54 protein-coding genes, 1 tRNA gene, 1 pseudogene and 1 riboswitch (2 of these 57 only partly in view) are annotated in these 56,182 nt (G+C 62.8%); of the genes and pseudogenes, 29 read left to right on the top strand and 27 right to left on the bottom strand.

The annotated features are described in order from the left end of the window. The 3 genes and pseudogenes from FJ970_RS30960 to FJ970_RS30950 all read left to right on the top strand — a co-directional run. Positions 1–159: the end of an acetyl-CoA C-acetyltransferase gene (locus FJ970_RS30960; protein ID WP_127870767.1), read on the top strand. The gene continues 1,050 nt to the left of window position 1, outside the view; 159 of the gene's 1,209 nt are visible here — the last part of the coding sequence; its start codon lies beyond the left edge, outside the window; the stop codon is at positions 157–159. A 13-nt stretch (positions 160–172) separates the two neighbouring features. Next, positions 173–2,392 carry a 3-hydroxyacyl-CoA dehydrogenase NAD-binding domain-containing protein gene (locus FJ970_RS30955; protein WP_140757835.1) on the top strand — a complete coding sequence of 740 codons (2,220 nt, stop codon included), beginning with the start codon at positions 173–175 and terminating at the stop codon, positions 2,390–2,392. A 9-nt stretch (positions 2,393–2,401) separates the two neighbouring features. Further along, positions 2,402–2,944, top strand: a pseudogene (locus tag FJ970_RS30950) (thioesterase family protein). Positions 2,945–2,968: 24 nt separating this feature from the next. On the opposite strand, the gene FJ970_RS30945 reads toward FJ970_RS30950, so the two are convergent. Next, positions 2,969–4,615, bottom strand: a complete 1,647-nt coding sequence (locus tag FJ970_RS30945) for an ankyrin repeat domain-containing protein (protein ID WP_140757834.1) — start codon at positions 4,613–4,615, stop codon at positions 2,969–2,971. Positions 4,616–4,895: 280 nt separating this feature from the next. Between FJ970_RS30945 and FJ970_RS30940 the strand changes: the two genes are divergently transcribed. Next, positions 4,896–5,531, top strand: a complete 636-nt coding sequence (locus FJ970_RS30940; RefSeq protein WP_023772997.1) for a helix-turn-helix transcriptional regulator — start codon at positions 4,896–4,898, stop codon at positions 5,529–5,531. Between the two features lie 9 nt (positions 5,532–5,540). Next, on the top strand, positions 5,541–6,392 hold the full coding sequence (locus tag FJ970_RS30935; protein ID WP_415752022.1) for a thermonuclease family protein: 852 nt from the start codon (positions 5,541–5,543) through the stop codon (positions 6,390–6,392). Here the strand turns inward: FJ970_RS30935 and FJ970_RS30930 are convergent. After that, positions 6,358–8,004, bottom strand: coding sequence for a lysine--tRNA ligase (locus tag FJ970_RS30930; protein WP_140757833.1), 1,647 nt, complete (start codon positions 8,002–8,004; stop codon positions 6,358–6,360). The genes FJ970_RS30935 and FJ970_RS30930 overlap by 35 nt on opposite strands. Before the next feature lie 157 nt (positions 8,005–8,161). Here FJ970_RS30930 and FJ970_RS30925 point away from each other — a divergent pair, with 157 nt between their 5' ends. After that, positions 8,162–8,575 carry a tellurite resistance TerB family protein gene (locus tag FJ970_RS30925; protein WP_140757832.1) on the top strand — a complete coding sequence of 138 codons (414 nt, stop codon included), beginning with the start codon at positions 8,162–8,164 and terminating at the stop codon, positions 8,573–8,575. Between the two features lie 43 nt (positions 8,576–8,618). Here the strand turns inward: FJ970_RS30925 and FJ970_RS30920 are convergent, their stop codons facing one another. Next, on the bottom strand, positions 8,619–9,470 hold the full coding sequence (locus FJ970_RS30920; RefSeq protein ID WP_140757831.1) for a transporter substrate-binding domain-containing protein: 852 nt from the start codon (positions 9,468–9,470) through the stop codon (positions 8,619–8,621). A gap of 259 nt (positions 9,471–9,729) precedes the next feature. On the opposite strand from FJ970_RS30920, the gene FJ970_RS30915 reads away from it, so the two are divergent. The 3 genes from FJ970_RS30915 to FJ970_RS30905 all read left to right on the top strand — a co-directional run bounded on the left by FJ970_RS30915 (position 9,730) and on the right by FJ970_RS30905 (position 11,944). Next, positions 9,730–10,461, top strand: a complete 732-nt coding sequence (locus tag FJ970_RS30915; protein ID WP_140757830.1) for a helix-turn-helix transcriptional regulator — start codon at positions 9,730–9,732, stop codon at positions 10,459–10,461. 98 nt (positions 10,462–10,559) lie between these two features. Next, on the top strand, positions 10,560–11,198 hold the full coding sequence (locus tag FJ970_RS30910) for an acyl-homoserine-lactone synthase (RefSeq protein WP_140757829.1): 639 nt from the start codon (positions 10,560–10,562) through the stop codon (positions 11,196–11,198). Beyond that, positions 11,195–11,944, top strand: coding sequence for an enoyl-CoA hydratase-related protein (locus FJ970_RS30905; protein WP_140757828.1), 750 nt, complete (start codon positions 11,195–11,197; stop codon positions 11,942–11,944). The genes FJ970_RS30910 and FJ970_RS30905 overlap by 4 nt, the downstream gene beginning before the upstream one ends. A 98-nt stretch (positions 11,945–12,042) precedes the next feature. Here the strand turns inward: FJ970_RS30905 and ppk2 are convergent, their stop codons facing one another. Continuing rightward, entirely contained in the window at positions 12,043–12,948 is a 906-nt protein-coding gene (gene ppk2 / locus FJ970_RS30900) for a polyphosphate kinase 2 (RefSeq protein WP_140757827.1), read from the bottom strand. A 156-nt stretch (positions 12,949–13,104) separates the two neighbouring features. Between ppk2 and FJ970_RS30895 the strand changes: the two genes are divergently transcribed. From FJ970_RS30895 to FJ970_RS30885, 3 genes are all read left to right on the top strand, one after another. Further along, a complete protein-coding gene (locus FJ970_RS30895) occupies positions 13,105–14,370 on the top strand; it encodes an ATP-binding protein (protein WP_140757826.1) in 1,266 nt (421 codons plus the stop codon). Between the two features lie 116 nt (positions 14,371–14,486). Further along, a complete protein-coding gene (gene phoU, locus FJ970_RS30890; protein ID WP_140757825.1) occupies positions 14,487–15,212 on the top strand; it encodes a phosphate signaling complex protein PhoU in 726 nt (241 codons plus the stop codon). Between the two features lie 97 nt (positions 15,213–15,309). Further along, positions 15,310–16,317 (top strand): magnesium and cobalt transport protein CorA, encoded by a 1,008-nt coding sequence (locus tag FJ970_RS30885; RefSeq protein ID WP_140757824.1) that lies wholly within the window; start codon positions 15,310–15,312, stop codon positions 16,315–16,317. A 92-nt stretch (positions 16,318–16,409) separates the two neighbouring features. On the opposite strand, the gene FJ970_RS30880 is transcribed toward FJ970_RS30885, so the two are convergent. Then, entirely contained in the window at positions 16,410–16,928 is a 519-nt protein-coding gene (locus tag FJ970_RS30880) for a GcrA family cell cycle regulator (protein WP_140614743.1), read from the bottom strand. 356 nt (positions 16,929–17,284) lie between these two features. Here FJ970_RS30880 and FJ970_RS30875 point away from each other — a divergent pair, with 356 nt between their 5' ends. The 3 genes from FJ970_RS30875 to FJ970_RS30865 all read left to right on the top strand — a co-directional run bounded on the left by FJ970_RS30875 (position 17,285) and on the right by FJ970_RS30865 (position 20,573). Continuing rightward, on the top strand, positions 17,285–18,484 hold the full coding sequence (locus FJ970_RS30875) for an aspartate aminotransferase family protein (protein WP_140757823.1): 1,200 nt from the start codon (positions 17,285–17,287) through the stop codon (positions 18,482–18,484). Between the two features lie 16 nt (positions 18,485–18,500). After that, on the top strand, positions 18,501–19,412 hold the full coding sequence (argF, locus tag FJ970_RS30870; protein WP_140757822.1) for an ornithine carbamoyltransferase: 912 nt from the start codon (positions 18,501–18,503) through the stop codon (positions 19,410–19,412). 129 nt (positions 19,413–19,541) lie between these two features. Further along, a complete protein-coding gene (locus tag FJ970_RS30865) occupies positions 19,542–20,573 on the top strand; it encodes an Hsp33 family molecular chaperone (RefSeq protein ID WP_140757821.1) in 1,032 nt (343 codons plus the stop codon). A gap of 75 nt (positions 20,574–20,648) precedes the next feature. Here FJ970_RS30865 and apaG read toward each other — a convergent pair whose 3' ends face one another. Then, positions 20,649–21,041, bottom strand: coding sequence for a Co2+/Mg2+ efflux protein ApaG (gene apaG / locus FJ970_RS30860; RefSeq protein ID WP_027146773.1), 393 nt, complete (start codon positions 21,039–21,041; stop codon positions 20,649–20,651). Continuing rightward, on the bottom strand, positions 21,026–21,400 hold the full coding sequence (locus FJ970_RS30855; protein WP_227792225.1) for a hypothetical protein: 375 nt from the start codon (positions 21,398–21,400) through the stop codon (positions 21,026–21,028). The genes apaG and FJ970_RS30855 overlap by 16 nt, the downstream gene beginning before the upstream one ends. Here FJ970_RS30855 and FJ970_RS30850 point away from each other — a divergent pair. Continuing rightward, the gene (locus FJ970_RS30850) at positions 21,390–22,409 is read left to right on the top strand and encodes a ceramide glucosyltransferase (protein ID WP_415752021.1); all 1,020 of its coding nucleotides are present in this window, start codon (positions 21,390–21,392) and stop codon (positions 22,407–22,409) included. The genes FJ970_RS30855 and FJ970_RS30850 overlap by 11 nt on opposite strands. Positions 22,410–22,427: 18 nt before the next feature. Here FJ970_RS30850 and FJ970_RS30845 read toward each other — a convergent pair whose 3' ends face one another. Next, complete coding sequence (locus tag FJ970_RS30845; RefSeq protein WP_140757819.1) at positions 22,428–23,618, bottom strand: O-succinylhomoserine sulfhydrylase; 1,191 nt, start codon at positions 23,616–23,618, stop codon at positions 22,428–22,430. Positions 23,619–23,675: 57 nt separating this feature from the next. Beyond that, positions 23,676–23,753: riboswitch (SAM riboswitch) on the bottom strand. Between the two features lie 78 nt (positions 23,754–23,831). Here FJ970_RS30845 and FJ970_RS30840 point away from each other — a divergent pair. Next, a complete protein-coding gene (locus tag FJ970_RS30840; protein WP_140757818.1) occupies positions 23,832–24,926 on the top strand; it encodes a 2'-deoxycytidine 5'-triphosphate deaminase in 1,095 nt (364 codons plus the stop codon). Positions 24,927–25,098: 172 nt separating this feature from the next. Beyond that, positions 25,099–26,042 (top strand): IS630 family transposase gene (locus FJ970_RS30835; RefSeq protein ID WP_227791897.1). Its coding sequence is split into 2 segments (ribosomal slippage): positions 25,099–25,435 and positions 25,435–26,042, totalling 945 coding nucleotides; the frame shifts between segments, so codons are not numbered across the junction. Between the two features lie 12 nt (positions 26,043–26,054). Here FJ970_RS30835 and FJ970_RS30830 read toward each other — a convergent pair. From FJ970_RS30830 to chvE, 5 genes are all read right to left on the bottom strand, one after another. After that, positions 26,055–26,378, bottom strand: a complete 324-nt coding sequence (locus tag FJ970_RS30830; protein WP_140765075.1) for a hypothetical protein — start codon at positions 26,376–26,378, stop codon at positions 26,055–26,057. A gap of 179 nt (positions 26,379–26,557) precedes the next feature. Then, positions 26,558–27,550: an AraD1 family protein gene (gene araD1, locus FJ970_RS30825; RefSeq protein ID WP_140765077.1), complete on the bottom strand. Its 993-nt coding sequence runs from the start codon at positions 27,548–27,550 to the stop codon at positions 26,558–26,560. A gap of 202 nt (positions 27,551–27,752) precedes the next feature. Continuing rightward, positions 27,753–29,045 carry a multiple monosaccharide ABC transporter permease gene (gene mmsB, locus FJ970_RS30820; RefSeq protein WP_140765079.1) on the bottom strand — a complete coding sequence of 431 codons (1,293 nt, stop codon included), beginning with the start codon at positions 29,043–29,045 and terminating at the stop codon, positions 27,753–27,755. Then, the gene (gene mmsA, locus FJ970_RS30815; protein WP_140765081.1) at positions 29,042–30,574 is read right to left on the bottom strand and encodes a multiple monosaccharide ABC transporter ATP-binding protein; all 1,533 of its coding nucleotides are present in this window, start codon (positions 30,572–30,574) and stop codon (positions 29,042–29,044) included. Before mmsA ends, mmsB begins: the two co-directional genes overlap by 4 nt. A 165-nt stretch (positions 30,575–30,739) precedes the next feature. Next, positions 30,740–31,810 carry a multiple monosaccharide ABC transporter substrate-binding protein gene (gene chvE, locus FJ970_RS30810; RefSeq protein ID WP_140765083.1) on the bottom strand — a complete coding sequence of 357 codons (1,071 nt, stop codon included), beginning with the start codon at positions 31,808–31,810 and terminating at the stop codon, positions 30,740–30,742. Positions 31,811–32,101: 291 nt separating this feature from the next. Here chvE and FJ970_RS30805 point away from each other — a divergent pair, with 291 nt between their 5' ends. The 3 genes from FJ970_RS30805 to FJ970_RS30795 all read left to right on the top strand — a co-directional run bounded on the left by FJ970_RS30805 (position 32,102) and on the right by FJ970_RS30795 (position 34,527). Beyond that, positions 32,102–33,091, top strand: coding sequence for a LysR family transcriptional regulator (locus tag FJ970_RS30805; protein WP_140765085.1), 990 nt, complete (start codon positions 32,102–32,104; stop codon positions 33,089–33,091). Positions 33,092–33,198: 107 nt separating this feature from the next. Continuing rightward, positions 33,199–33,549, top strand: coding sequence for a protamine-2 (modular protein) (locus FJ970_RS30800; RefSeq protein ID WP_140765087.1), 351 nt, complete (start codon positions 33,199–33,201; stop codon positions 33,547–33,549). 225 nt (positions 33,550–33,774) lie between these two features. Continuing rightward, complete coding sequence (locus FJ970_RS30795; protein ID WP_227792216.1) at positions 33,775–34,527, top strand: Stf0 family sulfotransferase; 753 nt, start codon at positions 33,775–33,777, stop codon at positions 34,525–34,527. Positions 34,528–34,758: 231 nt separating this feature from the next. Here FJ970_RS30795 and FJ970_RS30790 read toward each other — a convergent pair whose 3' ends face one another. After that, complete coding sequence (locus FJ970_RS30790) at positions 34,759–35,592, bottom strand: FkbM family methyltransferase (RefSeq protein WP_181178816.1); 834 nt, start codon at positions 35,590–35,592, stop codon at positions 34,759–34,761. A 75-nt stretch (positions 35,593–35,667) separates the two neighbouring features. On the opposite strand from FJ970_RS30790, the gene FJ970_RS30785 reads away from it, so the two are divergent. Further along, positions 35,668–35,976 (top strand): hypothetical protein, encoded by a 309-nt coding sequence (locus FJ970_RS30785; protein WP_140765093.1) that lies wholly within the window; start codon positions 35,668–35,670, stop codon positions 35,974–35,976. Between the two features lie 243 nt (positions 35,977–36,219). Here FJ970_RS30785 and FJ970_RS30780 read toward each other — a convergent pair. The 9 genes from FJ970_RS30780 to FJ970_RS30740 all read right to left on the bottom strand — a co-directional run bounded on the left by FJ970_RS30780 (position 36,220) and on the right by FJ970_RS30740 (position 44,459). Next, positions 36,220–36,293: transfer RNA gene (locus FJ970_RS30780), tRNA-Gly, on the bottom strand. A gap of 52 nt (positions 36,294–36,345) precedes the next feature. After that, the gene (locus FJ970_RS30775; RefSeq protein ID WP_227791989.1) at positions 36,346–37,470 is read right to left on the bottom strand and encodes an acyltransferase family protein; all 1,125 of its coding nucleotides are present in this window, start codon (positions 37,468–37,470) and stop codon (positions 36,346–36,348) included. Between the two features lie 83 nt (positions 37,471–37,553). After that, complete coding sequence (locus tag FJ970_RS30770) at positions 37,554–39,044, bottom strand: hypothetical protein (protein WP_140765095.1); 1,491 nt, start codon at positions 39,042–39,044, stop codon at positions 37,554–37,556. Positions 39,045–39,274: 230 nt separating this feature from the next. Beyond that, positions 39,275–39,976 carry a class I SAM-dependent methyltransferase gene (locus FJ970_RS30765; protein WP_140765097.1) on the bottom strand — a complete coding sequence of 234 codons (702 nt, stop codon included), beginning with the start codon at positions 39,974–39,976 and terminating at the stop codon, positions 39,275–39,277. After that, positions 39,969–40,994 carry a glycosyltransferase family 2 protein gene (locus tag FJ970_RS30760; RefSeq protein WP_210243080.1) on the bottom strand — a complete coding sequence of 342 codons (1,026 nt, stop codon included), beginning with the start codon at positions 40,992–40,994 and terminating at the stop codon, positions 39,969–39,971. The genes FJ970_RS30765 and FJ970_RS30760 overlap by 8 nt, the downstream gene beginning before the upstream one ends. A 124-nt stretch (positions 40,995–41,118) precedes the next feature. Next, the gene (locus FJ970_RS30755) at positions 41,119–42,549 is read right to left on the bottom strand and encodes a sensor histidine kinase (protein ID WP_140765099.1); all 1,431 of its coding nucleotides are present in this window, start codon (positions 42,547–42,549) and stop codon (positions 41,119–41,121) included. Beyond that, complete coding sequence (locus tag FJ970_RS30750) at positions 42,546–43,220, bottom strand: response regulator transcription factor (RefSeq protein WP_140765101.1); 675 nt, start codon at positions 43,218–43,220, stop codon at positions 42,546–42,548. The genes FJ970_RS30755 and FJ970_RS30750 overlap by 4 nt, the downstream gene beginning before the upstream one ends. A 46-nt stretch (positions 43,221–43,266) precedes the next feature. Further along, complete coding sequence (locus FJ970_RS30745) at positions 43,267–43,662, bottom strand: hypothetical protein (RefSeq protein ID WP_140765103.1); 396 nt, start codon at positions 43,660–43,662, stop codon at positions 43,267–43,269. Between the two features lie 179 nt (positions 43,663–43,841). Further along, a complete protein-coding gene (locus FJ970_RS30740) occupies positions 43,842–44,459 on the bottom strand; it encodes an outer membrane protein (protein ID WP_140765105.1) in 618 nt (205 codons plus the stop codon). A 475-nt stretch (positions 44,460–44,934) separates the two neighbouring features. Here FJ970_RS30740 and FJ970_RS30735 point away from each other — a divergent pair, with 475 nt between their 5' ends. Continuing rightward, the gene (locus tag FJ970_RS30735; RefSeq protein WP_140765107.1) at positions 44,935–45,198 is read left to right on the top strand and encodes a DUF6460 domain-containing protein; all 264 of its coding nucleotides are present in this window, start codon (positions 44,935–44,937) and stop codon (positions 45,196–45,198) included. Between the two features lie 3 nt (positions 45,199–45,201). Here the strand turns inward: FJ970_RS30735 and FJ970_RS30730 are convergent, their stop codons facing one another. Beyond that, positions 45,202–46,104 (bottom strand): histone deacetylase, encoded by a 903-nt coding sequence (locus tag FJ970_RS30730; protein WP_140765109.1) that lies wholly within the window; start codon positions 46,102–46,104, stop codon positions 45,202–45,204. A 130-nt stretch (positions 46,105–46,234) separates the two neighbouring features. Between FJ970_RS30730 and FJ970_RS30725 the strand changes: the two genes are divergently transcribed. Then, positions 46,235–47,572 (top strand): MATE family efflux transporter, encoded by a 1,338-nt coding sequence (locus FJ970_RS30725; RefSeq protein WP_140765111.1) that lies wholly within the window; start codon positions 46,235–46,237, stop codon positions 47,570–47,572. Positions 47,573–47,658: 86 nt separating this feature from the next. Further along, positions 47,659–48,477 carry an isocitrate lyase/PEP mutase family protein gene (locus FJ970_RS30720; RefSeq protein ID WP_181178817.1) on the top strand — a complete coding sequence of 273 codons (819 nt, stop codon included), beginning with the start codon at positions 47,659–47,661 and terminating at the stop codon, positions 48,475–48,477. Between the two features lie 29 nt (positions 48,478–48,506). Here the strand turns inward: FJ970_RS30720 and FJ970_RS30715 are convergent, their stop codons facing one another. Continuing rightward, positions 48,507–49,583: a quinone-dependent dihydroorotate dehydrogenase gene (locus FJ970_RS30715; protein ID WP_140765115.1), complete on the bottom strand. Its 1,077-nt coding sequence runs from the start codon at positions 49,581–49,583 to the stop codon at positions 48,507–48,509. After that, positions 49,580–49,930, bottom strand: a complete 351-nt coding sequence (locus FJ970_RS30710; protein ID WP_140765117.1) for a DUF952 domain-containing protein — start codon at positions 49,928–49,930, stop codon at positions 49,580–49,582. The genes FJ970_RS30715 and FJ970_RS30710 overlap by 4 nt, the downstream gene beginning before the upstream one ends. Positions 49,931–50,037: 107 nt before the next feature. Here FJ970_RS30710 and FJ970_RS30705 point away from each other — a divergent pair, with 107 nt between their 5' ends. Both FJ970_RS30705 and FJ970_RS30700 read left to right on the top strand, forming a co-directional pair. Next, positions 50,038–50,469 carry a hypothetical protein gene (locus FJ970_RS30705; protein WP_140765119.1) on the top strand — a complete coding sequence of 144 codons (432 nt, stop codon included), beginning with the start codon at positions 50,038–50,040 and terminating at the stop codon, positions 50,467–50,469. Positions 50,470–50,694: 225 nt separating this feature from the next. After that, entirely contained in the window at positions 50,695–51,354 is a 660-nt protein-coding gene (locus FJ970_RS30700) for a response regulator transcription factor (protein ID WP_140765121.1), read from the top strand. Between the two features lie 66 nt (positions 51,355–51,420). On the opposite strand, the gene FJ970_RS30695 is transcribed toward FJ970_RS30700, so the two are convergent. Beyond that, positions 51,421–54,930, bottom strand: a complete 3,510-nt coding sequence (locus FJ970_RS30695; protein WP_140765123.1) for a PAS domain-containing hybrid sensor histidine kinase/response regulator — start codon at positions 54,928–54,930, stop codon at positions 51,421–51,423. Positions 54,931–55,176: 246 nt separating this feature from the next. Here FJ970_RS30695 and mscL point away from each other — a divergent pair, with 246 nt between their 5' ends. Next, on the top strand, positions 55,177–55,596 hold the full coding sequence (gene mscL, locus FJ970_RS30690) for a large conductance mechanosensitive channel protein MscL (protein ID WP_140765131.1): 420 nt from the start codon (positions 55,177–55,179) through the stop codon (positions 55,594–55,596). 108 nt (positions 55,597–55,704) lie between these two features. Continuing rightward, a protein-coding gene (locus tag FJ970_RS30685) for a pyridoxal phosphate-dependent aminotransferase (protein ID WP_140765125.1) crosses the window boundary here: on the top strand, positions 55,705–56,182 show its start. Its footprint extends 689 nt past the window's final position; the window shows 478 of its 1,167 coding nt (coding positions 1–478); the start codon lies at positions 55,705–55,707; the stop codon falls past the right edge of the window.

The following is a 56,182-nucleotide window of genomic DNA, read 5'->3' as shown; positions in this document are numbered from 1 at the left end:
GGCGGCGCCATCGCCATGGGCCATCCGCTCGGGGCCACCGGCGCGATGATCTTCGGCACGGTGCTGGACGAACTCGAGCGCCGCGACTTGAACACCGCGCTGGTGACACTGTGCATCGGCGCCGGCATGGGTACCGCAACCATCATCGAACGCGTCTAACGGGGAGAGAACGATGAGCTACGCCAATTTCACCCTCGACATCGACGCCGACGGCATCGCGCTGGTCACCTGGAACAGCCCGGACCGCTCGATGAACGTCTTCACCGAAGAGGTGATGCGCGAGTTGAACGCCATCGTGGACCAGGTGGCCGGCGATGCCGCCATCAAGGGCGCGGTGATCACCTCCGGCAAGGACACCTTCTCCGGTGGCGCCGACATCACCTTGCTGCAGAAGATGCTGACCACCTTCGCCACTGACAAGGTCAAGGATGTCGAAAAGGCGACCAAGGCGCTGTTCGACAATGCCGGCATCATGAACGGCCTGTTCCGCAAGCTGGAAACCTGCGGCAAACCATGGGTCTCGGCGATCAACGGCACCTGCATGGGCGGCGCCTTCGAAATGTCGCTCGCCTGCCATGGCCGCGTCGCGGCCGACTCCGACAAGGTCAGGATGGCGCTCCCCGAGGTCAAGATCGGCATCTTCCCCGGTGCCGGCGGCACCCAGCGCGTGCCGCGGCTGACCGACCAGCAACAGGCGTTGCAGATGCTGACCTCCGGCCAGACCCTGTCGCCGCAGAAGGCGAAGGCGATGGGCCTGATCCACGAGATCGCCGAACCGGCGAAGCTGGTTGAGACTGCGAAGGCGATGATCAGGAACGGCCTCAAGCCGGTGGCGCCTTGGGACGAGAAGGGTTTCAAGCTGCCCGGCGGGCCGATCTATTCGGCGGCAGGTGCCAATTTGTGGCCGCCGGCCATCGCCATTCTGCGCCGCGAGACCTACGGCAATTACCCGGCCGCCGTCGCGATCCTGAAATGCGTCTATGAGGGGCTGCTGGTGCCCTTCGACACCGCGCTCAGGATCGAGCAGCGCTATTTCACCGAGATCATGCGGAGCAAGGAAGCGGCGGCTATGATCCGCTCGCTATTCGTGTCGCTGCAGGAGCTGAACAAGGGCGCGCGCCGCCCGGCCGGCGTGCCGGACACCAAGTTCAAGAAGATCGGCATCCTCGGCGCCGGCTTCATGGGCGCCGGCATCGCCTATGTCACCGCCAAGGCCGGCATTCCGGTGGTGCTGCTCGACCGGGATATGGAGGCGGCCGCAAAGGGCAAGGCGCACTCCGACAGCCTGGTCTCGGATCAGGTCAAGAAGGGCCGCGCCAAGCCCGAGGAGAAGGACAAGCTCCTCTCGCTGATCACGCCGACGGCAGACTATGCCGACCTCGCCGGCTGCGATCTCGTCGTCGAAGCGGTGTTCGAGGATTCCGCCGTCAAGAAGAACGCCACCGAACAGGCGGAAGCCGTGCTGAAGTCGTCGGCGATCTTCGCCTCGAACACCTCGACCATCCCGATCACCGGTCTGGCCAAGAATTCGGCGCGGCCGAAGAATTTCATCGGCATCCACTTCTTCTCGCCGGTCGACAAGATGATGCTGGTCGAGATCATCTTGGGCAAGAAGACCGGCGACAAGGCGCTGGCCACCGCGATCGACTTCGTGCGCGCCATCAAGAAGACGCCGATCGTCGTCAACGACACGCGCGGCTTCTACGTCAACCGCTGCGTGCTGCGTTACATGTCGGAAGCCTACAAGATGCTGATCGAAGGTGTGCCCGCTCCAATGATCGAGAATGCGGCGAAGGCCGCCGGCATGCCGGTCGGTCCCTTGGCTCTGACCGACGAGACGGCCATCGACCTTGCCCAGAAGATCATGAAGCAGACCATCAAGGATCTTGGTCACAAGGCCGTCGACCCCAGACAGATGGCGCTGATCAACATCATGGTCGACGACCACGGCCGCTTCGGCCGCAAGAATGGCAAGGGTTTTTACGACTATCCGGCCAAGCCCGCGAAGAAGAAGCTGTGGCCGGGGTTGAAGGACCTCTATCCGCAGCTCGCGGCCGAGAAGGTCGACTATGAGGAGTTGCAGCAGCGCCTGCTGGTCACCATCGCGCTCGAAGCAGCACGCGTGATGGAAGAGGGTATCGTCACCGATCCACGCGAGGCCGATGTCGGCTCGATCCTGGCCTTCGGCTTCGCGCCCTACACCGGTGGCGCGCTGTCCTACATCGACGGGATCGGCGCCAAGCAATTCGTCAAGATCGCCAAGGGCCTGCAGAAGAAGTATGGCGCCGAGTTCAAGGCGCCCAAGCTGCTTATCGACATGGCCGAGAAAGGTGAGACCTTCTACGAACGCTTCGACCCCTATGCCAAGGGCGACGTGAAGCAGGCAGCCTGACATAGCGTCATGTATGTCTGGGCGCGCATGGCGCGCATGCTGGCCACGGCGCGCAGCCGTGGTCCCTATATGATGGGCGGCGAAGGCCGGCTGGCCTTTCGCTGCCTGCCGACCGATATCGATTTCAACGTCCATCTCAACAATGCGCGCTACATGATGCTGGCCGACCTTGGCCGCATCGACCTGTTTGTCCGCGCTGGTCTCATCACGCTGGCTAAGAAGAATGGCTGGGCGCCGATGATGGGCGGGCTGCAGGCCGTCTACGCCCGTGAGATCCGGCTGTGGCGGCGCTTCGAAGTGGTGTCCTCGATCGAGACCTAGGAAGGCACTCAGGTCATCGGCAAACACCGTTTCGTCCTCGACAATGGCGAGACGGCCGCCGTGATCATGACGACGGCCGGTGTCTACGACCGCAAGGCGCGCCGCTTCCTCGACATTGACGAGGTAGTCGCCGCGCTTGGCCGCGCGGTGAACCCAGGGCCACCGACCGAGGCGGAACGCATTTTCATGACCTCGCATCGGGGTTTGCGCGCCTTGGCCAAACGGACCTGATCGCGCTCCGAAGCCCGGTATTCGTCACGCCGCCGCACCGAGCAGGAAATCTGTCACCTCGTCCGAAAAGACCATCGTACGATCCTCGAAGATGACATTCCGCGAGCCATTCGGGTCCGACCGTCCGCTCGGCATCCCATGCGCAACGAGCGCCTCGGCGCAACCAAGCCAGTCGCCGTTCGCCTCCGGTTCATTGACCGAACCCCATCCGAGCGTTCCGCGCACGTCGCCGCCGAAACCATGCTGTTCTTTCCAGTTGGCGCCGTGTTCGAGCAGGAAGCGGGTGAGATCGGCGTGACCGCGAAACACCGCGTGGTTCAGCGCGGAGGCATCCCAATCGCCGCCGCGCACGGCGATCGGCCAACCCAGATCGATCATGGCTCTCACCGCCTCGGTGCAGCCTTGCGCGGCAAGCTCCGGCAGAAGGCGCAACTGCGTGTCCGACAGCGAGTGGGGCAAGTCCGGGTGCCGGGCCTTTATCCGCCGAGCCGTCGCCTCGTCGCCCGCGGCACACGCGGCGATGAACTGCTCGTCATCGGGAAGCGGTCCATTGTCTGCCCATCGCCGCAGCAGCGCGGCGACATCGGTCAGCCCAAAGCGCAGGGCGACCAGATGGGCACTCGCCCCGTCGGGCGTGCGAACCGAGGCATCGGCTCCGGCGGCAAGCAGCGCTTCGATATGGGCGGCGGAGCGCCGCCGCCGGATCGCCCACAAAAGCGGCCTGCCCCAATCGGAAGTCGGCTGGCTTGTGGCGCCTTCGTTCGGATTGGCATCGGCTGCCGCGAGCAGGAGGCGCAGCGCCTCGATGCTGTCGAGGTCAAGAACGCGATAGAGCGCATTGGAGCCGGTGACTCGCGCGCCCGCGGCAAGCAGCAGCCGGGTGCAGTCCGGATTTTCGAGCGAGTGATAAAGCGACTCGCCGTCGTTCGGATTGGCACCGGCGTCGAGCAGCAGCTTTGTCAGCACGGGATCGTGGTTCTGACCGGCAGCGCCGTAGAGCGCGGACAGCGGGAACTGTTCCGAGGGCTTTTCCACGGACGCCGGCGGCCAACGGCTGCCGACGGCTTGGTCTGGGTCGGCACCTGCTTCGAGCAACAGTTCGGCACAGGTATGAAGCGGTTCGCGAAAGCGTGGCAGCCGGAGAAGACTGGAATGCGCCACCGCCACCAGCGGCGGCAGGTTGAGCGGACCGCCCGGGCGATTGATCCATCCTGGGTCCCGCTCCGTCAAACCGTGCAGGATGGCTTCATCGCCAACAGCGCAGGCGAGATAAGGATCCTCTGCAACGAGATCCGGATGCTCCTCGACCATCCGCGCGGCGGCGGCCGGGCTTGCCCGGTTCGTACCGCCGCTGATGTCGCCGGCATAGACGAGGCCCGCCCAATTGCGGATCGAGTCGGCGCGGTCGGTTCGGTAAACGCGCTGCGCCGCGACGAAGCTGCTCATGTCCGACCAGGACGGGAACCCATAGTCCCGCGCAAGACAGGACTGGGCATCATGAAGACGCAAGGCGAGGCTCTTGATCGCCTGGTCGGACTTGCCCATGGCTGCCGGCAGGGCATTTCGAAGGCGCTCGAGCGCATCCGGATCGCCGCGTTTGTAGTCCGCGAGCAATTCCTTTGCTTGCTTCTTCAACAGATCGAGATTGGGCAGGTTGGGGAGCTGTTTCATAAAAACCTCCGTGCGTGAAGTGCCGAAGGTCCGCAAATCGGCAGCACAAAGGTTTGGCTACAAGCTCATCAAGGCAAGTGGGTTCAACCCTTCCCGCGGACCCGGATGCGGCTTGCACCGCAGGCTGAACATAGGGCCATCCTCCCGCGGCGGTCAATAAGGATACGGCCTTTGTCGCGAGCGGCCGCTGCCGGCGATCCGTCATCGAAACGGTGGACAACCAACTGGTCGCGGGTTAGACAGGCAAGGCATTTTTTCCTGTCCCGAAGGAGCGCGCAAAATGCTCTCGCACGACCGCGTGTGGGCCGCCATAGACGCTCTGGCCGAGCGCTATTCGCTTTCGGCCTCGGGTCTGGCGAGGCGCGCGGGTCTCGATTCGACCGCCTTCAACAAATCGAAACGCCTCTCGTCCGACGGCCGGCCGCGCTGGCCGTCGACCGAATCGCTGGCCAAGATCATCGAGGCCACCGGCGCTTCGCTGGACGAATTCACGGGACTGATCGAAGGCCGGGGCGCATCGCCCGCCAGCCGGCGCGCCGTGCCGTTGCTCGGCTTTGCCCAGGCGGGCGCCGGCGGCTTCTTCGACGATGCCGGTTTTCCGGCGGGGCAGGGCTGGGATCTCGTCGAATTGCCGGCGCAGTCGACCGAAAGTTCCTATGCACTGCAGGTGCAGGGCGATTCCATGCTGCCGCTCTACCGCAACGGCGATGTGCTCATCGTCGAGCCGGGCGCCGCCACCCGCAAAGGTGATCGCGTCGTCGTCAAGACCACATCAGGCGAGGTGATGGCCAAGGTGCTCGAGCGCCAGACCGTCAAGTCGATCGCGCTGGTCTCGCTCAATCCGGAGCATCCGGACCGCGACATCCCCATGCGCGAGGTCGAATGGGTGGCGCGGATCGTCTGGGCAAGCCAATAGGTGCAACGGGTGCGACTTCCTCATCTGGTCCTGGCGGTTCTGATGGTTCCGGTGATGGCGGCGCTGGTCGTTGCCGGAGGACGCACGCTGAAAGGCAGCGCAAGCACTGTGGCGGTGGATCAGATCGATCCCGGCGCCGATACGATCCCGCAGGCTGACACCGGGACGGTGCCCGAAGAACCTGCAACCTCCGCCATACCTGCTCCCCAGCCGCCAAAGCCTGCGGCGCATTCGAGGGCGATCGATCCGCAGGTCGTCGCGCCGCCGAAACTGCCCGCCGGAGAGCTCGAGAGGGTCGAGCCCCGCGAGCCGTTGAGCAAGCTGGCGCTGGCCGTGCCGCCCAAGCCGAAGATGCCCGACGACTGGAACGGCACGAAGCTGTTCCAGCCGGTCGCGCCGGCTGCCGGCCTGATCGAGGCGAAAGGCTATTCGGTCGCCGTTTCCGGCATCGATGTCGTCGGGCAGGACGAGACCTGCACCACCGACGGCAAATCCTGGCCGTGCGGCATCCGTGCTCGCACGGCTTTCCGCGCCTTCCTGCGCGGCCGCGCCGTGGCCTGCACGGTGCCGCCGGAAGCTGGTCGCGACCGGATCGCGGCGGAGTGCCGGATCGGCAAGCTGGATGTCGGTCAATGGCTGGTCGAAAACGGCTGGGCGCGCGCCGCCAAGGGCGGGCCCTATGTCGAGGCCGGCAACAAGGCGCAGAGCGCGAAGAAAGGCATTTTCGGACCGGCGCCGAACCTTGCCGGTATCTCGGCGGTGCCGGCCGCGCCCGCCCCGGCGCCTCAGGCGCCGGGTTCGATCCTGGAAGAGGACGGCGGCGTCCTCAAGCCAGCTGACCAGCCAACGCCTTCTGAATGAGCGAGCGGGTTTCGGCGACGCCGTAGAGGGCGGCGAAGGATCCGAAGCGTGGGCCGCGTTCCTGACCGATCAGCACTTGATAGATCATCTGGAAGAAGGCGCCTGAAACGCCGGGGCCACCTTCCGGACTCTGCTTGGAATGATCCTGATAGCGTTCGATCTTGCGCGCCACGTTGAGCGAAGCGCTTTGGATCGCCTCGCCGCTGGCGCCCGCTGGCAAGTCGCCAAGTGCCTTGTCGAGAGCCACCAGTGCTTCGCGCTCGACCTCGTCGGCCGGTCGAAAGGTCTTCGTCGGCTTCACGAAATCGTCGAAATAGCGGATCGCATAGGCCGTCAGCCGGTCGAGCTCGGGATGGGTGGCCGGCGTCACGCCCTGCACATGGCGCGAGATGAAGCCCCACAGCACGTCCTTGTTTTGCGCATTGGAGGCACTGACCAGGTTGAGCAGCAGCGAGAACGGCACCGGCATGTCGATGGCGGGCGGATTGCCGTCATGCATATGCCAGACCGGGTTGCCCAGCCGCTCCTTCCAGTCCTGACGGGGATAGGCGGCGAGGAAGGTGTAATATTCGTCCACCGCCCGCGGTATGACGTCGAAATACAGTTTCTTGGCCTGCCGCGGCCGCTGGTACATGTAGAGCCCTAGGCTCTCGGTCGGTGCATAGGCCAGCCATTCGTCGATGGTCAGGCCATTGCCCTTCGACTTGGAAATCTTCTGGCCGTTCTCGTCGAGGAACAGCTCGTAGACGAAATGGTCCGGCGCCCGCCCGCCCAGGATGTTGCAGATGCGGTCATAGACCACCGCATTGGTCTGGTGGTCCTTGCCGAACATCTCGAAGTCGACGCCGAGCGCCGCCCAGCGCATGCCGAAATCCGGCTTCCACTGCAGCTTCACCCGGCCACCGGTGACCGGCAGCGTGGTTTCGGTGCCTTCATCGTCGAAGGTGATGGTGCCGGCCTTGGCGTCCACATTTTTCATGGGAACGTAAAGCACGCGCCCGCTCTTCGGCGAGATAGGCAGGAAGGGGCTGTAGGTCGCCTGCCGCTCAGGTCCGAGCGTCGGCAGCATGACCGCCATGATCTGGTCGTAGCGTTCGGCGGTGCGCAACAGCATCGCATCGAAGCGGCCGGCCTTGTAGTACTGCGTCGCGCTGGCGAACTCGTAGTCGAAGCCGAACGTGTCGAGGAAGCGGCAGAGCATCGCATTGTTGTGGTCGGCGAAGCTCGCATAGTCGCCGCCGAAGGGGTTGGGCACCGACGACAGCGGCTTGTGCAGATACGGCTCGAGCGCTGCGCGATCCGGCACGCTGTCGGGTATCTTGCGCATGCCGTCCATGTCGTCGGAAAAGCACAGCAGCTTGGTCGCGACCTTGTCCCGCGTCAGCACGCGGAACGCATGGCGCACCATCGAGGTGCGCGCCACTTCGCCGAACGTGCCGATATGCGGCAGGCCCGACGGTCCATAGCCGGTTTCGAACAGGATCGTTTTGGGAAAGTCGGCGCCCTTGTAGCGCTCGATGATCTTTTTGGCTTCCTCGAACGGCCATGCCTTGCTCTCGGCCGCAGCCGTCAGCAGTTCGGGATTGAGATCGATGATGTTTGATCCCGCCATGGTCCTGTTTTCCAAAATTATTCGCCGTTCTGGCTGCAAGTGTCGATTTTCAACCGGTCTCTAGGCGCGCATGGCCGGAGCGTCAACGCGTGGGGCGCTTTTTCCTTGCGGCCTCGGGCTCCCCTTCCTACCTTCGGCGCCCGTCAAGGAGTAAAGAATGCCGTCGCCGACCCCACATGAAGCCCTGATCTATCTGATGGTCATCACATCGGCCTCAGACCGGGACATGACCGACATCGAACTGGCCAGGATCGGCGAGGTCGTCCGCTCGTGGCCGGTGTTCGAGGATTTCAGGCAGGACCGGCTGGTTTCCGTGGCCCAGGCCTGCCAAAAGATGCTGCAGGAAGAGGGTGGGCTGGAGGGGGTCCTGACCCAGGTTGCGGAGGGGCTGCCGGAGCGGCTGCACGACACCGCCTACGCCGCCGCCTTCGAGGTCGCCGCCGTCGATCTGGAGATGCGGATGGAAGAGGTGCGCGTGCTGCAACTGATCCGCCGTCAGCTCGATCTCGACACGTTGACCGTGGCGGCCATCGGCCGTGCGGCCAAGGCAAGGCTTCGCACGCTCACCTGAAGAGAGCGTTACGCCGACTCAGAAAAAACTGACCGGGACCGGATCAGAAAAAACTGACCGGGAAATAGCGCAGGTAGAATTCGGCGAAAGTGCCTTTCATCGAAATCTCCTGCAATGCGTAGTCGAGTGCTGCGGCCAGCGCCGGATTGTCGGCGCGCGTGGCGATTGCCATGCCGGTGCCCAGATATTCGGGCGCCAGGTAGGGGCCGCCGGCAAAGCGGCAGCAGCCGGCCGCATCGGAGCCGCCGAGCCAGAAGGCGAAGCGCATGCCGTCGCCGAAGGCCGCGTCGATCTTGCCAGCCTTGAGGTCGCCGTAGAGCGCTTCCGGCCCGTCGAAGGGGACGACCTGGACCGTGCTGAAATAGTCGCGCAGCATGCGTTCATGCGCTGAGCCTGATATCACGCCGACGCGCTTACTGCGCAATTTGTCGAAGATCGGTTCCGCCAGCGCCTTGTTCTTGGGCATGATGAAGCGTGCCGGAAACTGCAGGTAGGCGCGCGAGAAGGCGTATGTCTGGCGTGACTGCGGCGTTGCGGCAATGCCGGCGATGATCGCTTCGCCTTCGCCTTTCTCGAGCGCGCCTTGAAGCTCCGCCCACGGCAAGGCTTGGATCTGGCATTTGTCGACGATGCCGAGTTCCGCGCAGATGGCGCGCGCCATGTCGATATGGAAACCGGACAGCTTTCCCGCACCGTCGAGGAAATTGAAGGGCGGAAAATCCGTGGTCGTCAGGAACCGCAGCCGCGGCAGTGCCGAAAGGTCCGGCTTGGGCAGCCGCTCCTTGGCGTCCCATAGCACCGGTACCTGCGGCTCCGCCGCGCGCGCTCCGGGAACCCAAGCCAGGGCCGCGATGAGCGCCCCTGCCAGGACCTGGAACCTCCATTGGAACGCCAAGATAGAACTCCGCCGCACTCGTTCTCGTGCCGGTTTTGGTACGAAAATGGTACAGGCACAATGCTTTTTGATTTCAACGCTTCGATTTCAGGATATGGTTCGGTGGGTTTGCAAACAGCGGTGGCTGCCCTGGTGGGGTACCAGGGTCGAGAACCACAACCGGAAGCGGGCGCTTTGCAATTCTTGGTCGGTGGCGAAGTGCCGGCAAGGCGTGGACCATGGACTTTAATGCATAAGGCAACATGGGGTTGATGTTGCGATGGGTCAGTTCGATCGGACGCTGGAATACATAGACCAGCTGCAGCACGCCGCAACGGCGGCCGCGGTCTGCGAGAAACTGTTGGGCGTAACATCGGAGTTCGGCCTGACCGCGCTGATGGCCGGAACCGTTCCGAAGCCGCGCACGCCCACGGGTCAGCAAAAGCAGCATGTGCTGCTTTGCGACTGGCCGGTCGAATGGCTCGAGCGCTATGTGACGCGCAACTATGTCGATCACGATCCCGTCGTCAGTCACATGAAACAGCTGCAGGCGCCGTTCCAGTGGCGGGAAGCCGCCCAGGGGCTTCGCATCGACAAGGGCAGTGGCGAAGTGATGGGCGACGCCGGCGCCTTCAAGCTTCGCGATGGGCTGGCCTTTCCGCTGATCACGCTCGACGGCGAAATCGTCATGGTGTCGCTGGGTGGCGAGGCCGTGGAACTGTCGGCGGCCGAGTTCGGCCTGGTCTCGCTGGTCTCGACCTATGCCGTTGGCCGCGCCATGCAACTCCACACCATGGCGGCCACGACCATCGATCACATCGAACTGACGCCGCGCGAACGCGAGTGCCTGCAATGGGCCGCCGTCGGCAAGTCCGAATGGGAGATTTCGCAAATCCTCGGCATCTCCGAACACACGTCGGAGAAACATCTTCTTAACGCCAAAAGCAAACTCGGTGCCGTCAACCGGGTGCAGGCAGTCGCCGAGGCGATAAGGCGGGGATACATTAGCTAGGTCGGCCGTGCCGGCCTAGAACTTCTCGCCTACGTGATCACGCAATTTTCGCATCGAAGCACGGCCGTATCTTCCCCTGAAACACAGGAGACTACGGAATGCTTTTTTGTCTTTCGACCAAAGAATTGATGGAACGCCCCGACCTCTGGGAGGCCGTCCATCGGCTGCGCTATCGGATATTCGTCGAGGAAATGGGATGGGAGGACCTGCGTCGCCCCGACGGGTTCGAGGTCGACCAGTTCGATCATGACGAGGCGGTGCATCAGATCGTCATCAGGGGCAATGAAGTCGCGGGTTATCAGCGGATGTTGCCGACCACGCGGCCGCATCTCTTGACCGAGGTGTTGACCGATCTCTCCGAAGGAACGCCGCCGGCGGGTCCCAACATCTGGGAGTTGACCCGCTATGCGGTGGCTCCGGGTTTTCGCGATGGCCGGCGCGGCGTCTCGACCGTCGGCACGGAATTGATAGCCGGTTTCGTCGAGTGGGGTCTGAAGCGCGGCGTCGACAAGGTGATCATCGAGTTCGAGCCGATGTGGGTGCTGCGCGCACTGCAGTTGCACTTCCTGGCGACGCCGCTGGGCTATCAGCGCACCTATGGCAACCAGCAGGTCGTGGCGACGCTGCTCACCTTCAACGAGCACACGCTGGACGTGGTGCGTTCGCGCCGCAAACATCATGCACCCGTCCTGGCCAGGGGATATCCCGACATGTTCGGCCAAAGGAGGGCGTCATGAACGCGCATCCGCAGCCTGAACTGCGCAACCACGCGCTGATCGTCACCGTATCGTCGAATGACGGCCGGCCGGTGCTCGACAGACGGGCCTATGAGAGCCTTGCCAGGACGTTCCACGAGGCCGCCGAGAACGACGAGGTGCGGGTCGTCGTGCTGCGCGGCCTGGCGGGCTGCTTCTGTCTTGGCGGCGACTTTTCCGAATTCCTGGATGCCACCAAGCATCAGAAGCTGATCGCCGCCGTCACCGACATGTTCCGCATGCTGGCGACGTTTCCAAAGCCCATCCTGGCCTGTGTCGACGGCGATGCCGTCGGCGTCGGCTGCACCATCCTGTTCCATTGCGACATGGTGATCGCGTCGGAAAAAAGCACGTTCCGGGTGCCGTTCGTCGATTTCGGCCTTGTGCCGGACGCGGCGACCAGCATCCTGGCGCCGCAGAAGCTCGGCTATGCCGGCGCTTTCCGCTTCTTCTGCCTCGGCGACACGCTTCGTGCCGAGGACGCCAGGGCGCTCGGCCTCGTCGCCGAGATCGTCCCGGAGGGCAGCGTCGAGGAGGCGACGCTCGGCCGGGCCAGGCAGCTCGTCAAAAAGCCGGTTGCGGCGTTGCTGCAGACGCGCGGCCTGCTCAAGGGCAACACCACGGCACTTTGCGAGCGCATCGATGAGGAGATATCGCTGTTCAAGCAGGCGCTGCAAGACGACGCGACGCTGCGACGGTTGCAGCGGATCGCGCGCCTGGCGGCCTAGAGTCGGATGGTTTCAGGTCGAATCGGCCTGAAACCTGAATCGGTAGTGCGTCTATCAAATTGCGCCGCGCTCCCTTTGGCTGCGCGGCACCAAAAGCGTCAGTCCTGCTTGCCGAGGAATGATGGTCCCTCGCCGATGATCTTCCTGTCTTCCTTGCCGATGACATCGAGATCGCGCCCCTCATAGGGCAGCGACAGGAGGATGCGACGCATCACCGCCAGCCGCGCGCGGCGCTTGTCGTTGGCCCGCACGATGATCCATGGCGCGAACTCCTTGTGGGTGTGCTCGAGCATGCTGTCGCGCGCCTTGGTGTAATCGTCCCACTTGGTGATGCCGGCAATGTCGATCGGCGAGAACTTCCAGCTCTTCAGGGGGCTGTAGCGGCGATCGTGAAAGCGCTCGAGCTGCGTCTCCTGGCCGATGTTCAGCCAGAATTTGAAGAAATGCATGCCGTCATTGACGATCATTCGTTCGAAATGCGGCGTCTCGTCGAGAAACTTCTCGTGCTGTTCGGGGGTGCAAAAACCCATCACCGGCTCGACGCCGGCGCGGTTGTACCAGGAGCGGTCGAAGGTGACGAATTCGCCCGACGTCGGGAAATGATCGGCATAGCGCTGGTAATACCATTGCCCCAACTCCGTCGGGGTCGGCTTGGTCAGCGCGACGTTGCGCGCCGTGCGCGGGTTGAGGTACTGGCGCAGCACGAAGATCGTGCCGCCCTTGCCGGCGGCGTCACGCCCCTCGAACAGCGCCATCACCCGCTTGCCGGTCGCCTGCAGCCACGCTTGCGCCTTGACCAGCTCGATCTGCAAATGCTCGAGCGTTTCGTCATACTCCTCGTTTTTCATCTTCTTGTCGTAGGGATACCCGCCCGCGGCCAGCTTGTTCTCCTCGACCCAGTCCGGAAGCTCGGGATTCTCGATGTCGAACTCCCGTTCCTTGCCGCCGATCCGGATTTTCAGCGGACCTGTTGGCGTGGCGGAGTTTTCCTTGGCCTTATTCATGCAGACGAACCCTTTTAAGTGTCTGGACTCATGCTATTGGGAGCCATTACAGCGCCGCGCGTCCATTTGGACACGCGAAGGACGCTGTAGCACTTTTGATTTGCGGTCCAGCGGAAGTTTTCGCCGCCGTGTGACCGGTGGAGGCTGGGCGCGCGAATGACTGACCTGGGCGCGGAGCAGAAAAGCACGGGGCAAGCGATCGCCGGCCGGCTGTGGAACAGCCGCTGGCTGCTCGCGGCCGGTGTCCTGGCGGTCCTGATCACCTATGGCTTCGCGGGTATTTCCGCCTACGTGCTGGTACCGGCGCTGCTCCTGCTGCTGGCGGCGGCAATATTGCCGGTGGCGGGTGCGCGCCATTCCGCCGAGGGCGCTGTGGCAATCGAGGCGGTGGGCTTGCTGCGCCTGTCCGGCGAATATCTGGCGGCCGCCGTCGCCGATCCGCTGATCATCTTCGACCATGCCGCCACCATCGTCCACGCCAACGCCGCCGCCTTTGCCGCCTTTGGCGGCATCGCGCCCGGCATATCGCTGCCGCTGAAATTCCGGGCGCCGGAAATGCAGGCGCTGCTGGACAGTGTCCTGTCGGGCACCGTCGCCTCGGATGTTGTCGACTACACAGAGAAACTGCCCGTCGAACGGGCCTACCGGGTCAGCGCGTCCTCGGTCGGGCATGGCACCGACCTCTATGTGCTGGTCTTCAAGGACCAGAGCGAGGCGCGGCGCATAGACCGCATGCGCGCGGACTTCATCGCCAATGCCAGTCATGAGTTGCGCACCCCGCTGGCTTCGATCGCGGGCTTCATCGAAACGCTGCGCGGACCGGCCCGCAACGATCCGGCGGCGCGCGAGCAGTTCCTCCAGATCATGCAGAACCAGACCGGCCGCATGGCGCGCCTGATCGATGACCTGCTGTCGCTGTCGCGGCTGGAGATGAAGCCCTATCTGAAGCCGGGAACCGAAGTCGATCTGCGCCAGACCGTGGACGGCGTCATCGATTCGCTCGGACCGCTCGCCCGGGAAAACAATGTCGTCATCGAGCGCGATTTCGCCGAGGGGTCGCTCGATGTGCCGGGCGATCGCGACGAGCTGTTCCAGGTGTTCGAGAACCTTTTGGAAAATGCCTGCAAATACGGCCAGTCGGGCGGGCGGGTTGTGGTGTCGATCGCGCGCGGCGAAGATGGTGCCGAACCGGGCATCGACGTGACGATCAGGGATTTTGGCCCCGGCATTCCCGAGGAGCATATCCCGCGCATCACCGAGCGCTTCTATCGCATCGATGTCGAGACCAGCCGCACGCAGAAAGGCACGGGTCTTGGCCTGTCGATCGTCAAGCACATCCTGACGCGTCACAACGCCAGGCTGACGATCAGGTCCGAGGTCGGCAAGGGCGCCGCCTTCTCGGTCCATTTGCCGGCGCACTGATACTGCCCTAGTTTTCCACGGGACCGTTTCTTTTTTCTGTCATCCGGTTAGCGTATCAGCGGGGATTCGAGGAAACGACTCAAAGACAAGACACCCCGTGGGAAGGCATTTCGTCCATGCAATCCGTTCACACAATGAGCGCCTTTGACGAGGAACTGAAAGATCTCTCCAAGCGCATCGCCGCGATGGGCGGCCATGCCGAGCGCATGGTCGAACAGGCGGTCGCCGCCTTGGTCAATGCCGATCCGGGATTGGCCCAGAAAGTCATTCGCGATGACGCCGTGCTGGATGAGGGGCAGCGTGAGATCGACGACAAGGCGATCATCATCATCGCCAAGCGCCAGCCGATGGCGACGGACCTGCGCGAGATCGTCGGCGCCATCCGCATTTCGGCCGACCTCGAGCGGGTCGGAGACCTCGGCAAGAACGTCGCCAAGCGGGTGGCTGCCGTCACCGACGGCCGTCAGCCGACCAGCCTTTTCCGCGGCTTGGAGGCTCTGGCCAACCTGGCGCTGACCCAGCTGAAGGAAGTGCTCGACGTCTACGCGTCGCGTTCGGTCGACAAGATCGGCTTCGTGCGCGACCGTGACGACCAGATCGATGCCATGTACACGTCGCTGTTTCGCGAATTGCTGACCTACATGATGGAAGATCCGCGCAACATCACGCCCTGTACGCATCTGCTGTTCTGCGCCAAGAACATCGAGCGTATCGGCGATCACGCCACCAACATCGCCGAGACCATCTACTACATCGTCACCGGCGACCAGATGCCGGCCGAGCGGCCGAAGAGCGACAAGACGGACAAGATCGGCCTCCCCGCGGCGCTGCCAGTGAAGTGAACGCACGTCCTCTCGAACGCTTAATCATATTGCGCTAAACTATCCCGAGATAAACTTGCTGGTTCCCCAGGGAAGGCAACGCTTTCGGGAGGCTGCGATGGAATATGTCCGCGAGTTCAAGCCCTCGCCGCCGTCATCGGGCATCATCGCCTGCGGTGTCTATACCGCCGGGCGCCGGATCGCCGATATTCCGATCGAGGAAGCCGGCGAATGGGCCAAGAAATCGGGGCATGTCGTCTGGATCGGGCTGCTTGAACCTGACCGCGAACTTCTGTTGCGCGTCAAGGCGCAGTTTCATCTTCATGAGCTGGCGATCGAGGATGCCGAGCATCCGCACCAGCGGCCAAAGATCGAGCAATATGGCGATGCGCTGTTCATCGTTGCTCGCACGGCGCAATTGATCGAAGGGCGCGTCACCTTCGGCGAGACACATCTGTTTGTCGGCTCAGGCTACATCGTCAGCGTCAGGCACGGCCCGTCGACATCCTATGCCGCCGTGCGCCAGCACTGGGAAAGCTGCCCGCATTCGCTGGCCAAGGGCGAGGATTTCGTCCTCTACGCGATTCTCGACTTCATCGTCGACAATTACATGCCCGTGCTCGAGCAGATCGAGGACGAGGTCGAGGCGATCGAGGACAAGGTCCTGCTGAAGCCGATGACCGGTCCCGACATCGAACGCCTCTACATGCTGCGCCGCGACCTCCTGCGCCTGCGCAACGCGGCATTGCCATTGGTGGAAGTCTGCCGCCGGCTGACCAGCGCCGAGCTGCCGCAGATCCATTCGGCCATGCACCCGCTGTTCCGCGACGTGACGGATCATATCCGTACCGTCCAGGAGAAGGTCGACAGCCTGCGCGAGGTGCTGGCCTTCGCCTTCGAGGCCAGTCTTCTGGTCGGTCAGAGCCAGGAAACGGCGATCTCGAAGAAACTCGCCTCATGGGCGGCCATCCTGGCGGTGCCAACCGCATTCGCCGGCATCTACGGCATGAACTTTACCGACATGCCGGAGCTGAAGATGGAATATGGCTACCCGATGGTGCTGGCCATCATCGCGCTGATCTGCTCTTTTTTGTACTGGCGGTTTCGCAAGAATGGATGGTTGTGAAGTAGTCAGTAGTCAGTAGTCAGTAGTCAGTAGTCAGTAGTCAGTAGTCAGTAGTGATTGGTGGGATCACCGCTACTCACTACTCACTCCGCTCAGCGATTCCGCCGCCGCTCCGCCGCTGGCTGGAACGCCACCCGGGCATGGTATTTGCAGTAAGGACCGGTTTCGGCGGCTTCGTTGCCGCAGAAATTGAAGTCCTCCGAAAGCGGATCGCCATTCGGCCATTTGCAGGTGCGCTCGGTCAGTTCGACGAGTTGCAGATGCCGTGAGATCGGGACCACGACGTTCTCGACCGGGCGGATGTAGTGTCTTGCCACTGGTTCGGCGTCGAATTGCGTCTGAAGGGCCGTCGCGCCGATCGAAGTCGTGACATGGCGTGCCGTGCTCGCGGCGCGCGCCACCGACTTCTGGACGGTCGATCCCTGCGTCGCCTTCTTCTGGCGTGCCGGCGTCGCTGTCGCACGGCCGCGGCCTGACAGCTTCAGCCGGTGCACCTTGCCGATGACCGCGTTGCGGCTGACCCCTCCGAGCTGCGCGGCAATCTGGCTTGCGCTCAGACCCTCCGACCACAGTTTTCTCAAGAGTTCTACCCGCTCGTCAGTCCAGTTCATGACCGCGCTCCTTATAAGCGTGCGGCAACCAGAATCCATTCCCGACCCAGCACCACTGCTGGGGCAGACACCACATATATCTGGTGATTAGGTCCGCCGCACGAAATCTAGTTATTTCTCGACTACAACTACTCTATACGCTGACTCGGTGACAAGAGTCCCAAGTGCAACACGAATCGGTTTTTTCGGTTTTCCCCAACTTGCCCGGTCGCTCATGAGCCGGCGTTGCGTCAGGGGGCTTGCCGCGCGCCACTACGCGACGTTTTCGTTGACTTCATGACCGAAAAACACGATAAGCCGCAGAAGGCCGCCGCTTTGGCGGCTTTTTTGATTTTCCGGTACCGGAGACGCATATAATGAGCGGTTCGGCGCTTTACGAGACCTTTGCTCGCGCACCCCTGGCCTTCGACCATGGGGAAGGCACTTGGCTGGTTACCGACAAGGGCGAGCGATATCTCGATTTCGCCGGCGGCATAGCGGTCAATTCGCTTGGCCACGGCCATCCGCATCTGGTCGCGGCCCTCACCGAACAGGCGGCGAAACTCTGGCACGTCTCCAATCTCTACGAGATCCCGGGGCAGAGCAGGCTCGGCGAGCGGCTGGCAGATGCCACCTTCGCCGACAAGGTGTTCTTCACCAATTCCGGCGCCGAGGCGCTGGAATGCGCGATCAAGACGGCGCGGCGCTACCACTTCGTCAAGGGACATCCCGAGCGCTTCCGCATCATCACCTTCGAGGGCGCCTTCCATGGCCGCACGCTGGCGACCATCGCGGCCGGCGGCCAGTACAAATACCTCGAAGGCTTCGGACCCAAGGTCGAAGGCTTCGACCAGGTCGGTTTCGACGACATCGACGCCGCTGAAAAGGCGATCACGCCCGAGACCGCCGCGATCCTGATCGAGCCGGTGCAAGGCGAGGGCGGTATCCGTCCGGTGCCGACACAGTCGCTGAAGCGGCTGCGGCAGCTCTGCGAGCAGCATGGCCTGCTGTTGATCTACGACGAGGTCCAGTGCGGCATCGGCCGTACCGGCAAGCTGTTCGCGCATGAGTGGTCTGCGGTGACGCCCGACATCATGGCAATCGCCAAGGGCATTGGCGGCGGCTTCCCGATGGGCGCCTGCCTCGCCACCGACGAGGCCGCCGTCGGCATGACCGCCGGCGTGCACGGCACCACCTTCGGCGGCAATCCGCTGGCAATGGCGGTCGGCAACGCCGTCCTCGACGTCGTGCTGGAAGACGGCTTCCTGGAGGATGTCCAGCGCAAGGCGCTACTGATGAAGCAGGGGCTGGCGTCGATAGCCGACGAATTCCCCGAGGTGATCGAGGATATCAGGGGCACCGGGCTGATGCTCGGCCTCAAATGCGCGATGCCCAATGGCAAGGTGAACATGGCGTTGCGCGACCAGCATTTGCTGGCCGTTCCGGCCGGCGACAACGTCATTCGCCTGCTGCCACCGCTCACCGTCACCGACGCCGAGATTCACGAAGCGCTCAACCGCATCCGCGCTGGCGCCAAGGGCCTGTCGGAGGCCATCGCCTCCGCCGCCGCGAAGTAATCCGGAACCATTCCTGATGTCCGTTCGCCATTTCACCGATCTTTCCACCGTTTCCGAAGGCGATTTGCGCTTCATGCTGGATGATGCGGTGACGCGAAAGGCGCGTCTCAAGGCCGGCGAGCGGACCAAGCCGCTCGAAGGCAAGGTGCTGGCCATGATCTTCGACAAACCGTCGACGCGCACGCGCGTTTCTTTCGATGTCGGCATGCGCCAGCTTGGCGGCGAGACCATCATGTTGACCGGCACCGAGATGCAGCTCGGCCGCTCCGAGACCATCGCCGATACAGCCAAGGTGCTGTCGCGCTATGTCGACGCGATCATGATCCGCACCACCTCGCATGAGCGGCTGTTGGAGCTAACCGAGAATGCCACCGTTCCGGTGATCAACGGGCTGACCGACGACACCCATCCCTGCCAGCTGATGGCCGACATCATGACATTCGAGGAGCATCGCGGTCCGGTGGCCGGCAAGACGATTGCCTGGACCGGCGACGGCAACAATGTGCTGCACTCGCTGCTCGAGGCCTCGGCCCGGTTCCGCTTCAACCTCAACGTCGCCGTGCCCGAAGGCAGCGAACCGGCGCAGAAGCATGTCGACTGGTCCAAGGCGCATGGCGGCAAGCTGCATTTCACCCGGTCGCCCGAGGAAGCCGTCGACCAGGCCGACTGCATCGTCACCGACTGCTGGGTGTCGATGGGCCAGGAACACCGTGCCCGCGGCCACAATGTCTTCTCGCCCTACCAGGTCAACGCAGCGCTGATGGCCAGGGCGAAGCCCGACGCCCTGTTCATGCATTGCCTGCCGGCGCATCGCGGCGAGGAGGTGACCGACGAGGTCATCGACGGGCCGCATTCGGTGGTGTTCGACGAGGCCGAGAACCGGCTCCACGCCCAGAAGGCCGTGCTTGCCTGGTGCCTCGGTGCTTGATGTGTCTGAGCGCATGACGTGTCTGGGCGCTTGAAATGCCCAGGCGCTTGATCCGCGGGGGCGCGATGCCTATCTGCGCCGCATCACGCAAATCAAGCGCGTTTGGACGCATGTGCCCACCAGGGCCGCATGGCCGCGCCCTGGAGCCTTGTCATGTTGGAAAGCCATCAAGTGACTGAACATCACCCCAAACTCGGCGAGTTCGGCTACGCCGGCGACGATCACGTCGTTCCCTTCGAGGTCGGTCCGCTCGACGTGCGTGGCCGCACGGTGCAGCTCGGGCCGATGCTCGACGCCATCCTTGGCCGCCACGACTATCCCGAGCCGGTCGCCCGCCTGCTGGCGGAAGCCTGTGTGCTGACGGTGCTGCTCGGCACCTCGCTCAAGTTCGAAGGCAAGTTCATTCTGCAGACCCGTACCGACGGGCCTGTCGACATGCTGGTCGCGGATTTTTCCACGCCGTCGGCGCTGCGCGCCTATGCACGTTTCGACGCCGACCGGCTGGAGGCCCTGATTGCGGCCGGAGAGACCTCGCAGCAAACGCTGCTTGGCAGCGGCGTGCTGGCGCTGACCATCGACCAGGGCGCCCATACGCAGCGCTATCAGGGCATCGTCCAGCTCGATGGCGAGACGCTGGAAGATGCGGCCCGCACCTATTTCCGCCAGTCGGAACAGATCCCGACGGATATCAGGCTCTCTGTCGCCAAGCTGCTGACGCCCGGTGTCGGCGGCGCGCGCGAGCAGTGGCGCGCCGGCGGTATCCTGGCGCAGTTCCTGCCGCAGGCCTCCGAGCGCATGCGCATCCCGGATCTGCCGGGCGGGGATGGCGATCCGCGCGAGGAGATCCATGATCCCACGGACAATTCCTGGCAGGAGTTGCTGGCCTTGCTCGGCACCATCGAGCCGACCGAATTGATCGACCCGACCATCGGCGCCGAGCGGCTGCTCTACCGCTTGTTCCACGAGCATGGCGTGCGCGTCTTCGGAGGCGTTCCCGTCACCGACCAGTGCTCATGCTCCCGGGACAAGATCCGTGGCATCCTCGAGGGCTTCTCCGCGCAGGAGATCAAGGACAGCACCGAGGATGGCGGCATCCATGTCGCCTGCGAGTTCTGTTCTACGCAGTACGATTTCGATCCGGCGGAATTTGCGGCTCAGTGAGGTATCTTTCCTTCTCCCCGTGAACGGGGAGAAGGTGCCCGAAGGGCGGATGAGGGGCAGCGCCACCTTCGGTGCTCAGTTCACCGTTCGCCGTGTCCCCGGCAGATCGAGCGAAAAGGCGGGGATGGCGATGTCGAACGTCTCGCCGCGCTTGTTGCGCATCGTGTAGCGCCCGACCATGATCCCGGACGGGGTCGAGAGCGGGCAGCCGGACGTGTATTGATAGCTGTCGCCGGGATTGAGTTCGGGCTGGTCGCCGACAACGCCCGGGCCGCGCACTTCCTCGACCCGGCCGGCACCATCGGTGATGTGCCAGTAGCGCGACAACAACTGCACGAACTCGTCCGACTGGTTGTCGATCGTTATCTGATAGCCCCAGACATAGCGGTTCTCCGAGGGATCCGAACGGTCCTCGAGATAGAACGGCCTGACCTGCACTTCGATGTTGCGCGTCACGGCGCGGTACATGAGCGGCTCCAAAACAATCCGACGATTTTCGGCGCTCCCGGTGAGCAGGTCAACGTGCGCGTCTTGTCGCGCCCCACCTTGATCCGCAGGTGCCGGCAAAGAATGTCATTTAAGTGACACACGACAATGGTGGTGTGCACGAACCGGGCGACTCGGCGCTCTGTCGAACTGTTGAAAACGGCCACGGTGCGGGCCGCGGGGAGTGACCAGATCTCGATGGAACTCACCTTCATAGCCGCCTCGCTTTCGACCGCACTCATCCTTTCAAACGCCGCCAGCATTTCGCTCGCCGCCTCACAGCTGAAACGGCGCGGCACGATCGCCCCGCCGGCTGGCAAGTCGCAACCGGTGTCGATCATCGTCCCGTCGCGTGGCGTCGAGCCGTTCACGCATGAGACGCTGGAGCGCGCCCTCGCGCTCGACTGGCCACGCTACGAACTGATTTTCTGCGTCGCCCATACCGACGACCCGGTGGTCAAACTGATAAACAGGGCGATTGCCCGGTTTCCCGAGGTGCCGGCCCGGCTGCTGATCGGTGACGACCGTGTCAGCGCCAATCCAAAGCTCAACAATTGCGTCAAGGGCTGGGAAGCGGCGCGCCATGACTGGGTCATCCTTGCCGATTCCAACGTCTTGATGCCGAGGGACTATGTCGAGCACATGATGGCGGCATGGCGGCCCGACACCGGCCTTGTCTGCTCGACGCCGATCGGCTCGCGACCAGAGGGTTTCTGGGCCGATGTCGAATGCGCCTTCCTCAACACATTGCAGGCCCGCTGGCAGTATGCCGGCGAGGCGCTCGGCCTCGGCTTTGCCCAGGGCAAGAGCATGCTGTGGAACAAGCCGATGCTGGACGCAAATGGCGGCATTCGCGCGCTGGCCGCCGAGATCGCCGAGGACGCCGCCGCGACCAAGCTGGTCAACGGCCTCGGCCTGCGCGTCAATCTCGTTGCGGCGCCCTTCGAGCAGCCGCTCGGCCAGCGCACGCTTGGCGAGATCTGGTCGCGCCAGGCCCGCTGGGCGCGCCTACGCCGCGTCACCTTCCCGCTGTTCTTCGCGCCCGAAATCCTGACTGGCGCGGCGGTTCCTCTCGCGCTTGCGCTGGTTGCGGCGGCGAGCGCGGGCGTCAGCCTCTGGGCAACCGCGATTGCCGTCTTGGCGGCCTTCTACCTTCCGGAGTGCGCGCTGGCCTTGTCCAAGGGCTGGCACCTGTCGCCGCGCATGGTCGCGGCGATGATCGCGCGCGACGTGATGCTCCCGTTCATCTGGGCGCGCGGCTGGCTCGGCGGCGCCGTCGACTGGCGCGGCAACGCCATGACCATCCGCACCAAGACAGCCGAACTGGAGGAGACGCCGTCACGCGCCTGATCGACGCCCCTAAACAGCCTATTTGGCGGCCTTCAGCGCCTGCGCGATGTCTTCCAGCAGGTCGTCGGCGTCCTCCAGGCCGACAGACAGCCTGAGCGTGCCAGGCCCGATGCCCAGTTCGGCGCGGGCCTCGTCGCTCAGGTTCTTGTGCGTCGTCGTCGCCGGATGGGTGATCAGGCTCTTGGCATCGCCAAGATTGTTCGAGATCAGCACGATGTCGAGGGCGTTCTGCAGGGCGAAGGCCGCCGGCTTGCCGCCCTTGACGTCAAGGCAGATCAGCGTCGAGCCGCCCGACATCTGCTTCTTGACGATGGTGGCCTGCGGGTGGTCGGCCCGGCCAGGATAGATGACGCGGGCGATCTGCGGCTGCTCGGCCAGGAAGTCGGCGATCCTGCCGGCACTTTCCGTCTGCTGGCGCACGCGCAGCGGCAGCGTCTCGAGGCCCTTCAGCAAGGTCCAGGCATTGAACGGCGACAGGCTGGGGCCGGTGTGGCGGAAGTAGTCGTGCAGATTTTCGTCGATCCACTTCTTGTCCGACAGGATGACGCCGCCCAGGCAGCGACCCTGGCCGTCGATGTGCTTGGTGGCCGAGTAGACGACGATGTGCGCACCAAGCTGCAACGGCTTCTGCTGTAGCGGCGTGGCGAAGACATTGTCGACGACAAGCCTCGCGCCGATCGAATTGGCAAGCGAAGCGACGGCGGCGATGTCGACGACTTCCAGCGTCGGGTTGGTGGGGCTTTCCAGGAAGAACAGCTTGGTGTTCGGCCTGACCGCCTTTTCCCAGTTCGCGATATCGGTGCCGTCGACCAAAGTCGCCTCGATGCCATAGCGCGGCGCCAGCGTCTCGACCACCCAGCGGCAGGAACCGAACAGCGCGCGCGCCGCCACGATATGGTCGCCGGCCTTGACGCTGCACAGAAGGGCCGCCGTCACCGCAGCCATGCCCGACGCCGTGGCGCGCGCGTCCTCGGCGCCTTCGAGAGCGCACATGCGCTTTTCGAACATGTCGACGGTCGGGTTGGCGTAACGCGAATAGATGAAGCCAGGCTCTTCGCCCTTGAAGCGGGCTTCCGCCGCCTCGGCGGTCTTGTAGACATAGCCTTGGGTCAGGTACATCGCCTCGGAGGTTTCGCCGAAGCCGGAACGCAGGGTTCCGCCATGCACGAGTGCGGTTTGAGGCTTCCAATTGCGCGTCTTGCTCGTCATCGTCCTATCCAAACACAAAAAAACCGGCCGCGAAAAAGTCGCAACCGGTCCATACGGCCTTGCGGCCCGACGGTCCTTTAGCGACTTGTTTAACGTGGCTGCAAGCCGACCGGCCAAATCACCACGGGATAACGACCCTTTAGACCCGCGCCACGCTTGCGTCAATTGCCGGCTTCATTAAGAGGTTTGTATCAAAGGCCCAGGAGCCAGACTTTGCGGCAGACAGGCATTCTTCCCGATCAGGACATTTCGGCGCTGTTCCAGTCCGGCGCGCTGAAATCGCCGCGTGCGCTCGATGCCGATCAGATCCAGCCGGCCAGTCTTGATCTCAGATTGGGTGAAAAGGCCTGGCGGGTGCGGGCCTCGTTCCTGCCCGGTCCCAACCACAAGGTCTCGGAAAAGCTCGATCGGCTGCAGCTGCACGAGATCAGTCTGACCGAAGGCGCGGTTCTCGAAACCGGCTGCGTCTATATTGTGCCGCTGCTCGAGAGCCTGGCCCTGCCGGCTGGCATTTCGGCCTCGGCCAATCCGAAGAGCTCGACTGGTCGGCTCGACATCTTCACCCGCGTCATGACCGACCGGGGCCATGAGTTCGACAAGATCGCCGCTGGCTATCAGGGTCCGCTCTATCTCGAAGTCAGCCCGCGCACCTTCCCGATCATTGCGCGCACCGGTTCGCGCCTGTCTCAAATCCGTTTTCGAACCGGCAACGCGCTGCTTTCGGAAGCCGAACTGCATGAATTGCACCGCGCCGAGATGCTGGTCGCCACCGAGCCGCCGAACATTTCGGGCGGCGGCATCGCGCTGTCGATCGATCTCAACGGCGACAAGGATGGGCTGGTCGGCTATCGCGGCAAGCACCACACTGGCCTCGTCGATGTCGACAAGCGCGCCGCCCAGGATGTCGTCGACTTCTGGGAGCCGATCCACAAGAGCGGCGCAGGCGAACTGGTGCTCGATCCAGACGAGTTCTACATCCTCGTCAGCCAGGAGGCGGTGCATGTGCCGCCGCTATACGCCGCCGAGATGACGCCCTTCGATCCGCTGGTCGGCGAGTTCCGTGTCCACTATGCCGGGTTTTTCGATCCGGGGTTCGGCCATTCGGCGGCCGGCGGCACCGGCAGCCGGGCGGTGCTCGAAGTGCGCAGCCACGAAGTCCCGTTCATCCTCGATCATGGCCAGATCGTCGGCCGGCTGGTCTACGAGCACATGCTGAAGCGGCCGCAGGCGCTCTACGGAACCGACCTGGGCTCCAACTACCAGGCGCAAGGCCTGAAGCTGTCCAAGCATTTCCGCGCCGCGCGCTGATCCTGACGCCATGAGGCCATGCAGAGCTTTAGCCGACCTCTCCAGCCCGACGAGTTCAGCATCCGTTTGACGTTTGACTATTCTAGAGCGGGATGAGATTTATAAGAGTCGTGAGATTCCCAAATCATCGCAGTTCTGATTCAACATGCATGCTGGGAGGAGGCCAGCATGGATGGCAGCCTATTCGATGGACCTTCGCGAGCGGGTTGTAGCCGCGGTCAAGACGGAAGGGCTCTCGCGACGCGCGGCGGCGGCTCGATTTGGCGTCAGCTACAGCGCGGCCATCGCGTGGCTTAAGCGCGTCGAAGAGACTGGCAGTGCTGCGCCTCGCCAGGTCGGCGGCTACAAACCGAAGAAGCTCTCGGGAGCGTGGCGCGACTGGCTGATCGAACGCTGTCACGACAGGGACTTCACCTTGCGCGGGCTTGTGGCCGAACTTGGCGAGCGTGGCCTGAGGGTCGACTACCGTTCGGTGTGGGAGTTCGTGCATGCCGAGAAGCTCAGTCACAAAAAAAGACGCTGATCGCCGTCGAACAGGATCGTCCCGATATCGCGCGACGGCGCATGCAGTGGACGAAGTATCGGGACCGGATTGATCCGACGCGACTGGTCTTCATCGACGAGACCTGGACCAAGACCAACATGTCGCCGCTAAGGGGCTGGGCGCCGGTTGGACAGCGCATCAAGGCCAAAGTGCCGCATGGCCACTGGAAGACCATGACCTTCCTGGCCGCGCTGCGCCACGATCGCGTCGAGGCGCCCTGGCTGATCGACGGACCTATCAACGGCGAGAGATTTCTTCTCTATGTCGAGAAGGTTCTCGCTCCGACCCTCCAGCCGGGCGACATCGTCATCATGGACAATCTCGGCTCGCACAAAGGCAAGGCGGTGCGCCGCGCCATACGCGCCGCCGGCGCCAGGCTCTTCTTCCTGCCGAAATACTCGCCCGATCTTAATCCGATCGAACAGCTCTTTTCAAAACTCAAGCACTGGCTGAGAAAGGCAGCAAGCCGCACCGTCCAAACCGTTTGCGACGCGATCGGCCAAATTCTCAACCGCATCACACCGACAGAATGCTCACACTACTTCGAAAACTCCGGATATGACCGAAACTAATCTCATCCCGCTCTAGCCGTGAAACATGCGCTTTCTCGCAGTGCCGAGACACGCATTGAAGCTGCCGATGAACAGCAGTTCGCGCCGTGCGAGTTGCGTTTTACCCCAGATGCGTGTCTGCCTTGCAGCGTCAAGCGAAGCCTTTGATCCTTCCAAGGGGAACAGGACTTTGTCCAGGCAGCCGAGGACATGGGCTCGGGCTGAGTCTATCCCGCATGGCTTGGCCGCCTCGTTCAGTTTCGCACCGCCAAGCGTGGACATTCGCTGGTCAGCGTTTTGCATCAGAAATTCGACCTGAGGACTTGAGTAACCGGACGTCAGAAGCCGGTTCTTCATAAGCCCGAGTGCTTCGCCATAGGATTTGGGACTGCACTGCGCGGCTCCATAAGCCACGGACGACGCGTGCGCGAGCAAGAGCACGAAGCCAAGGCTTCGTACGGCGCCTGGCACATACCTCAAGACCATATGTCAAAGCCTGTCATGGGACCATCGACGACGTCCTGATGTCTGGCGCGTCACAGCGCCTTCACCGCCACCTTCACCGGCTTTTCGATTTCCAGCGGGTTGCGCAGCGGCAGTCCAAAATCCCCTGCCTCGATCTCGAACACGTCGCCGGCCTCGGTATTGATGCCGTCGGCGAAGGACAGCGTCGCGGTGCCGAACATATGCACATGTACGTCGCCCGGCTGGCGGAACGCCGAATATTTGAAGTGGTGGTGCTCGAGATTGGCGATGGTGTGCGACATGTTCGCTTCGCCCGACAGGAACGGCTTCTCCCACAATGTCTTGCCGTCGCGCACGATGCGCGACGTGCCGCGGATGTCCGAAGGCAGGTCGCCGATCAGGATCTCCGGCCCGAACGAGGCATTGCGCAGCTTGGAGTGGGCAAGGAACAGATAGTTCACGCGCTCGGTCACATGGTCCGAGAATTCGTTCGATAGCGTGAAGCCGACGCGGAATGGCGCGCCGTCATCGCCGATGACGTAGATCCCGGCGACCTCCGGTTCTTCGCCGGCGTCCTTGGCGAAGGCCGGCGACATGAGCGCCGCGCCAGGCGCGACCGCCATGGTGCCGTTGCCCTTATAGAACCATTCCGGCTGCACGCCGACCTGGCCTTTCGCGGGCTTGCCGCCTTCCAGCCCCATGCGGAACATCTTCATGGAATCGGTGAGTTGCTCCTCGCCGTCGGTGCTGAGCTTCTTGTGCATGGAATCGCGCGTCGCGGCCGACCCGAGATGCGTCAGCCCCGTGCCGGTCAGATGCAGATGCGCCGGGTCGGGGTGATTGATCGGCGACAGGAGGCGCCCCCTCTTATAGGCGGCGTCCAGATCGATCGTCTCGCCAAGTCCCTTGCGTTCGATCAGGGCGGCCAGGCCGACGCCGGTGCGGGCGGCCTCCATCGCCAGCGAATAGACGCTGCGCGCGCCGTTGATGATCCGGGTCTTCCCGCCGCTGCGGGCAACGACACGGATCGTCTCGGCGTCGTCGAGAATCTGCGAGATCAGCATGATCAGTCCTCTCTCATTTATCTGTATCCGGCTGCCAATGGGCAAACCCTGACCGGCGCGGCGCGGAAACGCGCCACGGTTGAAACGCTTCGTCCGGATTGCGTTCGCGAGCCTGGTCCTTCCCCGGACTTCTGGTGCCGACGGGCCGCCGGCAGCTTCGCGATCTAGAACCCGTATGCCTCCTAGTCCTCGCCCCCAGCCCTTAAGCCTTGTTCTTGTTGTAGACGTCGAAGATGACGGCCCCGAGCAGGACCAGTCCCTTGACCACCTGCTGCCAGTCGACATTGACCCCCATGATCGACATGCCGTTGTTCATCACGCCCATGATGAAGCCGCCGACCACCGCGCCGATGACCTGGCCGACGCCGCCCATCGCCGAGGCGCCGCCAATGAAGACGGCCGCGATCACGTCGAGCTCGCTGCCGAGGCCCGCGGCCGGCACGGCCTGGCCGAGACGCGCGGCGATGATGAGGCCGCCGAGTGCCGACAGCACGCCCATATTGACGAACACCAGGAGCGTCAGCCGTTCGGTGTTGATGCCAGACAGTTGCGCCGCCTTGGCGTTGCCACCCATGGCATAGATGCGGCGGCCGATGGTCATGCGCTTGGTGACGAAGACGAACAATGAAATCAACACGCCCATCACCAGGAGCACGATCGGCAGGCCCCGATAGGTCGCGAACTGGAAGACCAGGAACAGCGCCAGCGCGCTGCCTACCAGGGTCTTGATGACGAACAGCGTGAAAGGCTCGGCCTCATAACCGTGGCGTTCGCGCTTGCGCCGCCCCCTGAAGCCGAAATAGGCGTAGGCGAGCACCGCGACCACGCCCAGCACGATCGTGGTCATGTGCAGCGTGAGCCCGCTGCCGACAATGGTCTTGCCGGCGGCATTCACCGTCGGTGGGATCAGCGTCAGCGGGCCGATCACGTCCGGGATGAAGCCGGAACTCAGCGCCTTGAAACTGTCGGGAAGCGGACCGACCGAGGAGCCGCCGCCAAGCAGCGCCTGGCAGATGCCGCGGAAGATCAGCATGCCGGCGAGCGTCACGATGAAGCTTGGTATGCGGTGATAGGCGATCCAGTAGCCTTGGGCCCCACCGATCAACCCGCCGACGACCAGGCAGACGATCGAGACCACCAGTGGGTTGCTGAACATGCCGAGCGGCCAGATGACCATCATCATGGCGGCAAGTGCGCCGATGAAGCCGGCGACCGATCCTACGCTGAGATCGATATAGCCGGCGACGATGACCAGCAGCATGCCGAGCGCCATCACGATGATGAACGAGTTCTGCTGCACCAGGTTGCTGAGGTTGACCGGTTTGAACAGCGTTCCCGACGTCGTGTACTGGAAGAACAGCATGATGACGATCAGCGCGATGATCAGGCCGTATTCGCGCAGGTTCGTCGTCAGCGCCGAGACGGCGATGCGAGGACCCTGCTTGACGTCCTCGGCGGTGCCGCTTTGCGGCGCGGGAGCGCTGTCTGTGCTCATGATGCTTTTCCTTCTCCGCGAACAATGGCGCGCATGATTTTTTCCTGGCTGGCGTCGCTTGCCGCCATCTCGCCGACCATGCGTCCTTCGTTCATGACATATATTCTGTCGGAGATGCCGAGCAGTTCCGGCATTTCCGATGAGATGACGATGATCGCCTTGCCCTCGGCGGCGAGGCGAGCGATGATTGTATAGATTTCGTACTTGGCACCGACGTCAATGCCGCGCGTCGGCTCGTCGAGGATCAGAACCTCCGGGTCGGCGAACAGCCATTTCGACAGCACCACCTTCTGTTGGTTGCCGCCCGAGAGATTGCCGGTCAGCTGATAGACGCTGGATGCACGGATATTGGTCTTTTTGCGATAGTCGTTGGCGACGCTCATTTCGCGCATATCGTCGATGACGCCGCCATTGGAAACGCCGGCGAGGTTGGCCAGCGTCACATTGTGCTTGATGTGGTCAATGAGGTTCAGCCCATAGGTTTTGCGGTCTTCGGTGACGTAGGCGATGCCGTTCTGCACTGCCTTGCCCACTGTCGAAAGGTCTGCGGGCTTGCCGTTGAGCAGCACCTCCCCGCTGATGTGCCGGCCATAGGAGCGACCGAACAGGCTCATGGCGAATTCGGTGCGGCCGGCGCCCATCAGCCCGGCGATGCCGACAACTTCGCCCTTGCGCACCTTGAGGTCGATGCTCTTGATCACTTGCCGTTCGGCATGGATCGGGTGGTAGACGGACCAGTCCTTGACCTCGAAAATGACGTCGCCGATATCAGGCTCGCGCGGCGGGTAGCGATCGTCGAGAGACCGGCCGACCATGGAGGTGATGATCCGGTCCTCGCTGATCTCCTTCCGCGGCAATGTCTCGATCGTGCGCCCGTCGCGGATCACCGTCACCTTGTCGGCGACGCGGTTCACCTCGTTGAGCTTGTGGGAGATCAGGATCGAGGTCATGCCCTGCCGCTTGAACTCAAGCAAAAGATCGAGCAGCGCCTGGCTGTCCTTCTCACTGAGCGATGCCGTCGGCTCGTCGAGGATCAGGAGCTTGACTTCCTTGCTGAGCGCCTTGGCGATCTCGACCAGCTGCTGCTTGCCGACGCCGATATTGGTGATCAGCGTCTTGGGGTCTTCCCTGAGACCGACTTTCTTCAAAAGCTCGGACGTGCGCGCCTCGTTGGCGTGCCAGTCGATGACGCCGTATCTGGCGTGTTCGTTGCCGAGGAAAATGTTTTCGGCGATCGACAGCATCGGCACCAGCGCAAGTTCCTGGTGGATGATGACAATGCCCTTGTGTTCGCTGTCATGGATGCCTCTGAAATGGCATTCCTGGCCCTGAAAGATGATTTGGCCATCATAGGTGCCGGAGGGATAGACGCCCGACAGCACCTTCATCAGCGTCGACTTGCCGGCGCCATTCTCGCCGACCACGGCGTGGATCTCGCCTTCCTCTACGCTGAGGTTGACGTTCGAGAGCGCCTTCACGCCGGGGAACGTCTTGGTGATGTCGCGCATCTCCAAAATCGTCGAGGTCATCAGGGCAAGCTCCTCCTAGACTTTCTTGTTTTTACGCAATTCCTGACGGAAAACCGCTACGCACTTTTCCTGGAATTGCTCTAGGCCGGCAGAAACAATACCGGGGTCGCTTCTGAACGAAAAGGGGCCCTGCGTTGCGCAGGACCCCTGATTTTATAACCGGAATTACTTCAGGTCTTCGGCCTTGATGTAACCGGAGTCGACGACCAGCTTCTGGTAGTTCGACTTGTCGACCTCATGCGGCGTCAACAGGATCGAGGGAACGACCTTGACGTCGTTGTTGTAGGTCTTGGTGTCGAGGCCGTCAGGCTTGCCGCCTGAGAGCACCTTGTCGACCAGTCCGACAGTGGCCTTGGCCAGGTCGCGGGTGTCCTTGAACACGGTCGAGTACTGCTCACCCGAGATGATCAGCTTGACCGAGGCGGTCTCGGCGTCCTGACCGGTCACGATCGGCCAGGGCTGAGCGGCCGTGCCGTAGCCCACCGCGCGCAGCGATGCGGTGATACCGCGCGACAGGCCGTCATAGGGCGACAGAACGCCATCGACGCGGCTGCCGTCCGAGTAGTTCGCCGACAGGAGGTTGTCCATGCGGGCCTGGGCGGTTGCCGCCAGCCAGCGCAGCGTGCCGACCTTGTCCATGCCCATCTGACCGGACTTGATCTTGATCGAGCCGTCGTCGATCAACGGCTGCAGGACCGAAATCGCACCGTTGTAGAAGAAGAAGGCGTTGTTGTCGTCCGGCGAGCCGCCGAACAGTTCGACGTTCCACGGCTTGGTGTTCGGAAAGCGCTCCTTGAGACCCTTGACCAGCGAATTCGCCTGGATCACGCCGACGCCGAAATTGTCGAAGGTGGTATAATAGTCGACATTGGGTGTCTTCTTGATCAGGCGGTCATAGGCGACGACGACGACGCCCGCGTCGTTGGCCTTCTGCAGCGCATCCGACAAAGTGGTGCCGTCGATCGAAGCGATGATCAGCGCCTTCGGGCCCTTGGTGATTTCGTTTTCCAGCTGGCTGAGCTGGTTGGGGATGTCGTCCTGCGCATACTGCAGGTCGACAGTGTAGCCGAGAGCCTCGAGCTGGGATTTGACGGCGTCGCCGTCGTTGATCCAGCGCTGCGAGGTCTTGGTCGGCATCAGCACGCCGACAAGACCCTTGTCGGCCGCGTGCGCCTGATAGCTCATGGCAGCGATGCCAAGGGCCGCCACGGCGGCCAGCGTCTTGATAATCTTCACATTACTCTCCCTGGTTGATGGACGCGACACCTCGGGGCTTCGCGGGTCGCGCAACCGGACAGGAGCGCAAACGCGCCGCTGTCGGCTTTATCGATCTCCGGTATCCTCCCAATCGGCTCCGCGACGCAGTTTCAATCGATACGATTTTGTTCGTTACCGACCCCTGCACCTCGGAACGCGCGGAGGGTGGGTCGCTTTGCCATAACTGTCAAATGCGATCTTTGGTGGTTGCTATACCGAAACCGGTATGATCTAGCATCCGGGAAGAACCGACGGAAAGGCTGGAAGATCATGGCGGCGTTGCGCGATCCCGATGCGATTCCAGTAAGTTACGAGAAGCTCCCGGGAGACGGGGAAACACTCCTGCGCAGTGGCTTGAGCTTGCGCCACATGCGCATGATAGCCGCCCTCGACGATCACGGACGGGTGAGCGCCGCGGCCCAGGTCATGAACATCTCCCAGCCGGCCGCCTCGCGCATGATCGCCGAGATGGAGGCGGTGCTCGACGTCAAGCTGTGCGAACGGCTGCCGCGCGGCGTAACCCTCACCCCCTATGGCCAGGCACTTGCCAGGCGGGCGCGCTCGATCCTGCTCGAGATGCGCGAAGCCGATCGCGAGATTGCCGAGCTCAAGGCAGGCAAGGGCGGCTCGGTGTTCCTCGGCGCCGTGACCGCGCCGGCGATCGAATTGGCCGTGCCGGCGATTCGCGAGATCCGCCGCATCTACCCGCGCATCGAGATCACCATGCAGGTCGAAACGTCGAACGTGCTCGCCCGCGAGCTGATCGCCTCGCGCCACGACTTTATCATCGCCCGCATTCCCGACGACCTCAATCCGCGGCTGTTCGAATCCCGCGTCATCGGCGTCGAGAAGGCCTGCCTGATCGTACGCCGCGGCCACCCGCTCGCGAGGGGTAATGTGGTGCGGCTGGAAGACACCGCTGCCTATGACTGGGTCTTCCAGTCGGGCGGTTCGCCCTTGCGCCAGGCGATGGAGAGCAACTTCCTGAACCGCAACATCGCGCTGCCGGACCGGATCTTGAACACCAGCTCGCTGCTGCTCACGCTGGTCATGGTCGCGCAATCCGATGCCATCGCGCCGGTATCGGTGCAGGTGGCGAAGTTCATCCAGAACCCGGACGGGCTTGCCGGCGCCATCGACGTCGTCCAGACCGAATTCGACATCGAGGTCAGGCCCTACAGCCTGATCACGGTCAGGAATCGCGTACTGTCGCCGGCGGCCAAGATGCTGCATGATTTCATCCTGCGCGAAGTGGGCTGATGGAACGAGAATCGCCGTCGCGCGTTCAAAAAAAATCGGCATGCGCGCTGGAGCCTGTTTCGGGCGAGGGAACGAGGTGTCGGTGGTCAACAACTCGGGAGGTTTTCATGGAACGTCGGTTGTTTCTTACTGGAATGCTTGGCGTTGCGGGGGCAGTGGCGTTTGCGAGCGTGGCCGGACCTGGCCGCGCGCTTGCCGGTGTTCCCCAAGGCAATGGAATTCTCGATGAATTGGACAAGCCGGATCCGGCTGTCTTCGAAGGGGACGATCAGGTCGAACTGGAGCAGGTCTCCGATCGCCGCTGGCGTCGCTGGAGACATCGCGGTCCCGATGGCTACTGGCGTCGCCGCCATGGACGCCGCCGCGGCTGGAGACGGGTTTGCCGCAGCTACTGGCGCCACGGCCGCCGCCGCGTCCGCTGCCGGCGCGAGCGCGTCTGGCTCCGCGTCTGGCTGTAATCGCTTCTGGTTGACGGCCACCACAGCGTGGCCGATCACCTGACCGTGACGGATTAAGTAATTTAGCTTATTCTAATATCGAATCGACGGAGCATGCCAGCCCATCTCCGTTGCGGAGTTGTCGAGCGGAGCTGCGACCATGCCGAGGGGCGACCAAGAAGAACCGTATTCTAGAATTGTGATCAAGCGTCTACAATCTGGAGGCACTCGGCACGCATGAGGGGCGTGGCAATATTGACCGAAGCCCGCAGCGGTTCTGAATGGCTTGGCAGCCTCACGAACAGCACGGGATTATTCGGCAAGTCAGCCGAATGGCTCGACACGGCCAATCTGGGCTGCAAGCCGAAATCCTTTGATGATCTGCTATCCGCCGTGATCGATCGCGGCGGAACCGCGAACGGCACGTTCGCCGTGAAGCTGTTTCCACGGCATCTTCACTGGTCGCAGGCCAAATATGGAGCCGACTTCCTGGCGGAATGCAGCCGACGCCATGCCATGGGTTTGATCCTGCTGGAACGGCGGGACCGTCTTCGCCAAGCGATTTCCTATTGCCGGGCGAAGGCGTCAGGCCATTGGAGAAGCACGATGGACGGCGCGGACCTGGTTCCGCAATACGACTTCGCCGGCATCTGCCAAGCCTATTTCATGATCGAGCAGAGCTATGCCTTCTGGGAGGCTTACCTGCGGTTGGCCGATCTGCGTTACGATCACTTTTTCTACGAGGATCTGCTGGACGATCCTCGTCCCTACGTCGCGTCGGTGGCCCGGCAGTTGTCGATGGAAATGCCGGACGGAGAGTTCGAGACGAATTTGCGCCTGCAGCGGGACGACCTCACCGAAGATTGGGCGGAGCGGTTCCGCAGCGACGTCAAATCGGAAGACCTGCTGGCGCATCTGCCCAAGAAGGTGGCGCCGCGGAATATCAACAACCTCGCCCGGTTCCTCCTCAAGAAGGAGATGCGAATCGGCCAGGCTTAGGCATTCCTGACAGCCCTGCCAGTTGGACAGGTTCTGACGTAGACCAGCAGTAGACGAACGTATAGGCGATTGCGCCGATCAGACCCCACGCGCCGATCGAGGGGCCGTTGCTCGTCCAGTGCATCTGCGCGGCAGTGCCTGAAACGGCGAGCATCACCAGCATCTGAGTGATGCGTAAGAATTTCTGCTCCATCTCGCGCATATGGCACTCACAAGGAAACGATTGAAGGCCTACGGCAAAAGTAGGATATCGTAGGTATCTTCTGGCAGTTCGCGGATATCGGCCTGTTTCTCGGACTTGCCGTCGAACACGATGCATCGTCGATAGGAGCGGGCCAGGTATTCCGTCATTTCGGAGACTTTGGCTCGATCGTAACGGCCGGGCACGTATTCCATGAGAATCGGAACACCTTGATCCACAATCTCCCCCATGGATCTGATCGCATCGGGTTCGGCGCCTTCGATATCCATCCATACAAGCCCGATCTCTTCCGGGCTGACGTCGAGGTCTTGCAGTATGCCGTCCACGCGGCGCAGTGGGACTTGAACCGATGTTCCGCCGTGATCAGTTATGCTGCTGGCCCCAAAATTCTTCTCGTCAAAATAGAAATCGACTGTCCCATCCCTGTCCCCAACCGCACACTCGATGACCGAGGTTTTCTCAGCCAGCCCGTTCAAGGCAAGGTTCTGCTTCAGCAGGTGGATATTGTTCGGCGCCGGCTCGACGCAGATCAGCCGGTCAAAATGCCCTTGCCTGGTGAGATAGACGCTATGTGTCCCGATGTTTGCGCCTAGCTCCAACAGCGTTTTCCCAAAGGGCTGGCCGATTATCTCAAGTACCCTGTCAGCCAAGGCTCGCTGATATTGGCCATTCCTGAAAAGGTGCCGGCCTACTAGTTCATGAGGCGAGAAAACAAGCCTGTGGTCAGCGAACTGCCTTGTGACAAAAACTATGTCTTCATTGATCGTCAGCAGGCTGAAGTACCGAAACCCGTCAAAGGTACGGAGTCCGGCGAACAATTTGTCGCGCGAGCGCTTTAGCGCCCTGTCGAATGGTCGAAACATTTTTAGCCCCATGCGGTAGTACTAGCGGTAAGTCCGCTTTCTAACAACACTGCAAAATTGATTTTGAAGAAACCTATGTCCATTCTCTGGGAACGGAGTCTAGTGCCGTGGCTTAACGCCAGCGCCACGCCGTACAGCGGCGCGCAGGCGTATTTCTATGATGCCGGTACGCTGACGCCGCACTGTGATCCGGAACGATTTCCGGTGGTCGCCAACTCGGGCGGCATGTTCCCGCCAGTCTTCCCGGCAGAGCAGATCCACTATCATTTGAGGATCGAGGACGCCGGCGTCTCGACCATCTGGGTTGTAGACAATATCTCGGTGCCGACAACCGTTGTCCCGGACCCGCCCAGCGGGGCACCGACACGCAATATCTGGTGCTGACGGGGGATCTGAAGCAGACATGGCGAGCCTCGACCCCGACCGGGTATGTCCGATGCAACGGACGCACCACAGGCAATGCTCGTCAGGCGCCACGGAACGGGCAAACGCCGACACCAGCGCTCTCTTCCAGTTCCTGTGGACCGAAGATGCAACATTCGAGCATGGACGATGCCGGAACCGATGGTGTAAAACCGCCGGAATCTCGGCCAACCCCGATCAGCCGCAACGCCTTGTGTAGCCTGCTGGAGCGGGTAGCGGGAATCGAACCCGCGCGTTCAGCTTGGGAAGCTGACAGGCTACCATTACATCATACCCGCGCTGCAGCCTCGTTATCATGACCGCATGGCTTTGGGCAATCGCAAACCGGTCTCACAATGAGGGCTTCGCCAGTTCACCAGTGACGGTCGGCGCCTCTTCCCTGACCTTTGCGACTTCGCCGCCGGCGGCGAAGCTCGGCCAGTATTTCGAGACGGCCAGCGTCGCGCCGGCGGAAGAGAAATGACCATAGTCGAAATAGAGAAACTGCTTGCTGGTGGCATCCGCATAGGAACAGCCGATGGCGTCGCACAGATAGGTGAGCGGGTCGATGAAGGTCGCGCCCTTGGCGAAGAGCTGCACCTGCTTGTTGATGTCGGCATCCATGGCCATTGGCCAGGATGTACTCACGGCGCCTTCGTGTTTTGCAAAGAAAGCGATCTTCTGGACGTCGGCGATGAATTCCGGAGACTGGCCGATGACATAGACCTTGACACCCATGTCACGCAGCCGGTCGATCGTCGTCTGCAGTCCGCCGAAGCCCCTGGCCTTGTAGTCCGTCCATCGGCCGCTCAGGATCACCGCCTGGATATTGGCATCGCGGATGATCGACAGCGCCCGTTCGTTGAAGCGGGTGCGGTTCGGCCTGGCATAGGAAAAGAAGGACAGGTTGGGTGGGCAGCCGGCATAGGTATATTGGATGACGTTGGCCTGGATTTTCTGCGCGTTGGCCTCCAGGCCCGAAACGTAGTGAGCCGCGAAGGAATCGCCCCACAGCAGCACATTGGTGGGAAAGCCATGCGTGCGCGTGCAGTCGGCAAGGTTCCAATCCTCGATCCGGCTCGCGCCCTCGTTGAAGCAGACGCTGTTGCGCCAGTCCCCCACCACGATCCGTTGCGTCGAGAAATCGGGGAACCGCTGCGGAAAGCCGTTGCCGAGCATACCGGCCAGACCGCCGACGCACAGCAGGGCGATCGCCGTCGCCGAAAAGGCGAAGATAGGCAGCGCGGCGGTGAAGGCCCGCTTCCGCCGGAAAGGCTGCTCGACATACTTCCAGGAGAAGGTCGCCAGGGCGAAGCTGGCCACCGTCATTGCGACGATCGTCGGCACCGAGACGGCTTTCAGCGAGAGATAATGGACGAAGGAATTGATCGGCGAGTGAACAAGGTAGAGCGAATAGGAGATGAGGCCGACCCAGACCATCGGAGCGAATTGAAGCACGCGCGTGGCGACAGGCACGGGGCGGTCCGCGTGATTCTGGCCCGGATGTGAATGCCAGGCCTTCGAACGCTGGCCACGCCGGTTTTGCGGGATCGGGTGAATCAGGCGCCGGGCAGGTAGATCACGGCATAGTCGTCGGCATAGGCCCGCTTCCAGCCCAGTTCATTGAAGAAGGGGATGCGGGTGTCATCGGCCGTGAGCAGTGCCCAGCCGATGGCGTATTTCTTCAACTGGGCCTCGAGCAGCGGTTTTCCGCCGGTTTGCCCCGTTGCGTCGTCGGCTTTCATAAAACCGCCGAGAAACAGCTGGTCCGTCCTGCCGTCGACGTAGGTCTTGATGCCATGGAAAACCAGCGTGCCGCCGAAATTGTAGGAATTCAAGACATTGCCGGACAGGTGGTGATCCCTGGCGAATGCAAGAGCACCGCTGGCCGACGTCTTCGGGCTCGGCGCGACCTGGTAGGCGTTGTTGAGCGCAAGCGACGCGCCAACCAGCAACACCGCCGTCGCGCCGCAGAGCAGATGGAATTGGCCGGCGAAGAATTTTTCCAGTCCGTCACGCTTTTCGTTCAGCCAGACGCTGGCTGACAGGGCGGGGTACTGGCGCGCGACTTCGACCGCAACCACCAGCGGAACAAGCAGGAAGAACAGATAGACGAAGCGCTGATGCGACAGGTAGACATGCAAGGTGAAGACGATGAACAACGCCTTGGCCCAGCCGATCCGCAACCTTGACGTCATAAGCCCGAAAAGCGCCACCAGTATCGCGGCTTCCTGCATGTCCTGTTCCGGGGCATTGAACGGCCGCCACTCCAGGATCAGCGGCACCGCCTCATTGCCATGGGCAACGGTGAGCGTGGCCAGGATGGCTTGCACACCATAGGGATGGATGAGGCAGACCAGCGGACAGAGCAGGCCAAACGCCACCCACTTCGCCAAGAGAGCGGGTTTCGACAGGCCGATGCGCGCCAGGACATCGAGACCGGCGAAGGCGGTGATGACGAAGCTCAAGGTGAAGGTAGCGTGGAGGTTGGCCCAGAGCACAACCAGCGCGAGGAGCCACCAGGGCGGAGCCCGCTCCTCTGCCGATGCACGAAACAACACCGCCGTCCAGATGACGATGATCGGCAAGGTGAAGACGTGGGGACGCGCCGTATAGATAGGGGCGATCAGGAAGGCCAGGATGAATGTCAGCGCTACCGCCACTATCGGCCTCAGCCACGCGCTGAGGAACCATGCCGTCACGAAGACTGTCAGCCCTATCGCGGCGATGATCAGCGCGGCGACGCCATTCCATCCGCCGATACTATAGGCAACGCTCAGAAAGACCTGCCCCAGCCATTCCTTTGCGATCCACGGATGCCCGGCAAAAGTGTAGGAATAGGGATCGACCGTTGGAAATGTCCGGTTTGCGAGGAAATCCAGCCCGACTTTCACTTGCCACCAGCTGTCGGGGTCCTTGAGGGTCGAGCCCGCGAATGGGGCCAATCCAGCAGCTATGATGGAGGCTGCGAACAGGCAGAATACCAGCTTGATGCGCTGCGCATCCTCGAGCCGCGACGTGGTCGGAACGATTGCCTCAACCTGGTTCATGTCGCGCTCCAGGCCATTTCGCCTCTATTCTTGTCGACCGATCGGGGGCATCCGCGCCACCGACGAACGAAACGGGCCTAGCCGGGATGAAAAACGGCAGCGAAGAGCCGGTTTCCCGCCAGATGGACAAACGGGTTTTCGGCGAGAGCGCCAACCTCGCTGGAATGACCGCGCATCCCAGCGTCGTGTTCAACAGGCCGACGGCGCCAGATGGCAGCATCCTCGGACAGTCAAACGAGCGGCTTGACCACATGCGCAAAATATTGGGCTCCAACAGGTATCTTGGTCAGGAAACGCTCAAGCGGCCGCAGCTTTGCAAGCAGTCTGGGAAAGAAAATCCGATAGACGATCCGAGTGCCGGAAAGGCCCGCCGCGGCCATTCGCCTGCCCATCTGCGGCGAGCTTATCAGGACCGCGTTCTCGTCGAAGGCGCAGTTCCTTACCGCGTGGGTGGTGAGCGGATTCCACGGATTGTGCTCGAAGACAAAGAAACTGCCGCCATTGGCCAGCACCCTGCCGATCTCCGCGAACAGTCCGATCTGAAGGTTCCCGGGGATGTGATGGAAAACACAAGCCGCGAAAGCAAGGTCGAAGCTACCGTCGGCGAAGGGGATGGTCTGGCCGTCGAAATGCGCGAACGCGGCCTGACCAGGGAAACGTTCGCTGGCGATGTCGAGCGATTCCCGCGAAGGATCGAGCAGGACGATCTCGCTATCGGGGAACGCTGCGCGCATATAGCCGAGCGAATTGCCGACGCCGGCACCGAAGTCGAGTATGCGCCTGGGCTTCACGCCGGCCCGTCCCAGTGTCGCCGCGACGTCGTCGACCTTGTATTTCGCGAAGAAGTCCGGCGACTCACCACTGAGCCTTATGCTCGCGGCATGCTGCTCTTGGTACTCGCGCGCAAGCTGGTCGAATTCGGCCTCAAGCACGGGCCGCCCTCTTTGCCATCTCCTGCAGGCGATGGACCGGGAGATCGCTGTCCTTGGCCGACTGGCCAAGCGAAACGATCTCGTTGACGAAATAGAGCGGCCGCCGCTTCGTCTCCATGTACATGCGGCCGAGATACTCGCCGAAGATGCCGAGCACCAGAAGCTGGACGCTGCCCAGGATGAGCATGATCGCGGCAAGGCTCGTCCAGCCAGGCAGCACATTGCCGACAGACCATTCCAACAGCGTATAGCCAAGTACGAGCAGACCGAGCAGGCCGGACATCATCCCCAGCAGCGAGGCAAAGCGCAAAGGCACGATCGAAAAGCTGGTCATTGCGTCGACCGCCAGAAGAACCATCTTCTTCAGCGGGTAATGGGTTGTGCCGGCAAAGCGCCGGTGCCGTTCATAAGGGAAGGCGACCTGCCTCAGCCCGATCCAACTCACCATGCCGCGAATGAACCTGTAGCGTTCGGGCATCGCGATCAGATGGTCCAGCGCACGGCGGCTCATCAACCGGAAATCTCCGGAGTCCGGCGCGATCTCGACATCGACCATCCTGCCGAGCAGACGGTAGAACATCGAGGCGGAGGCCAGCTTGAACCAGCTTTCGCCGTCCCGTTTCACCCTTTGGCCGTAGACGACGTCGAAGCCTTCATCCATCCTGGCCATCATCGCGCCCAGCAGTTCGGGCGGATCCTGGAGATCGGCGTCGAGAATGAGAATGCGCTGGCCGCGGCAGAATTCCAGCCCCGCGCTCAAGGCGATCTGGTGGCCGTAGTTGCGTGCAAGATCGATGGCGACCACATGGTCGTCCTTTTCGGCCAGTTCGAAAATGGCCTCGCGGGTGCCGTCGGTCGCCCCATCGATGACGAGCACGACCTCGTAGGAGAGGCTTTGCTCGAGGCATACCGCGCTGACGCGTCGGTGAAGCTCCGCCACGCCGTCGCGTTCATTGTAGCAAGGCACGACGACCGACAACATGGGTGCGCGGTGCGCGTCGATTTTTCCCGTTCCCACCAAAGCCTGGCTCCCGCTTTGGAAATGGCAATAGCGGCAATTGGTTAGAAAACAGATAAATCAGCGATCGGCGCGGCCGCTGGCTGGCCGGCCGCCATGCGTTTGGCGCCTTCAACGGCCCGGGTCACGAACGAACCGGCAGTTCCATGCGGATGCGGGCACCGCGCCATGAGCCCGCCAGGATCCTGATCGTTCCCTCGTGCAGCAGCGCGATCTGCCGGGCGAGGTTCAGGCCCAAGCCGGCCCCACGCGACTGCGGCTGCAGGCGATAGAAGGGCTCGAAGACATTCTCTCGCTCTTCCTCAGGAATGCCCGGGCCTTCGTCGCGCACTTCGATGCCGCCCGTCCCGTCGATCGCAATCGTGATGGTACCGCCGCCGCCGCCATGCTCGATGGCGTTGCGCATGAGGTTGGCGAGTGCCCGCTCGATCTGCAGCACGTTGACTTCGACGCGTGTCATGTCGGTCGAAGGCTCGAAGGCAAGGTCGTAGCCGGCCTCGATGGCGAGTGGCGCGAAGTCGGCCGCCACCCGGCTGACCAGATCGTCGAGATCGACGATCTCGCGCTGGTCGGATGGACGGTCGAGCAGTTGATGGTCGAGCAGTTGCTGGGCAAGATGCGACAGGCGCTCGATATCATGCAGCAGCCGCGCGCTTTGCGGCTCCTGTCGCAGCAACTCGGCGCGTGTGCGTAGGATGGCGATCGGCGTGCGCAATTCGTGCGCCGCGTCGGTGAGGAAACGGTTGTGCCGGTCGTATCCCTGCGCGAGGCGGGCCAAAGCCTCGTTGAAGGCATGCACCAGCGGCGCGATTTCCTGCGGCACGTGCTTGACCGGCAACTGCATCGCGCGGGTACCGATGTCGATGCGGGCAGCCTGGCGGACGGTTTCGACAAGGCCGGCAAAGGAGCGCCGGACCACGGCCGGCGTTGTGACCAGCGTGGTGGCGCCCATGACGAGGACGATGGGCAGCAACAGGATCGCGATGACGAGCGTAAGCGCCGGCAGGGCGCGCTCCCAGTTCCTGCTGCCGTCCGGGTACCGGGCGACCTCCACCGTCGCCGAAATGTTGATCTCGAGCCCGTCGGTCTCCTGGCGCGACGACTGTGTCGCGGCGATGATCTGTACCGCGCCGGCTTTGGTCGAAGCGTTTTCGATATAGGCTTCCGGCCGCATGTCCTTGTCGGAGAATCCGATCGTGGCGTGGTCTGCTTGGCCGAGCAGGCCACCGAGGTCCTTGGTGTAGACATCCGGTATCGTGCCGGAACGGACGGTTCGCCCGCTACCGTCGCGAACGATGTACCAGACATTGGGGAAGCTCTGGCGAAACGCGGCGAGGTCTTGCGTTTCACGGACAATCAGCCTGCCGTCCTTGTCGCGGTCGACGGCATCCTTGACGGCCGCGACGGCAGCCTCGTTGTCGATGAGCAGCCTCGGATTGGCGATCCAGAGGGCTGCCGCGCACAAAACGATGAAGAGCAGCAGCGTCGCCGCCTGCAGCAGGATCAGCCGGCGGACCAGGATCCATTGCAGCGAGCGCGCGCGCACCTTCTTCACGAGGCCGCCCGCAGGAGATAGCCAAGATTGCGGATCGCTCGTATCTCGATGCCGGCGGCGACATCGTCGAGCTTGCGGCGCAGCCGCGAGACATGCGCGTCAAGCGCATTCGAGCCGATCTCGTCGTCCAGGGCGTAGACGGCCTCCTCGAGAGCGCTGCGCATGATCGTCCGGCCCGGCCGGCGGATGAGCGTTTCAAGCACCAGTCTTTCACGCCGCGGCAAATCGAGCGCCTGATCCTCGACCAGCGCCTCGCGATGGCGGAAATCATAGGTGAGGCGGCCGACCATCGTCTGGCTGGCGCGCGAGGTGAACGAGCGGCGATGCAGGGCGTGGAGCCGGGCGACGAGTTCCACCGTGGCGAAAGGCTTGACCATGTAGTCGTCGGCCCCGGCATCGAGCCCGGCGACCCGGTCGTCCAGCCCGCTCATCGCCGTCAGCGCGATCACCGGCACGTCCAGATGCAGGGCGCGCAGGCGCGGGATCAGACTGAGGCCGTCGCCATCCGGCAGCCGGCGGTCCAGCACCACGGCGTCGTGATGGCCCAGACGAGCCACCGCCTCGGCGTCGGCCAAGGTCGCGGCATGGTCGACGATGATGTCCAGACGCTCCAGGGCGGTCTTCAGCACGGAGGCCATTTCCGGTTCGTCCTCGATCAGCAGGACGCGCATTGGCGTTCTCCTTCACCCACTGCCGCAGGATTTGCGGTTCGGCGGCTCATTCGCATTCCAGCTTTGGCCGGCGAAAATTGGTGATGAACCAGCGGCCGCCGGAAGCGCGGGCGTAAAATGTGTAGAAGCATTCCTGACGCTCGATATAGCCGGGCGTTTCGGTCTCTTCATAGACGGTTCCGTGTTTTGTGTGGCGGACTTCGCCACTCGATGTCCCGGAAACCGCTGACGTCGAGACCTGGCGCCACTGATAGGCGCGCTCTCCCTGGCCGAGGTCTACGATCGCCGTCGGCGGACCGTAATCCAGAACGACCGATTCGACCGGTTGTCCGACATAATTCTTCATGATGTCGGAGGCGCAACCCGCCAATGCGAGTGCGATCGCAATGAACGATAGCAACGATAGCTTGGACGTCCGTCGGCCGGAGCGATGCGTGGACATTGCTGATTCCCATGGTGAAAATTCACGCAGGGGACCTAGATTGCGAAGATTACATCGACATTGCGACAAGCATGGATTGCTCTTTCCTCGACGGAAGTCCGGGCATCGATGCATCGACGACAAGATCGCGCGATGCCGTTGCGGCCATCGCGCGATCGGGGTCCGCCCACTTGCTGTTTCTAGAACCGGTAGTTGATGCCGGCTTTCAACTCATGGCTGCCGATCGTCTCCTTGGATCTGCCTAGGGCCGATGTCGTTTCCACGCCGGGGGTGCGGACATAGTCGTACTCGACCTTGGCCGAGAGGCCGCCGGCGAAACCCTGCTCGATGCCGGCGCCGAGGAGGTAACCGACCTTCCATCCGTCGCTGCTCCTCACGCCGTCGCCCTTGTCGAACCTGGTCATGGCCACGCCGCCGGTTCCGAACAGCAACGTCTGGTCGAAGCTCACACCGGCCTTCGCCTTGGCCGCGCCGCGCCATTTCTCCTTGATCTTGCCGCCCCGGACATCGTGTTCGGCGCCGCCCAGATAGGAACCTTCGATCTCGGCGCCGAGAACCGCCGGGCCCATCTGCTGGTTGTAGCCGGCCTGGACGCCGCCGCTGAACCCGTTTCGACCGGCGAACGGGTTCGGCATCCCCGTGAACGCCGTACCGCCATGGACGCCGACATATGCGCCGCTCCACTGGAAGGCAGGGGGATCATTGTAGGCAGGCGAGAGGTCGGCGGCCATCGCCGGCCCGAGAAGACACATGGCGAGGGCACTCGCCGTCAGGACGATCTTTGCTTGAGGGGACACTGCATTACTCCAACACAAACGCGCATCCGCACCCGATACGCTGGTTAATTGCCGAGGAGCCTGACCGTTGAGGCGGTCAGCTCCGATGGGTGTCTTTCAGGGATGGTCGCGCGGTTCTGGGGACCGGCTTTCACCGGCGGTGGTAGGGGCAGAGCGCCGCGCGGTCCGTCACCTGAAAGACGCCTGGTATCTCGCAAGTGAAAATTGCACGCACATTGCGCAAAACCGGAAAATGACGGTTTTGTGCTTTATTTTCAATAAATTAAAATGAAACTGTTTACCTATATTTAAGAATTGCGGCTCGCGGAAGCCGCTCTGCCAGACGCTCGAGTGATCCGGGCTTTCGATGGCGTTCAACATCTGGCTGCGACTTATCAGTTTCTCCGTACAGACCGCGCCGGCTTGATGGATGATCGCCAAGCACGTATCTCTGGGCCGTGCCCACGAGTCCGGGCATCTCAATCGGGAGACGGCCTTGTCCGCACTGACGCGCTTTCTCGGCGACTCGCCGCTCAGGGTTGTCCTGAAGCTGCTGGTGGTATCCTTTCTCGTCGGCCTGGTCATGAACGCCTTCGGCTGGTCGCCGATGGATGTGTTCTACGGCATCCGGAAGTTCTTCATCGATCTCTGGAATCTCGGCTTCCATGCCATCGACCGCTTCCTCGGCTATATCCTGCTTGGCGGCGCGATCGTCGTGCCGGCCTTCATCCTGCTCAGGATCGCCAACTATCGGAAGTGACTTTCACGCGTAGCCCGACGCCACCTCGAACAGGATGGCGTGACGCGCGGCAAGTGCCGGCACATCGGTGGAATAGCCGCCGCCGATGACACCGCAGACAGGAATGCCGAGCGCCCGAAAATGGCCGATGACCATCTCGTCGCGGGCGCGCAGACCGTTGTCGGAAAGCGCCAGCCTGCCGAGCCGGTCCCCGGCATGGACGTCGACGCCGGCATTGTAGAAGACGATGTCCCAATGCGCCCGCGTGGAGAGGTCCCGCAGGATGGTATCAAGCCTTTCGACATAGGCCGCGTCGCCCGTGCCGTCGGGCAGGGCGATGTCGAGGTCCGAGGCGATCTTGCGTGTGGGATAGTTGCGCTCGCCATGCATGGAGAAGGTGAACACGCGTGGCTCATCGCCTAGAATATCCGCCGTGCCGTCGCCCTGATGCACGTCGAGGTCGACCACCAGGACCTTCTGCGCCGCACCCTCCGCGAGCAGCACCAGCGAGGCGACGGCGACATCGTTGAAGGTGCAGAAGCCGGCGCCCTGCGCGCGCCGCGCGTGATGGCTGCCGCCGGCGGTGTTGCAGGCAATGCCGTGGCGCAAGGCAAGCCGGGCTGCCAGCACAGTGCCGCCGGTGGCAAGCTGCGCGCGCAGCGAAACGCGCGGGCCGACCGGGAAGCCGATCTCGCGCTCGATTTTTTCCGGCACGGAGCAGGAGAGGACCTGGTCGACATAGGCGGCCGCATGGGCAAGCTTCAGCCACGGCCCCGGCGCGGGTTCAGCAGTGTTGAGCGCGCCGGGTCCGGCCAGGCCGCGTGCATGCAAGGCCTCCATCAGCAGCGGATATTTACTCATCGGAAAGCGATGGTTGGTGGCGAAGCCGGCGTCGTAGTCGGGGTGATGGACGATCTGCAGGGGCATGAACTGGGTCGGATGGCCTCGCGCCAGAGCGGGATTTCGGTTGGCTGTCGCGGAAGGGCGGTTGCGTGGTGGCCGGAAAATGAGGCACATCGGTTCCCCGATCAAGCCGCAATCAGCAAGGCAGCAATCCTTGGACAAGGATGCCATCCCAACCGACGCCAGAGCCTTTTCCGTCACCAACCGCTCGGTGCTTGCCATCGCCGTGCCGATGACGCTCGCCTATCTGACGACGCCGCTGCTTGGCCTGGTCGATACGGCTGTTGTCGGCCAGTTCGGCGATGCCGCCTTGCTTGGCGGCCTGGCGGCCGGCGCATTGGCTTTCGACGTCGTCTTCACCAGCTTTAACTTTCTGCGTTCGGGCACCACCGGCCTCGTCGCCCAGGCTTTCGGGCGTGGCGACGCTCTCGAGGAACAGGCGGTGTTCTGGCGCGCCGTGCTGATCGCGGTCGTTGCCGGCGTCGTGCTGGCGGCGCTTTCGCCGCTCATCGCCGTTGGCGGCCAGTGGTTCATGGATGCCGGACCACGCGTCAGCGAGGCGATGGGCGTTTATGTCAGGATCAGGCTGCTCGCCGCCCCGTTCTCGCTGATCAACTACGCCGTCCTTGGCTATGTCCTGGGGCGTGGCGAGGGCGGGCTCGGGCTTGTCCTGCAACTGGTGCTCAACGGCATCAACATCGCGCTCTGCTTCCTGCTCGGCCTTGAACTTGGCTGGGGCGTTTCCGGTGTCGCCTGGGCGACCGTCACCGGCGAATTCCTCGCCATGCTGCTTGGTCTCGCGATCGTGGTGCGCCGGTTCCGATCCAGCCCGCCCTTGCCTCGCCACCGCCTGCTCGACATGGGCGCCTTCCTGCGCATGCTGTCGCTCAACCGCGACATCATGATCCGCTCGTTCTCGCTGCTTGCCGCCTTCGCGCTGTTCACCCGCCAGGGCGCACAGTTCGGAACAGTGACGCTCGCCGCCAACGCGGTGCTGATGAATTTCTTCCTCGTCGCCGGTTATTTCCTCGACGGTTTCGCCACGGCCGCCGAACAGCTCGCCGGCCGCGCCGTTGGCGCGCGTGCCGAGCAGCCCTTCAGGCGGGCGGTCCGCCTGACCCTGTTTTGGGGCTTTGGATTGGCCGGTGGCGCGACATTGGTGCTGTTGCTGGCCGGCGCTAATCTGGTCGCTGTCGTCACGACGTCGCAGGATGTCCGCGCAGTAGCCGATGCCTACCTGCCTTGGGCAGCGTTCACCGCGCTGAGTGGCGTGCTTGCCTTCCAGATGGATGGTGTCTTCATCGGCGCGACATGGTCGCGCGACATGCGCAACATGATGCTCTTGTCGTTCCTCGTCTTTGCCGCCGCGCTGATCACGCTGGCGCCCGCCTTCGGCAATCACGGCCTGTGGGCCGCGCTGCACGTTTTCCTGCTGGTGCGGGGACTGAGTTTGCTGACGATTCTGCGGGTCAGGGTGCGAACGGCATTTTGATTTGAGCAATGGGGTTGGCATACACCGGTGGCAGTTTGTACCATCTGTGTCCAACTGCATAACTAGTCGTCCAATTCGAGGATATTGTGATTTCCCGGTCCGAGAAGGTTGAGCAATTTCGTATCCTTCACAAATCGGGCTGTTTCCTGGTTCCTAATCCCTGGGACGTAGCCGGCGCCCAGATGATGGTAGGTCTGGGCTTTGGCGCGCTGGCGACAACCTCGTCAGGCTATGCCTTTTCGAGAGGGAAGAGGGATGGGGCAAGGGAGGTTAGCCGCGACGAAAGTTTGGCATATGCCGCCGAGATAGCGGCGGCGAGCCATGTCCCGGTCACCGCCGATTTTGAGGATTGCTATGAAGACACCCAGGGCGGGATCGCCGAGACTGTTCGGCTCGCGGCCGAGGCAGGATTGGCGGGACTCTCGATCGAAGACAGGCGGCCGGATCCCGACCAGCCGATCCGCGAATTTGACGATGCGGTTGCACGTGTTGCCGCTGCGGCGAAAGCTGCGCGAAGGTACGACATTGTACTTACTGCTCGCGCCGATGGAATCGGCAAGGGAGTTTATGATGTTGAAGAAGCAGTTCGGCGCCTCAGGGCGTTCGAGGCACTTGGTGCTGAGGTTCTGTACGTGCCCGGCGTGCCGGATCTGGTATCCCTCGAGAGGATATGCCGGTCAGTCAGTTCTCCGGTGAATCATGTCCTCGGGCAAGGCGTGTCCGGGCTGACGTTCGACCAGATTTCCAAGGCCGGTGTGCGGCGGATAAGCCTTGGCGGCTCGCTTGCGCGCGCGGCAGGCGGCGCACTTTTGGGGATTTGCCAGGAGATCGCCAGGGGAGACTTTACTGCTTTGGAGACTGCTCCAAGCTGGAACCGTCTTCGCAGTCCCGATTCCGCCACGTAAGTTGGCACGGAATCCCCTGTTGAGCCAGCTCAGAGTGCCCTAACGGCCCAATAATCGAGGCGGCTGTCACGGAGGTCACCGATCGACTTCAGCTCGTACTTGTCCGCGAGGCGCGCCATTCCTGAAATTATGCGGCCCGGGAGCGCCGGCCCGGCATAGATCATGCCGGTGTAGAGCTGCACCAGATCGGCGCCCGCGCACATTTTCTCCAGCGCCGTCTCCGCTGAATCGACGCCGCCGACGCCGATGATGGCCATTTCCGGCCCGAGCAGCTTGCGCATCTTGGCCAGCACGATGGTCGAGCGCTCGAACAGCGGCTTGCCCGAAAGCCCGCCTGTCTCCCGCGCGGCGTCACCGTTGCGCAGACCCGGTCGTGAAATGGTGGTGTTGGAGACGATGATGCCGTCGATCCGTTTTTCCATGACTTCGGCGGCGATATCCTCCAGCTCGGCCTCGACCAGATCCGGCGCGATCTTGAGAAAGATCGGCGGCTGCGCGATTGCCGCCGCACGCGCGGCCATGACGCGCGACAGGAGCTCGCCGAGTTGCTCGCGCGCCTGCATGGTGCGCAGGCCCGGCGTGTTGGGTGAGGAAATGTTGACGGTGAGATAGTTGGCGTGGGGCGCGAAGCGGGCGACGCCGCGCTCATAGTCGCTGACGCGGTTGGTGCTGTCCTTGTTGGCGCCGATGTTGACGCCGACTATGCCGCCGCGCCCCTTGCGCGCCGCAAGGCGTCTTTCAGCGGCGGCATGGCCTTCATTGTTGAAGCCCAGCCGGTTGATGACGGCTTCATCCGATGTCAGCCGAAAGATGCGCGGCTTCGGGTTGCCGGATTGCGGCAGGGGCGTGATGGTGCCGACCTCGGCAAAGCCGAAACCGAGGCCAAGCAGCGCATCGGGGACTTCGGCGTTCTTGTCGTAGCCAGCCGCCATGCCAAGCGGATTGGGGAAATCGAGACCGCAAAGGCTGACCTTTAGCCTTGTATCGCGAACCGTCCGCGCGCCAACCGGCAGGCCGCAGCGTAGCGCCGCGATCGACAGGCCGTGCGCGGTTTCCGGATCGAAGGTGAACAGCAGCTTCTGGCCGATCCGGTCGAGCACGCTCATTGCCCTTCCAGGGCCGGGAACTGGTGAGTGCCGTCGGCACCGAGCGGCAGCGGCTTGACCCACAGCACCGACTTCAGGTCGAGCACGCCGTAGAGATGCGGAAACAGCGCGCCGCCGCGCGAGACTTCGTATTTCAGCGCATCGCCCAGGCCGGTCCCGTCGATGGCGACCAGCAGAAGGTCGGTCTGGCCGGAAAAATGCTTGGCCGCGGTTTCCTCGACCTGCTCTGCCGTCGAAAAATGGATGAAGCCGTCGGCGACGTCGATTGGCGCGCCGGTGAAGCGGCCATTGGCTTCGGCCTCGCGCCAAGGCGCTTGCGGAGTTATCTTGTAGATAATCTGTGACATGGTTGCGCTATAATCCGAACCAGTCGCGCGGGGAAGTCCACGCCAAGGATCTTCCCCATTTCCGGCGCAAACATGCGATATTTCAGGCTTTGGCCATGGAGGACAACATGCGTCTGCAGCACATCTTGATCCCCGCCGCGCTCGTTTCACTGGTCGCGGCCTCAGCTTATTCGGAAGAAGCCGACCGCTACCGGCTGGAAAAGTCTGATAACGGCTATGTCCGCATGGATACGCAGACCGGCGCGATGTCGATCTGCGAGGAGCATTCGGGCCAGCTCGTCTGCAAGATGGCGGCCGATGAACGCGCCGCCTATCAGGACGAGGTCGATCGCTTGCAGACCTCGATGAAGGCGATGGACGAGCGCGTCACCAGGCTGGAGAATTCGCTCTCCGCCCGCCTCGAATCGACACTGCCGAGCGAGGAGGATTTCAACAAGACGATGAGCTATATGGAGCGCTTCCTGAAGAGTTTCATGGGCATCGTCAAGGATATGGACAAGGACAGCGGCGGCGCCCAGCCCAACTCGCAGAAGACCTGAGCGCTAGAGCGGTTCAGTGTTTGTTGGAATCGCCGAACCGCTCTAACTCTTTGTTTTCATGCAATTCCGGACGGAAAACCACTACGCACTTTTCCTGGAATTGCTCTGGTGACGAGGGAAAACGCGGCGCGCTGGCTTTGCCGCTTGAAAACAGCGCGCGGCCCCTCATAATCGTCCGACTGATCCCGCAAAAAGCAGTAAATCGGGGATTCGGGGAGGGACATCTTGCCGTCAGGCTATACTTTCGTCATCGCCGACGACCACCCGCTGTTTCGCGGCGCCCTGCGCGAGGCGCTTGCCGGCATCGGCAATGTCACCGCCATCCACGAGGCCGGCGATTTCGAAAGCGCCAAGGCGCTGGCCGTGGCCAATGAAGACGTCGATCTCGTGCTGCTGGACCTGTCGATGCCTGGCGCCAGCGGCCTCTCCGGCCTGATCTCGTTGCGCGGCATCCATCCGGCGGTGCCGCTGGTCGTGGTGTCGGCGCATGACGATCCGGCGACCATCCGGCGCGCTCTCGATCTCGGCGCCTCCGGTTTCATCTCGAAGTCGGCCAGCATGGAAGAAATCCGCGGCGCCGTGCAGTCGGTGCTTGCCGGCGATATCGCGGCACCTGTCGGCGTCGATCTCGGCGTCGAACGCGATCCCGAAATATCGGACCTGATCAAGCGGCTGCAGGCGTTGACCCCGCAGCAGACCCGCGTGCTCGGCATGCTGGCCGAGGGCCTGCTCAACAAGCAGATCGCTTATGAACTCGGCGTCTCCGAAGCGACGATCAAGGCACATGTCTCGGCCATATTGCAGAAGCTCGGCGTCGACAGCCGCACCCAGGCGGTGATCCTGCTGTCCAAGATCGGCAGCGACCCGCTGCAGCCGGCGGGCTGAAGGCCAGGCGCCTGGTGCTCGCGGCTATTCTCGCTGAGACAGGTGATGGGCCTGGGTGCCTCGACATCACTCCGCCGCCCGCACCATCGGCCTGAACCTGGCCATCATAGAACGCAGGACCGCCGGCTTCAGCGGCTTGTTGATCATCGGGATGTCGAGGCCTGCCGCCGCTGCTCGCACCTCGTTGGAGCGGTCGGCCGTGACCAGCACGGCCGGCAGGTCGTCACCGTGGGTCGCGCGCAGCCTGATGATGATGTCGAGACCGGTTTCGCGGTCGAGATGGTAGTCGGCAAGCACGATGTCCGGACGGTGGATCGCGGCCCCGTCCAGATCCCCCGAGCCGGTCGCCGTGGCGACATTGCAGCCCCAGCCTTCGAGCAGCAGCCGCATGCCATCGAGGATGCGGATGTCGTTGTCGATGCACAGCACATGCAGCCCCGACAGCGAAGCCGCCGCGCGGGCCGGCGCCCTGGTCTCGACCTCGTGTCGCGGCTCCTGCGCGGCCGCCACCGGCAGGATGACGGAAAAGCGCGTGCCCTTGCCCGGATTGGAGAAGATGCGGATTTCGAGCCTGAGCACTCGGGCGATGCGGTCGACAATGGAGAGGCCGAGGCCAAGACCTTCGGCTTCGCGCGCGCCTTCGTCGAGCCGGGTGAACTCATGGAAGACGGTGTTCAGCTTGTCGCCGGCAATGCCGATGCCGGTGTCGATGACCTGGATCTCCGCCAAGTCGCCACGCCGCCGCACACCGACAAGGATGCGGCCCCGGCGGGTGTATTTGATGGCGTTGGAAACAAGATTCTGGATCAGGCGACGCAACAGGTTGCGGTCCGTCGTCACCGTCAGCGACGACGGCATGATCGTCAGGCCAAGCTTCTTCTCCGCGGCCAGTGGCCGAAAATCATTGCCGATCTGGCGCAGCAGGCCATCAAGGCTGAAGGCGGTGTCATCAGGCTTCATGGCGCCGGCATCGAGGCGCGAAATGTCGAGCACGGCGCCCAGAATGGTCTCCACCGATTCCAGCGAGGATTCGATGTTGATGGCCGCCTTGCCGGCCGGCCCCTTGCCGGCCTTCTCGATCAGCGAGGAGCAATAGAGCCGGGCAGCATTCAAGGGTTGCAGGATGTCGTGACCGGCGGCGGCAAGGAAGCGTGTCTTGCCGAGATTGGCCTCTTCGGCGAGCATCTGGGCCTGTGCCAGCTCCTCGTTGACCCGGGTCAATTCCTCGTTGACCCTGGTCAGTTCGATGGTGCGGGTCTTGACGCGCTGCTCCAGCGATTCATTGGCGCGCTTCAACGCCAGGTCCTGCTCGACGCGGCCGGAGATGTCGGCATAGGTGGCGACGATGCCGCCGTCGGGCATCGGGTTGGAGCGCAGTTCCAGGATGCGGCCGCTGGTCTTCAGTTCCATCTGCCAGGGGCTGACGAAGCTGGTCAGCCGGTTGAGCATCGTCACGCGCTGGTCGCCAGGAATGTCGCCGCGCTCGGCGAGATGGCGAAGAATCTGGTCGAGCGAAACGCCGACCTGGCCCATCTCGTCGGGCAGGTCGAACAGCGCCCGGTACTGGCGGTTCCAGCAGATCAGCCGGAAATCGCGGTCGAAGACGGTGATTCCTTGCTCCATCTGGTCGAGCGCGATCTGCAGCAGGTCGCGGTTGTGCTGCAGCGCTTCCGTGGCGTCGTCGAGCAGGCGGAAGGCGTCGCGGGATTCGCGGTCGTGGCGTCTGAACAGCAGCGACAGGATCAGCCGCGCCGAGGAGGAGCCGACGGCGCTGGCCAACAGCTGCTCGGAAAAGCGGATGACGTCCATGCTGGCCTGCTCGTTGCCGTGCAGCGAGGTGCCGTTGCTCTTCTCGAAGGATTGAAAGGACCGCTCGGTGCGCTCGACACCGAGATAGCGTGCGATCGTGTCCTTGAGGTCGTTGACGGTGATGGCGGTGCGGAAACGGCGCAGGCTCGGCATCGGGCCGGCTTCGCGCGGCACGAAGATCGACGCCTGGATGCGCTCCAGCGGCACCGACGCGCGAGACAGAGATCCGAAGACGAAGAACAGCGCGTTGACCGACAGGCTCCACAGCACGCCGTGGTTCAGCGGTTCGGCGACGGTGCCGAACAGGGCCTGCGGCCGCAACGCCTCGAAGCCGAACAGCCCATGCACGATGATGCCGGTATCGGGCGCGACGAGCGACGGCACCAGCAGCGTGTAGCCCCAGACCAGAATGCCGGCGACCATGCCGAGCGCCGCGCCCCGGCCGTTGGCGCCGCGCCAGATCAATCCGCCGATCAGGGCCGGCGCGAACTGCGCGATCGCCGCGAAGGACATCAGGCCGATCGAGGACAGCCGGGCGCTGTTGGTGCTCTCGCGATAGTAGAGAAAGGCAATGAACAGAAGGATGAAGATCGACGCCCTCCGTACATTGAGGATGAGCGTCGACCAATCCTCGTTCTCGGAGGTGGTCGTGCGCAACAGCCGGCGCACGAACAACGGGATGACCAGGTCGTTCGAGATCATGATCGACAGCGCCACGCTCTCGACGATGACCATTGCGGTTGCCGCCGACAGGCCGCCGATGAAGGCGGCCATGGCCAGGAAATCATGGCCGCTGAACAGCGGCAGCGACAGCACATAAAGGTCGCTGCTCGTCCTTGTGCCGACCAGCGTCAGGCCGGCAAAGGCGATCGGCAGCACGAACAGGTTGATCGCCACGAGGTAGAGCGGGAACACCCATGTCGCGGTGCGCAATTCGGCCTCGCTGCGGTTCTCGACGATGGTGACGTAGAATTGCCGCGGCAAAAGGATGATGGCGAAGCCGCTGAGACACGTCAGCACCAGCCAGGTGGCGAGCGACGTCGAATAGCCCATTGCCTGCCGCACCTGGCCATTCTCGGCCAGCCGGTCGAACATGTCGCCAGGGCCGCCGAAGATCAGGAAGGTGACCATCAGGCCGATGGCCAGGAAGGCGGCGAGCTTGACCACGGTCTCGACCGCGACCGCCAGCACCAGCCCGTCCTGGTGCTCGGTGGCGTCGGCATGGCGTGTGCCGAACAGGACCGCAAACAGGGCAAGCAGCATGGCGACGACCAGCGAGATGTCGCTGACGAAGGGATCGAACGAGGGCGGCGAGCCCGTATAGTGCTCGACCATCAGGCTGACCGAGCCGGAGATCGCCTTCAATTGCAGCGCGATATAGGGCACGGCGCCGATGGTGGCGATCAGCGTGGCGATCGCGGCCACGGTGAAACTCTTGCCGTAACGCGCGCCGAGGAAGTCGGCGACCGAGGTGATCTTCTCGGTCTTGGCCAGCCGCACGATGCGGTTGAGCAGCGGAAAGCCGAACACGAACACCAGCACCGGACCTGTATAGATGCCGAGGAATTCGAGGCCGCGTTCCGAGGAAAGGCCGACCGAGCCGAAGAAGGTCCAGGACGTGCAGTAAATGGCAAGACTGAGCGCATAGATGAAAGGCCGTGCCCGGCCAGGCCCCGAAATCGCCGAGCGGCGGTCGCCCAGGCTGGCGATGGCGAACAGCAGCGTCACATAGGCGATAGCAATGATGACGATGAACAAGCCCTGCACGCCGGCAAGATCCTCCCTGTGCCGATTTTAACCTGGCCGGGTCAGACGCAATCACAGCTTGGGCGCCAAGTCCATCGCGGCTTTCGGCGCATGCGGGCGATGATTTCCGGCGGCTGCCCGAGGTAAGAAGAAACCGGCTGTTTTCTCTTTTTGCCCGTGTTGCAACTTCCGGTTTTTGTTATGTTTGATTTGGGTCGATGCCGGGAAGGTGGGAGCGGCAGCACGGCCGGTCATAAGGAGGGTCGAATGCTGAAAGAATTCCAGGAGTTCATTTCCAAGGGCAATGTGATGGACTTGGCCGTCGGCGTCATCATCGGCGCTGCCTTCGGCAAGATCGTCACTTCGCTGGTCGACGACGTCATCATGCCTTTTATCGGCGCTCTCGGAGGGGTCGATTTTAACAACTACTTCATTGGCCTCTCGCACAACGTGACCGCTACCAACCTGGAAGATGCGCGCAAGCAAGGTGCGGTCTTCGCCTACGGCAGCTTCATCACCGTGGCGCTGAACTTTTTGATCATAGCCTTTGTCATCTTTCTGATGGTCAAAGCCGTGAACAACATGCGCAGGCGACTGGAGAAGGAAAAGCCCGCCGCAGCGGCAGCTCCTCCGCCGGCCGATGTACAGCTTTTGACCGAAATCCGCGATCTGCTGGCCAGGCGATAGACGGATAGGGTTCTTCTGGACCAAAACCCCGGTCGTTCGCGGCCGGGGTTTTCTGTTTTCGTATCTGGTAAGCAGCGCTTACGAACGCCCGAGACAACGGACCCACCGATGACCCTGATCCAGACCCTGCGCCCCGAGGCCCTGGCCGCACCTGAAAGCGGTATCGTCGCCGTCGTCAACTACGGCAGGCTGCGCGAAGGCCTGATTCCGCTCTGGGCCGGCGAGGGCGACCTGCCGACGCCGTCCTTCATCACCGATGCCGCGTCGAAGGCGCTGGCCGGCGGCGAGACGTTCTACACCTGGCAGAGGGGCCTCCCTGATCTCAGGCAGGCGCTTGCCCGCTACTATTCCAGGCATTTCGCCAAGACCTTCCCCGAGGAGCAATTCATCGTCACCGGCTCAGGCATGCATGCCATCCAGCTGGCGCTCGATGCGCTTGCGGGAGCCGGCGACGAAGTGATCTACCTGTCGCCCGCCTGGCCGAATTTCGACGCCGCCGCCGCGATAGCGGGTGCCGTGCCGGTGCCGGTCACGCTCGACCATTCCGGAAATGGCTGGTCATGCGACGTCGAGAAGATCGCTGCGG

The sequence above is a fragment of the Mesorhizobium sp. B2-1-8 genome, from assembly GCF_006442545.2.
GTDB lineage: Bacteria > Pseudomonadota > Alphaproteobacteria > Rhizobiales > Rhizobiaceae > Mesorhizobium.
This window is presented reverse-complemented; position numbering and strand designations above follow the sequence as displayed.

Excerpts from the sequence above, each read along its gene's own strand:
- mscL (WP_140765131.1), top strand. The coding sequence starts at position 55,177 with ATGCTGAAAGAATTCCAGGAGTTCATTTCCAAGGGCAATGTGATGGAC.
- FJ970_RS30710 (WP_140765117.1), bottom strand. The coding sequence starts at position 49,930 with ATGTCACAGATTATCTACAAGATAACTCCGCAAGCGCCTTGGCGCGAG.
- FJ970_RS30785 (WP_140765093.1), top strand. The coding sequence starts at position 35,668 with ATGTCCATTCTCTGGGAACGGAGTCTAGTGCCGTGGCTTAACGCCAGC.
- FJ970_RS30845 (WP_140757819.1), bottom strand. The coding sequence starts at position 23,618 with ATGACGAGCAAGACGCGCAATTGGAAGCCTCAAACCGCACTCGTGCAT.
- FJ970_RS30910 (WP_140757829.1), top strand. The coding sequence starts at position 10,560 with ATGCTTTTTTGTCTTTCGACCAAAGAATTGATGGAACGCCCCGACCTC.
- FJ970_RS30805 (WP_140765085.1), top strand. The coding sequence starts at position 32,102 with ATGGCGGCGTTGCGCGATCCCGATGCGATTCCAGTAAGTTACGAGAAG.
- ppk2 (WP_140757827.1), bottom strand. The coding sequence starts at position 12,948 with ATGAATAAGGCCAAGGAAAACTCCGCCACGCCAACAGGTCCGCTGAAA.
- FJ970_RS30895 (WP_140757826.1), top strand. The coding sequence starts at position 13,105 with ATGACTGACCTGGGCGCGGAGCAGAAAAGCACGGGGCAAGCGATCGCC.
- FJ970_RS30770 (WP_140765095.1), bottom strand. The coding sequence starts at position 39,044 with ATGAACCAGGTTGAGGCAATCGTTCCGACCACGTCGCGGCTCGAGGAT.
- FJ970_RS30875 (WP_140757823.1), top strand. The coding sequence starts at position 17,285 with ATGAGCGGTTCGGCGCTTTACGAGACCTTTGCTCGCGCACCCCTGGCC.
- FJ970_RS30855 (WP_227792225.1), bottom strand. The coding sequence starts at position 21,400 with ATGATCGACACCGGTTGCGACTTGCCAGCCGGCGGGGCGATCGTGCCG.
- FJ970_RS30705 (WP_140765119.1), top strand. The coding sequence starts at position 50,038 with ATGCGTCTGCAGCACATCTTGATCCCCGCCGCGCTCGTTTCACTGGTC.
- FJ970_RS30880 (WP_140614743.1), bottom strand. The coding sequence starts at position 16,928 with ATGAACTGGACTGACGAGCGGGTAGAACTCTTGAGAAAACTGTGGTCG.
- mmsA (WP_140765081.1), bottom strand. The coding sequence starts at position 30,574 with ATGACCTCGACGATTTTGGAGATGCGCGACATCACCAAGACGTTCCCC.
- FJ970_RS30915 (WP_140757830.1), top strand. The coding sequence starts at position 9,730 with ATGGGTCAGTTCGATCGGACGCTGGAATACATAGACCAGCTGCAGCAC.
- FJ970_RS30945 (WP_140757834.1), bottom strand. The coding sequence starts at position 4,615 with ATGAAACAGCTCCCCAACCTGCCCAATCTCGATCTGTTGAAGAAGCAA.
- FJ970_RS30925 (WP_140757832.1), top strand. The coding sequence starts at position 8,162 with ATGCCGTCGCCGACCCCACATGAAGCCCTGATCTATCTGATGGTCATC.
- FJ970_RS30955 (WP_140757835.1), top strand. The coding sequence starts at position 173 with ATGAGCTACGCCAATTTCACCCTCGACATCGACGCCGACGGCATCGCG.
- FJ970_RS30715 (WP_140765115.1), bottom strand. The coding sequence starts at position 49,583 with ATGAGCGTGCTCGACCGGATCGGCCAGAAGCTGCTGTTCACCTTCGAT.
- FJ970_RS30940 (WP_023772997.1), top strand. The coding sequence starts at position 4,896 with ATGCTCTCGCACGACCGCGTGTGGGCCGCCATAGACGCTCTGGCCGAG.
- FJ970_RS30730 (WP_140765109.1), bottom strand. The coding sequence starts at position 46,104 with ATGCCCCTGCAGATCGTCCATCACCCCGACTACGACGCCGGCTTCGCC.
- FJ970_RS30885 (WP_140757824.1), top strand. The coding sequence starts at position 15,310 with ATGGAATATGTCCGCGAGTTCAAGCCCTCGCCGCCGTCATCGGGCATC.
- araD1 (WP_140765077.1), bottom strand. The coding sequence starts at position 27,550 with ATGCTGATCTCGCAGATTCTCGACGACGCCGAGACGATCCGTGTCGTT.
- FJ970_RS30905 (WP_140757828.1), top strand. The coding sequence starts at position 11,195 with ATGAACGCGCATCCGCAGCCTGAACTGCGCAACCACGCGCTGATCGTC.
- apaG (WP_027146773.1), bottom strand. The coding sequence starts at position 21,041 with ATGTACCGCGCCGTGACGCGCAACATCGAAGTGCAGGTCAGGCCGTTC.
- FJ970_RS30790 (WP_181178816.1), bottom strand. The coding sequence starts at position 35,592 with ATGTTTCGACCATTCGACAGGGCGCTAAAGCGCTCGCGCGACAAATTG.
- mmsB (WP_140765079.1), bottom strand. The coding sequence starts at position 29,045 with ATGAGCACAGACAGCGCTCCCGCGCCGCAAAGCGGCACCGCCGAGGAC.
- FJ970_RS30745 (WP_140765103.1), bottom strand. The coding sequence starts at position 43,662 with ATGTCCACGCATCGCTCCGGCCGACGGACGTCCAAGCTATCGTTGCTA.
- phoU (WP_140757825.1), top strand. The coding sequence starts at position 14,487 with ATGCAATCCGTTCACACAATGAGCGCCTTTGACGAGGAACTGAAAGAT.
- FJ970_RS30800 (WP_140765087.1), top strand. The coding sequence starts at position 33,199 with ATGGAACGTCGGTTGTTTCTTACTGGAATGCTTGGCGTTGCGGGGGCA.
- FJ970_RS30930 (WP_140757833.1), bottom strand. The coding sequence starts at position 8,004 with ATGGCGGGATCAAACATCATCGATCTCAATCCCGAACTGCTGACGGCT.
- argF (WP_140757822.1), top strand. The coding sequence starts at position 18,501 with ATGTCCGTTCGCCATTTCACCGATCTTTCCACCGTTTCCGAAGGCGAT.
- FJ970_RS30830 (WP_140765075.1), bottom strand. The coding sequence starts at position 26,378 with ATGAAGAACCGGCTTCTGACGTCCGGTTACTCAAGTCCTCAGGTCGAA.
- FJ970_RS30750 (WP_140765101.1), bottom strand. The coding sequence starts at position 43,220 with ATGCGCGTCCTGCTGATCGAGGACGAACCGGAAATGGCCTCCGTGCTG.
- FJ970_RS30865 (WP_140757821.1), top strand. The coding sequence starts at position 19,542 with ATGGCCGCGCCCTGGAGCCTTGTCATGTTGGAAAGCCATCAAGTGACT.